The 56934-nt window shown below is 59.2% G+C and carries 57 protein-coding genes, 1 tRNA gene and 1 pseudogene (1 of these 59 cut by a window edge); 21 read left to right on the plus strand and 38 right to left on the minus strand.

The features are described from left to right. Nucleotides 1-170 precede the first annotated feature (170 nt). On the plus strand, nucleotides 171-929 hold the full coding sequence (locus D1820_RS10370; RefSeq protein WP_118068923.1) for a hypothetical protein: 759 nt from the start codon (nucleotides 171-173) through the stop codon (nucleotides 927-929). Nucleotides 930-1044: 115 nt separating this feature from the next. Here D1820_RS10370 and rpoC read toward each other — a convergent pair whose 3' ends face one another. From rpoC to rplK, 6 genes are all read right to left on the minus strand, one after another. Continuing rightward, complete coding sequence (gene rpoC / locus D1820_RS10375) at nucleotides 1045-5286, minus strand: DNA-directed RNA polymerase subunit beta' (RefSeq protein WP_040173586.1); 4242 nt, start codon at nucleotides 5284-5286, stop codon at nucleotides 1045-1047. Between the two features lie 51 nt (nucleotides 5287-5337). Further along, on the minus strand, nucleotides 5338-9474 hold the full coding sequence (rpoB, locus tag D1820_RS10380) for a DNA-directed RNA polymerase subunit beta (protein ID WP_118068924.1): 4137 nt from the start codon (nucleotides 9472-9474) through the stop codon (nucleotides 5338-5340). A gap of 274 nt (nucleotides 9475-9748) precedes the next feature. Further along, nucleotides 9749-10123 carry a 50S ribosomal protein L7/L12 gene (gene rplL / locus D1820_RS10385; RefSeq protein ID WP_040173581.1) on the minus strand — a complete coding sequence of 125 codons (375 nt, stop codon included), beginning with the start codon at nucleotides 10121-10123 and terminating at the stop codon, nucleotides 9749-9751. An 81-nt stretch (nucleotides 10124-10204) separates the two neighbouring features. Then, a complete protein-coding gene (rplJ, locus tag D1820_RS10390) occupies nucleotides 10205-10723 on the minus strand; it encodes a 50S ribosomal protein L10 (protein ID WP_040173578.1) in 519 nt (172 codons plus the stop codon). Between the two features lie 446 nt (nucleotides 10724-11169). Then, entirely contained in the window at nucleotides 11170-11868 is a 699-nt protein-coding gene (gene rplA, locus D1820_RS10395) for a 50S ribosomal protein L1 (protein ID WP_014878906.1), read from the minus strand. A 1-nt stretch (nucleotide 11869) separates the two neighbouring features. Beyond that, on the minus strand, nucleotides 11870-12295 hold the full coding sequence (rplK, locus tag D1820_RS10400) for a 50S ribosomal protein L11 (RefSeq protein ID WP_024095809.1): 426 nt from the start codon (nucleotides 12293-12295) through the stop codon (nucleotides 11870-11872). Nucleotides 12296-12652: 357 nt separating this feature from the next. Here rplK and D1820_RS19195 point away from each other — a divergent pair, with 357 nt between their 5' ends. Beyond that, nucleotides 12653-12883 (plus strand): DUF6525 family protein, encoded by a 231-nt coding sequence (locus D1820_RS19195; protein WP_254683300.1) that lies wholly within the window; start codon nucleotides 12653-12655, stop codon nucleotides 12881-12883. A gap of 60 nt (nucleotides 12884-12943) precedes the next feature. Here D1820_RS19195 and nusG read toward each other — a convergent pair whose 3' ends face one another. Beyond that, nucleotides 12944-13477, minus strand: coding sequence for a transcription termination/antitermination protein NusG (nusG, locus tag D1820_RS10410; RefSeq protein ID WP_014878905.1), 534 nt, complete (start codon nucleotides 13475-13477; stop codon nucleotides 12944-12946). Between the two features lie 244 nt (nucleotides 13478-13721). Then, nucleotides 13722-13919: a preprotein translocase subunit SecE gene (gene secE, locus D1820_RS10415; RefSeq protein WP_008560174.1), complete on the minus strand. Its 198-nt coding sequence runs from the start codon at nucleotides 13917-13919 to the stop codon at nucleotides 13722-13724. 302 nt (nucleotides 13920-14221) lie between these two features. Between secE and D1820_RS10420 the strand changes: the two genes are divergently transcribed. Further along, nucleotides 14222-16414, plus strand: coding sequence for a tetratricopeptide repeat protein (locus D1820_RS10420; RefSeq protein WP_118068926.1), 2193 nt, complete (start codon nucleotides 14222-14224; stop codon nucleotides 16412-16414). Nucleotides 16415-16584: 170 nt separating this feature from the next. Here D1820_RS10420 and D1820_RS10425 read toward each other — a convergent pair. Beyond that, a tRNA-Trp gene (locus D1820_RS10425) sits at nucleotides 16585-16660 on the minus strand. 152 nt (nucleotides 16661-16812) lie between these two features. Between D1820_RS10425 and D1820_RS10430 the strand changes: the two genes are divergently transcribed. Next, nucleotides 16813-17523, plus strand: a complete 711-nt coding sequence (locus D1820_RS10430; RefSeq protein WP_162894088.1) for a lysophospholipid acyltransferase family protein — start codon at nucleotides 16813-16815, stop codon at nucleotides 17521-17523. A gap of 395 nt (nucleotides 17524-17918) precedes the next feature. On the opposite strand, the gene tuf is transcribed toward D1820_RS10430, so the two are convergent. The 3 genes from tuf to D1820_RS10445 all read right to left on the minus strand — a co-directional run bounded on the left by tuf (nucleotide 17919) and on the right by D1820_RS10445 (nucleotide 22444). Continuing rightward, the gene (gene tuf, locus D1820_RS10435; protein ID WP_024095804.1) at nucleotides 17919-19094 is read right to left on the minus strand and encodes an elongation factor Tu; all 1176 of its coding nucleotides are present in this window, start codon (nucleotides 19092-19094) and stop codon (nucleotides 17919-17921) included. Nucleotides 19095-19356: 262 nt separating this feature from the next. Continuing rightward, on the minus strand, nucleotides 19357-19968 hold the full coding sequence (locus D1820_RS10440) for a hypothetical protein (RefSeq protein WP_118068929.1): 612 nt from the start codon (nucleotides 19966-19968) through the stop codon (nucleotides 19357-19359). 127 nt (nucleotides 19969-20095) lie between these two features. Continuing rightward, on the minus strand, nucleotides 20096-22444 hold the full coding sequence (locus D1820_RS10445; RefSeq protein ID WP_118068930.1) for a DNA topoisomerase IV subunit A: 2349 nt from the start codon (nucleotides 22442-22444) through the stop codon (nucleotides 20096-20098). Nucleotides 22445-22757: 313 nt separating this feature from the next. Between D1820_RS10445 and D1820_RS10450 the strand changes: the two genes are divergently transcribed. The 6 genes from D1820_RS10450 (at nucleotide 22758) to D1820_RS10475 (ending at nucleotide 27192) form a co-directional block, all read left to right on the plus strand. Continuing rightward, nucleotides 22758-23459 carry an SH3 domain-containing protein gene (locus D1820_RS10450; RefSeq protein ID WP_118068932.1) on the plus strand — a complete coding sequence of 234 codons (702 nt, stop codon included), beginning with the start codon at nucleotides 22758-22760 and terminating at the stop codon, nucleotides 23457-23459. A gap of 33 nt (nucleotides 23460-23492) precedes the next feature. After that, nucleotides 23493-24323, plus strand: coding sequence for an SDR family NAD(P)-dependent oxidoreductase (locus tag D1820_RS10455; RefSeq protein WP_118068933.1), 831 nt, complete (start codon nucleotides 23493-23495; stop codon nucleotides 24321-24323). 67 nt (nucleotides 24324-24390) lie between these two features. Next, complete coding sequence (locus D1820_RS10460; RefSeq protein WP_040176068.1) at nucleotides 24391-24597, plus strand: twin transmembrane helix small protein; 207 nt, start codon at nucleotides 24391-24393, stop codon at nucleotides 24595-24597. A gap of 3 nt (nucleotides 24598-24600) precedes the next feature. Next, complete coding sequence (locus D1820_RS10465) at nucleotides 24601-25173, plus strand: cob(I)yrinic acid a,c-diamide adenosyltransferase (RefSeq protein ID WP_096872705.1); 573 nt, start codon at nucleotides 24601-24603, stop codon at nucleotides 25171-25173. 334 nt (nucleotides 25174-25507) lie between these two features. Further along, complete coding sequence (locus D1820_RS10470; protein WP_014876039.1) at nucleotides 25508-26266, plus strand: electron transfer flavoprotein subunit beta/FixA family protein; 759 nt, start codon at nucleotides 25508-25510, stop codon at nucleotides 26264-26266. Continuing rightward, nucleotides 26266-27192 (plus strand): electron transfer flavoprotein subunit alpha/FixB family protein, encoded by a 927-nt coding sequence (locus D1820_RS10475; RefSeq protein WP_014876040.1) that lies wholly within the window; start codon nucleotides 26266-26268, stop codon nucleotides 27190-27192. Before D1820_RS10470 ends, D1820_RS10475 begins: the two co-directional genes overlap by 1 nt. Before the next feature lie 93 nt (nucleotides 27193-27285). Here D1820_RS10475 and D1820_RS10480 read toward each other — a convergent pair whose 3' ends face one another. Next, the gene (locus tag D1820_RS10480) at nucleotides 27286-28107 is read right to left on the minus strand and encodes a DUF6473 family protein (protein WP_118068935.1); all 822 of its coding nucleotides are present in this window, start codon (nucleotides 28105-28107) and stop codon (nucleotides 27286-27288) included. Between the two features lie 155 nt (nucleotides 28108-28262). Here D1820_RS10480 and D1820_RS10485 point away from each other — a divergent pair, with 155 nt between their 5' ends. Then, nucleotides 28263-29138, plus strand: coding sequence for a 3-hydroxybutyryl-CoA dehydrogenase (locus D1820_RS10485; protein WP_024095795.1), 876 nt, complete (start codon nucleotides 28263-28265; stop codon nucleotides 29136-29138). 93 nt (nucleotides 29139-29231) lie between these two features. Here the strand turns inward: D1820_RS10485 and D1820_RS10490 are convergent, their stop codons facing one another. The 7 genes from D1820_RS10490 to D1820_RS10520 all read right to left on the minus strand — a co-directional run bounded on the left by D1820_RS10490 (nucleotide 29232) and on the right by D1820_RS10520 (nucleotide 34615). Continuing rightward, nucleotides 29232-30122 (minus strand): lysophospholipid acyltransferase family protein, encoded by an 891-nt coding sequence (locus tag D1820_RS10490; RefSeq protein WP_096872709.1) that lies wholly within the window; start codon nucleotides 30120-30122, stop codon nucleotides 29232-29234. 34 nt (nucleotides 30123-30156) lie between these two features. Then, entirely contained in the window at nucleotides 30157-30426 is a 270-nt protein-coding gene (locus D1820_RS10495) for an HPr family phosphocarrier protein (protein WP_014876044.1), read from the minus strand. Next, a complete protein-coding gene (locus tag D1820_RS10500) occupies nucleotides 30427-30834 on the minus strand; it encodes a PTS sugar transporter subunit IIA (RefSeq protein ID WP_024095793.1) in 408 nt (135 codons plus the stop codon). It abuts the gene before it with no gap. Nucleotides 30835-30843: 9 nt separating this feature from the next. Then, nucleotides 30844-31734, minus strand: a complete 891-nt coding sequence (gene rapZ / locus D1820_RS10505) for an RNase adapter RapZ (protein WP_040181714.1) — start codon at nucleotides 31732-31734, stop codon at nucleotides 30844-30846. Beyond that, a complete protein-coding gene (locus tag D1820_RS10510) occupies nucleotides 31727-32101 on the minus strand; it encodes an HPr kinase/phosphorylase (protein WP_254683396.1) in 375 nt (124 codons plus the stop codon). The genes rapZ and D1820_RS10510 overlap by 8 nt, the downstream gene beginning before the upstream one ends. A gap of 66 nt (nucleotides 32102-32167) precedes the next feature. After that, entirely contained in the window at nucleotides 32168-33880 is a 1713-nt protein-coding gene (locus D1820_RS10515; protein ID WP_118068936.1) for a sensor histidine kinase, read from the minus strand. A 33-nt stretch (nucleotides 33881-33913) separates the two neighbouring features. After that, nucleotides 33914-34615 carry a response regulator transcription factor gene (locus D1820_RS10520; protein WP_014876049.1) on the minus strand — a complete coding sequence of 234 codons (702 nt, stop codon included), beginning with the start codon at nucleotides 34613-34615 and terminating at the stop codon, nucleotides 33914-33916. 347 nt (nucleotides 34616-34962) lie between these two features. Between D1820_RS10520 and D1820_RS10525 the strand changes: the two genes are divergently transcribed. Then, complete coding sequence (locus tag D1820_RS10525) at nucleotides 34963-36561, plus strand: phosphoenolpyruvate carboxykinase (RefSeq protein ID WP_118068938.1); 1599 nt, start codon at nucleotides 34963-34965, stop codon at nucleotides 36559-36561. Between the two features lie 73 nt (nucleotides 36562-36634). Here the strand turns inward: D1820_RS10525 and D1820_RS10530 are convergent, their stop codons facing one another. Together D1820_RS10530 and D1820_RS10535 are read right to left on the minus strand one after the other, a co-directional pair. Next, on the minus strand, nucleotides 36635-37534 hold the full coding sequence (locus D1820_RS10530; RefSeq protein WP_118068939.1) for a cation diffusion facilitator family transporter: 900 nt from the start codon (nucleotides 37532-37534) through the stop codon (nucleotides 36635-36637). 56 nt (nucleotides 37535-37590) lie between these two features. Beyond that, nucleotides 37591-38379: a sulfite exporter TauE/SafE family protein gene (locus tag D1820_RS10535; protein WP_118068941.1), complete on the minus strand. Its 789-nt coding sequence runs from the start codon at nucleotides 38377-38379 to the stop codon at nucleotides 37591-37593. A 146-nt stretch (nucleotides 38380-38525) separates the two neighbouring features. Between D1820_RS10535 and D1820_RS10540 the strand changes: the two genes are divergently transcribed. Both D1820_RS10540 and D1820_RS10545 read left to right on the plus strand, forming a co-directional pair. Then, nucleotides 38526-40211 (plus strand): acyl-CoA dehydrogenase family protein, encoded by a 1686-nt coding sequence (locus D1820_RS10540; protein ID WP_118068942.1) that lies wholly within the window; start codon nucleotides 38526-38528, stop codon nucleotides 40209-40211. 112 nt (nucleotides 40212-40323) lie between these two features. After that, on the plus strand, nucleotides 40324-40728 hold the full coding sequence (locus D1820_RS10545) for an META domain-containing protein (protein WP_118068944.1): 405 nt from the start codon (nucleotides 40324-40326) through the stop codon (nucleotides 40726-40728). Here D1820_RS10545 and recO read toward each other — a convergent pair. From recO to folK, 11 genes and pseudogenes are all read right to left on the minus strand, one after another. Beyond that, nucleotides 40712-41437 (minus strand): DNA repair protein RecO, encoded by a 726-nt coding sequence (recO, locus tag D1820_RS10550; RefSeq protein ID WP_096789945.1) that lies wholly within the window; start codon nucleotides 41435-41437, stop codon nucleotides 40712-40714. The genes D1820_RS10545 and recO overlap by 17 nt on opposite strands. Nucleotides 41438-41439: 2 nt before the next feature. Continuing rightward, complete coding sequence (locus D1820_RS10555; protein WP_102896182.1) at nucleotides 41440-41769, minus strand: DUF1491 family protein; 330 nt, start codon at nucleotides 41767-41769, stop codon at nucleotides 41440-41442. 6 nt (nucleotides 41770-41775) lie between these two features. Further along, nucleotides 41776-42681 carry a GTPase Era gene (gene era, locus D1820_RS10560; RefSeq protein WP_040176039.1) on the minus strand — a complete coding sequence of 302 codons (906 nt, stop codon included), beginning with the start codon at nucleotides 42679-42681 and terminating at the stop codon, nucleotides 41776-41778. Continuing rightward, nucleotides 42678-43363 (minus strand): annotated as a pseudogene (gene rnc, locus D1820_RS10565) (ribonuclease III). The gene era and the pseudogene rnc overlap by 4 nt, the downstream one beginning before the upstream one ends. After that, nucleotides 43360-44196 carry a signal peptidase I gene (gene lepB, locus D1820_RS10570; RefSeq protein ID WP_096872718.1) on the minus strand — a complete coding sequence of 279 codons (837 nt, stop codon included), beginning with the start codon at nucleotides 44194-44196 and terminating at the stop codon, nucleotides 43360-43362. The pseudogene rnc and the gene lepB overlap by 4 nt, the downstream one beginning before the upstream one ends. Before the next feature lie 63 nt (nucleotides 44197-44259). After that, nucleotides 44260-44691 (minus strand): holo-ACP synthase, encoded by a 432-nt coding sequence (acpS, locus tag D1820_RS10575; protein WP_040176077.1) that lies wholly within the window; start codon nucleotides 44689-44691, stop codon nucleotides 44260-44262. Between the two features lie 59 nt (nucleotides 44692-44750). After that, nucleotides 44751-45512, minus strand: a complete 762-nt coding sequence (locus D1820_RS10580) for a pyridoxine 5'-phosphate synthase (RefSeq protein WP_118068945.1) — start codon at nucleotides 45510-45512, stop codon at nucleotides 44751-44753. 99 nt (nucleotides 45513-45611) lie between these two features. Next, the gene (locus tag D1820_RS10585; RefSeq protein WP_040176032.1) at nucleotides 45612-46265 is read right to left on the minus strand and encodes a DUF2062 domain-containing protein; all 654 of its coding nucleotides are present in this window, start codon (nucleotides 46263-46265) and stop codon (nucleotides 45612-45614) included. A gap of 33 nt (nucleotides 46266-46298) precedes the next feature. Next, entirely contained in the window at nucleotides 46299-48431 is a 2133-nt protein-coding gene (locus D1820_RS10590) for a bifunctional (p)ppGpp synthetase/guanosine-3',5'-bis(diphosphate) 3'-pyrophosphohydrolase (RefSeq protein WP_118068947.1), read from the minus strand. Between the two features lie 40 nt (nucleotides 48432-48471). Beyond that, nucleotides 48472-48825 carry a DNA-directed RNA polymerase subunit omega gene (gene rpoZ / locus D1820_RS10595; RefSeq protein WP_014876064.1) on the minus strand — a complete coding sequence of 118 codons (354 nt, stop codon included), beginning with the start codon at nucleotides 48823-48825 and terminating at the stop codon, nucleotides 48472-48474. 92 nt (nucleotides 48826-48917) lie between these two features. Next, the gene (gene folK / locus D1820_RS10600; RefSeq protein WP_118068948.1) at nucleotides 48918-49487 is read right to left on the minus strand and encodes a 2-amino-4-hydroxy-6-hydroxymethyldihydropteridine diphosphokinase; all 570 of its coding nucleotides are present in this window, start codon (nucleotides 49485-49487) and stop codon (nucleotides 48918-48920) included. Nucleotides 49488-49626: 139 nt separating this feature from the next. Here folK and D1820_RS10605 point away from each other — a divergent pair, with 139 nt between their 5' ends. The 7 genes from D1820_RS10605 (at nucleotide 49627) to D1820_RS10635 (ending at nucleotide 54196) form a co-directional block, all read left to right on the plus strand. Beyond that, entirely contained in the window at nucleotides 49627-50196 is a 570-nt protein-coding gene (locus D1820_RS10605) for an NYN domain-containing protein (protein ID WP_014876066.1), read from the plus strand. Nucleotides 50197-50381: 185 nt separating this feature from the next. Beyond that, entirely contained in the window at nucleotides 50382-51332 is a 951-nt protein-coding gene (ispH, locus tag D1820_RS10610; protein ID WP_118068950.1) for a 4-hydroxy-3-methylbut-2-enyl diphosphate reductase, read from the plus strand. A 121-nt stretch (nucleotides 51333-51453) separates the two neighbouring features. Beyond that, a complete protein-coding gene (locus D1820_RS10615; RefSeq protein WP_040176024.1) occupies nucleotides 51454-52071 on the plus strand; it encodes a LysE family translocator in 618 nt (205 codons plus the stop codon). After that, on the plus strand, nucleotides 52068-52520 hold the full coding sequence (locus D1820_RS10620) for a DUF3429 domain-containing protein (RefSeq protein WP_118068951.1): 453 nt from the start codon (nucleotides 52068-52070) through the stop codon (nucleotides 52518-52520). Before D1820_RS10615 ends, D1820_RS10620 begins: the two co-directional genes overlap by 4 nt. Then, the gene (locus D1820_RS10625) at nucleotides 52517-53116 is read left to right on the plus strand and encodes a bifunctional 2-polyprenyl-6-hydroxyphenol methylase/3-demethylubiquinol 3-O-methyltransferase UbiG (protein ID WP_118068953.1); all 600 of its coding nucleotides are present in this window, start codon (nucleotides 52517-52519) and stop codon (nucleotides 53114-53116) included. The genes D1820_RS10620 and D1820_RS10625 overlap by 4 nt, the downstream gene beginning before the upstream one ends. After that, nucleotides 53109-53576, plus strand: a complete 468-nt coding sequence (gene rnhA, locus D1820_RS10630; RefSeq protein ID WP_118068955.1) for a ribonuclease HI — start codon at nucleotides 53109-53111, stop codon at nucleotides 53574-53576. The genes D1820_RS10625 and rnhA overlap by 8 nt, the downstream gene beginning before the upstream one ends. After that, a complete protein-coding gene (locus D1820_RS10635; protein ID WP_040176019.1) occupies nucleotides 53573-54196 on the plus strand; it encodes a trimeric intracellular cation channel family protein in 624 nt (207 codons plus the stop codon). The genes rnhA and D1820_RS10635 overlap by 4 nt, the downstream gene beginning before the upstream one ends. A gap of 17 nt (nucleotides 54197-54213) precedes the next feature. Here the strand turns inward: D1820_RS10635 and D1820_RS10640 are convergent, their stop codons facing one another. The 5 genes from D1820_RS10640 to def (D1820_RS10660) form a co-directional block, all read right to left on the minus strand. Beyond that, entirely contained in the window at nucleotides 54214-54450 is a 237-nt protein-coding gene (locus tag D1820_RS10640; RefSeq protein WP_040176018.1) for a hypothetical protein, read from the minus strand. A gap of 13 nt (nucleotides 54451-54463) precedes the next feature. Continuing rightward, nucleotides 54464-55369: a methionyl-tRNA formyltransferase gene (gene fmt / locus D1820_RS10645; RefSeq protein WP_118068956.1), complete on the minus strand. Its 906-nt coding sequence runs from the start codon at nucleotides 55367-55369 to the stop codon at nucleotides 54464-54466. Between the two features lie 69 nt (nucleotides 55370-55438). Continuing rightward, nucleotides 55439-55936 carry a peptide deformylase gene (def, locus tag D1820_RS10650; protein WP_118068957.1) on the minus strand — a complete coding sequence of 166 codons (498 nt, stop codon included), beginning with the start codon at nucleotides 55934-55936 and terminating at the stop codon, nucleotides 55439-55441. Beyond that, nucleotides 55933-56442, minus strand: coding sequence for a peptide deformylase (gene def / locus D1820_RS10655; RefSeq protein WP_118070142.1), 510 nt, complete (start codon nucleotides 56440-56442; stop codon nucleotides 55933-55935). The genes def (D1820_RS10650) and def (D1820_RS10655) overlap by 4 nt, the downstream gene beginning before the upstream one ends. Before the next feature lie 73 nt (nucleotides 56443-56515). Then, nucleotides 56516-56934: the 3' portion of a peptide deformylase gene (def, locus tag D1820_RS10660; protein WP_040176010.1), read on the minus strand. Its footprint extends 100 nt past the window's final position; only the last 419 of its 519 coding nucleotides appear in the window; the start codon falls outside the window, past its right edge; the stop codon is at nucleotides 56516-56518.

The following is a 56934-nucleotide window of genomic DNA, read 5'->3' on the forward strand; positions in this document are numbered from 1 at the left end:
GCCCCGCCCTGCGACAGCGTGGCCGGCCCGCAACCGAAGCCGCTGCACCGAAAAACGTGATGTCCGCAAATCGCGTTGGTCCGCTTCGAGCCCAAACTGTAAGATGCTGCGCTTGACGCCAATGTCTGCTAGATTCGAATTCAAGGGTTTTAGCTAGGGTTTGTTTTGAATTGAGATTATCCATCACCGTTTTCGCAACGCTCTTTTGGTTTGGGGTTTCATCACCCGTCCAAGCACATTCGCCCTACTTTGGCCAAAGCGAGAGGATTGAACATCCAAAATTTGGCGTTGTTGAGTTCGCCGTTTTATACGGCGACGGCGTATTCTTCGCTGATCCCTCGCAAGTAGTAGTCTTTGATAGCAAAGGATATTTGCTTGCGGCAACGCCGCAGTCAGAGGCATTACTCATCCAATGCGACAGATCAGTCAGCCCACCAGGTTGCCGGATTTACGACGAATTGCAGGGCGTTGTTCTTGAGCCCGACGACAAACAGTGGGCGCGGGGCAGAATAATTGAAGAAGAAGGCAGGCCGCCCCGTGACGCATATCCAGAATACATGCACATAAATTATGGTTTTTCCAAGCGCCACGCGACGCCTATAGAAAAACTCAGATTTGAGATGGCCGGGGTTTGGGGTTCACCTATGGGTAGCGCTTTGTCAGTGCTCTGGTGGGTTGTGACTTGGTCGCTTCTAGCGCGTCTCACGTGGAAATGGAAACGCAATGGCTGGCAGCTAAGACCTTTCAAAATTACTGTGTTCGCACTGGCCGTTCGTGGTCTTGCAGTGTTCATAGGAATGAGCTTCTTGGCCGCCTACGGCTGGCTGCTATCGCCATACTCACCCTACTTCTTCGCATTTGCTTTCATATTGGGAGCGCTGATCGCCACAATCCTGATGCGACCCAATGCAGTCGTTCAGCGAGATTGACCCAGCGTCCGCTTCGTCCCGCAGAGCGGGCCATCATGGTTTGCGGACACCTCCAAACAAAAGCCCCCCGCAACATCGGTTGCGAGGGGCTGTTTTCATTTCAGATCAGCGTGGATCAGTCGCGGCTCTCTGGGGTTTCCACCAGATTGTCGAGGCTATCCTCGGTGGCGACGTCATCCATCGACGGGGCAGCCAGTGCGGCGGCGGCTTCGGCCTCCTCGCGGCGGGCGTCAAGGACGACATTGTCACGCGACTGGGCGATGTTGCGCACCCGCTGGGTGGCGCCACCGGTACCGGCCGGGATCAGGCGACCCACGATGACGTTCTCTTTCAGGCCAACCAGCTTGTCCTTCTTGCCCTGTACCGATGCTTCGGTGAGGACACGGGTGGTCTCCTGGAAGGAGGCCGCCGAGATGAAGGAGCGGGTCTGCAGCGATGCCTTGGTGATACCCAAGAGGATCGGCTCGCCCTGAGCAGGACGCTTGCCACGGGCCAGCGCCTTCTCGTTGGCGGTGTCGAACTCCTGCTTGTCCACATGCTCACCTTTCAGCAGCGTTGTGTCACCAGAGTCGGAGATCTCCCACTTCTGCAGCATCTGGCGAACAATCACCTCGATGTGCTTGTCGTTGATCTTCACACCCTGCAGGCGATAGACGTCCTGAACCTCATCGATCATGTAGTTGGCCAGAGCCTCGACACCCATGATGGACAGGATGTCATGCGGCGCCGGGTTGCCGTCCATGATGTAGTCACCCTTCTGGACGAAGTCACCTTCCTGAACCGGAATGTGCTTGCCCTTGGGCACCATGTATTCGACGGGCTCCATCGACTCATCAGCAGGCTCGATCGAGATGCGGCGCTTGTTCTTGTAGTCGCGGCCAAAGCGCACGTAACCATCGATTTCGGCGATGATCGCGTGATCCTTGGGACGACGGGCCTCGAACAGTTCCGCAACCCGCGGCAGACCACCGGTGATGTCCTTGGTCTTGGCGCCTTCGCGCGGGATACGCGCGACAACGTCACCTGCCATGATCTGCTGGCCTTCTTCGACCGACAGGATGGCGTCCACGGACATCGGATAGGTCAGCGGGTTGCCCGCATCGCTGCGCACCGGCTCGCCATCGCCATCCACCAGAATGATTTCCGGCTTGAGGTCAGAGCCTTTGGGAGCCGCACGCCAGTCGATCACGATCTTCTGGGTCATGCCGGTGGCTTCGTCGGTCTCATCCCGCACAGCGATACCGGAGACCAGGTCCACATATTTTGCGGTACCGGGTTTCTCGGCGATGATCGGCAGGGTGTAGGGATCCCATTCGAACAGCTTGTCGCCACGGGCCACGGTCTGGCCTTCCTTGACGAACAGTTTGGAGCCGTAACCCAGCTTGTGGCTGGCGCGCTCTTCCCCGTGCTCGTCCTGAATGATCAGCTTCATGTTCCGCCCAACAACCAGGGTCTCGCCGTTGGCGTTTTCCAAGGTCTGCGGCATCTCGAAGACGATCTTGCCCTCTTGCGAGGCTTCGAGGAAGGACTGCTGGCCACCCTGTGCAACGCCGCCGATGTGGAAGGTCCGCATCGTCAGCTGTGTACCGGGTTCACCGATCGACTGCGCGGCGATGATGCCGACAGCTTCACCGGTGTTCACCTGCGTACCACGGGCCAGGTCACGGCCATAGCACTGGGCGCAAACGCCTTCTTCGGCCTCACAGGTCAGCGGCGAGCGGATACGGGTCGACTGAACGCCGGCCTCTTCCACTGCATCTGCCATGCGCTCGTCGATCAACTGGCCAACGGCCACGATGATCTCCTCGGTGCCCGGCTTCTTGATATCCTCAGCCGCAACACGGCCCAGAATACGCTCGCCAAGCGACGCCACGACCTCACCGTCGTTGACCGCTGCTTCAGCAGTGATCGCGGCCTCAGTGCCACAGTCACGATCGCGCACGATGCAATCCTGTGCCACGTCAACCAGACGACGGGTCAGGTAACCCGAGTTCGCGGTCTTCAGAGCGGTATCCGACAGACCCTTACGGGCACCGTGTGTCGAGTTGAAGTACTCGAGAACGGTCAGACCTTCTTTAAAGTTCGAGATGATCGGGGTCTCGATGATGTCGCCATTCGGCTTCGCCATCAGGCCGCGCATCCCGCCCAGCTGTTTCATCTGGGTGACCGAGCCACGCGCACCGGAGTGAGCCATCATGTAAACCGAGTTCGGTTCCATCACGGCGCCAGCCTCGTTGCGCTTGTCTGCGGAGATGGTGCCCATCATCGCATCGGTGACTTTGTCGTTACACTTCGACCAGGCATCGACAACTTTGTTGTACTTTTCGCCCTGAGTGATCAGGCCGTCCATGTACTGCTGTTCGAAGTCCTTCACCTGATCGCGGGTCTCATCGACCAGCGTCCATTTGGTGTCGGGGATCACCATGTCGTCCTTGCCGAACGAAATGCCCGCCTTGAACGCTTCACGGAAACCCATGGTCATGATCTGGTCACAGAAGATCACCGACTCTTTCTGACCGCAGTAACGGTAGACGGTGTCGATGACCTGCTGAACCTCTTTCTTCCGCAGAAGACGGTTGACCAGCTCAAACGGTGCCTTGACGTTTTTCGGCAGCAACGCGCCCAGACGGACCCGGCCCGGGGTGGTCTCAAAACGCTTGAGAACCTCGTTGCCTTCTTCGTCGATCTGAGTGATCCGCGCGGTGATCTTGGTGTGCAGATGCACTTCACCGGCGTCCAGCGCATGCTGAACCTCGTCGATGGTCCCAAAGATCTTGCCTTCACCGGGCATGCCTTCACGTTCCAGGGTCACATAGTAGAGACCCAGGATCATATCCTGCGACGGAACGATGATCGGCGCGCCGTTGGCGGGCGACAGAACGTTGTTCGTGGACATCATCAGAACACGCGCTTCCAGCTGGGCCTCAAGGCTCAGCGGAACGTGAACCGCCATCTGGTCACCGTCGAAGTCCGCGTTGAACGCCGAGCAGACCAGCGGGTGCAGCTGAATAGCTTTACCTTCAATCAGCGTGGGTTCAAACGCCTGAATGCCAAGACGGTGCAGCGTCGGCGCACGGTTCAGCATCACCGGATGTTCGCGAATAACCTCATCGAGGATATCCCACACTTCGGGGCGCTCTTTTTCGACCAGCTTCTTCGCCTGCTTCACGGTGGAGGACAGACCTTTGGCCTCCAGACGCGAGTAGATGAAGGGCTTGAACAGTTCGAGCGCCATCTTTTTCGGTAGACCGCATTGGTGCAGCTTCAGCTCGGGGCCGGTCACAATGACCGAACGACCGGAGAAGTCGACCCGCTTACCCAAAAGGTTCTGACGGAAGCGACCCTGCTTACCTTTCAGCATGTCAGACAGCGATTTCAGCGGACGCTTGTTGGCGCCGGTGATCACGCGGCCACGACGGCCGTTGTCGAACAGCGCGTCAACCGATTCCTGCAACATCCGCTTTTCGTTGCGGACGATGATGTCGGGTGCGCGCAGCTCAATCAGGCGCTTCAGACGGTTGTTCCGGTTGATCACACGACGATAGAGGTCATTCAGGTCAGACGTCGCAAAACGGCCGCCATCCAGCGGAACCAGCGGGCGCAGTTCCGGCGGGATCACGGGAATGACGGTCATGACCATCCATTCCGGGCGGTTGCCGGATTCCAGGAAGCTTTCAACCACCTTCAGGCGCTTGATGATCTTCTTGGGCTTCAGCTCGCCTGTGGCTTCCGCCAGCTCTGCGCGCAGATGCTCGGCTTCGGCTTCCAGATCGATCGCGGCCAGCATTTCACGGATCGCTTCAGCGCCGATGTTGGCGGTGAAGGCGTCCATGCCGAACTGGTCCTGGGCGTCCATGTATTCTTCTTCGGTCATCATCTGGCCGTAGGTGAGGTCGGTCAGACCCGGCTCGATGACAACGTAGTTTTCAAAATACAGAACCCGCTCCAGATCGCGCAGAGTCATGTCCAGCATCAGGCCGATGCGCGACGGCAGCGACTTGAGGAACCAGATATGCGCAACCGGCGACGCCAGTTCGATGTGGCCCATCCGCTCGCGGCGGACCTTTTGCAGGGTGACTTCCACACCGCATTTTTCGCAGACAACGCCGCGATACTTCATGCGCTTATATTTGCCGCACAGACATTCGTAGTCTTTGATCGGGCCAAAGATGCGCGCGCAGAAGAGACCGTCACGTTCGGGTTTGAACGTCCGGTAGTTGATGGTTTCCGGCTTTTTGATCTCGCCGTAGGACCACGACAGGATCCGCTCTGGCGATGCCAGCGACACCTTGATCTCATCAAAGACCTTCGGCGGCGTGAGCGGGTTGAACGGATTATTCGTCAGTTCCTGGTTCATTTTGATACCTCAAATTCGTGCAGAAAGGGGAGAAAGCAAGGGCCGAGGCCCTTACTCCTCACCCTCTGCATCCAGGAGTTCCATATTCAGGCCGAGGCCACGGACTTCTTTCACCAGAACGTTAAACGATTCCGGTACGCCCGCTTCAAAGTTGTCCTCGCCCTTGACGATCGATTCATAGACCTTGGTCCGGCCTGCAACGTCATCCGATTTCACGGTGAGCATCTCCTGCAGGGTGTAGGCGGCGCCATAGGCTTCCAGAGCCCAGACTTCCATCTCACCAAAGCGCTGACCACCGAACTGCGCCTTACCACCCAGCGGCTGCTGAGTAACGAGGGAGTACGGACCGGTCGAACGCGCGTGGATCTTGTCGTCGACCAGGTGGTGCAGTTTCAGCAGGTATTTGATGCCAACGGTCACAGGACGGGCGAACTGCTCGCCGGTGCGGCCATCAAACAGGATCGACTGACCGGAGGTGTCAAAGCCAGCGCGCACCAGAGCGTCGTTGACGTCGGCCTCTTTGGCGCCATCAAAGACTGGTGTTGCGATCGGCACACCACGGGTCACATTGCCTGCGGCCTCAACCAGATCGGTCTCGGTCATATCGGCAATACCTTCACCGTAGACGTCGTCACCATAGGCATGGTGCATCGCTTCACGAACCGGGGTCAGATCGCCGGAGCGACGATAGTCCTGCAGCGCATCGTCTACTTTGATGCCCAGACCGCGCGCGGCCCAACCCATGTGGGTTTCCAGAATCTGACCAACGTTCATCCGCGACGGAACACCGAGCGGGTTCAGACAGAAATCGACCGGGGTACCATCGGCGAGGAACGGCATGTCCTCCATCGGCACCACTTTCGAGATCACACCTTTGTTCCCGTGACGACCGGCCATCTTGTCGCCCGGCTGCAGCTTGCGCTTCACCGCGATGAAGACTTTGACCATCTTCATCACGCCCGGCGGCAGATCATCGCCGCGACGCACTTTCTCGACCTTGTCTTCAAAACGGGCATCCAGAGCACGCTTCTGTGCTTCGTACTGCTCGTTCAGGGCCTCGACAACCTGAGCGCTCTGCTCGTCTTCCAGCGCCAGCATCCACCACTGACCGCGGCTGAGTGTGTCCAGCAGCTCCTCGGTGATTTCAGAACCAGCCTTGATGCCTTTGGGGCCTTTGACAGCGGTTTTACCCAGCAGCATGCCACGCAGACGTGCATAGATGTTGCGGTCCAGAATGCCCATCTCGTCGTCCCGGTCACGGGCCAGACGCTCGACTTCTTCACGCTCGATCTGCAGCGCACGCTCGTCTTTTTCGACACCGTGACGGTTGAAGACACGCACCTCAACCACAGTCCCGTAGTCACCCGGCTTCACGCGCAGCGAAGTGTCGCGCACGTCAGATGCTTTTTCACCAAAGATGGCGCGCAGCAGCTTTTCTTCCGGAGTCATCGGGCTTTCGCCCTTGGGTGTGATCTTACCGACGAGGATATCGCCCGGTTCCACATCCGCACCGATGTAAACAATGCCCGCCTCATCGAGGTTGCGCAGCGCTTCTTCACCGACGTTCGGAATGTCGCGGGTGATCTCTTCCGGCCCAAGCTTGGTATCACGGGCGGCGACTTCGAATTCCTCGATGTGGATCGAGGTAAAGACGTCGTCACGCGCGATACGCTCGGAGATCAGGATGGAGTCTTCGTAGTTGTAGCCATTCCAGGGCATGAAGGCCACGACGACGTTTTTACCCAGAGCCAGTTCACCCATATCGGTGGACGGACCGTCGGCAATCACTTCGCCCTTGCGAACTTCCTGGCCTACTTTCACCAGCGGACGCTGGTTGATGCAGGTGTTCTGGTTAGAACGCTGGAACTTGCGCATGCGGTAGATGTCCACACCCGCATCACCCATTTCGAGGTCAGAGGTCGCCCGGATCACGATACGCTGTGCGTCGATCTGGTCGATGATACCGCCGCGCTTGGCCATGATGGCCGCGCCGGAATCCCGTGCCACGATCTCTTCGATGCCGGTGCCGACCAGCGGTGCCTCTGCGCGCAGCAGCGGAACCGCCTGACGTTGCATGTTCGAGCCCATCAGAGCCCTGTTAGCATCGTCATTCTCCAGGAACGGGATCAGCGAGGCCGCAACGGAGACCAACTGCTTGGGCGAGACGTCGATCAAGTCCACGCTTTCACGCGGAGCCAGAGTATAATCGCCCGACTGACGGGTCGAAACCAGATCGTTGATGAACTTGCCATCTTCATCCAGTGTCGCGTTCGCCTGCGCCACGGTGTGACGCATTTCTTCTGTCGCGGACATGTAGTGGACTTCGTCGGTCACCTTCGCCTCGTTGACGACACGGTAAGGTGTTTCGATGAAGCCGTACTTGTTCACACGGGCAAAGGTCGCCAGCGAGTTGATCAGACCAATGTTCGGGCCTTCCGGTGTCTCAATCGGGCACATCCGACCATAGTGGGTCGGGTGAACGTCGCGCACCTCAAAGCCAGCACGCTCACGGGTCAGACCGCCAGGCCCAAGCGCCGAGAGACGACGCTTGTGCGTCACTTCGGAGAGCGGGTTGGTTTGGTCCATGAACTGGCTGAGCTGCGAGGAGCCGAAGAATTCACGGACAGCCGCGGCAGCCGGTTTTGCGTTGATCAGATCCTGCGGCATGACGGTGTCGATCTCAACGGAGGACATCCGTTCCTTGATCGCACGTTCCATGCGCAGAAGGCCGACGCGGTACTGGTTTTCCATCAGTTCGCCAACGGAGCGCACACGACGGTTGCCAAGGTGGTCGATGTCGTCGATGTCGCCCTTGCCGTCGCGCAGTTCAACCAGCGCCTTGATGCAGGAGATGATGTCTTCCTTGCGCAGGGTCCGCTGAGTGTCCTCAGCATCCAGAGCAAGGCGCATGTTCATCTTCACACGGCCAACGGCGGAGAGGTCATAGCGCTCGGAATCGAAGAACAGCGTGTCAAACAGCGCGGAGGCCGCTTCAACGGTCGGCGGCTCACCCGGGCGCATGACGCGGTAGATATCCATGAGCGCGGTGTCGCGACCCATGTTCTTATCCTGCGCCATGGTGTTGCGCATGTAGGGGCCGACGTTGATGTTGTCGATGTCCAGAACCGGGATGTCGGTGATACCGGCATCGATCAGTTCCTTGACAGTCCCGCCAATCAACTCGCCGCCTTTGTCGTACTCAAGGGTCAGCTCATCGCCGGCCTCGACATAGATGGCGCCGTTTTCTTCGTTGATGATATCCTTGGCGACAAATTTGCCAACGATATGCTCAAACGGCACCAGAAGGTCGGTGATGTTGCCTTCGTCGATCATCTTCTTGACGGCACGCGGCGTGACCTTCTTGCCTGCTTCGGCAAAGATCTCACCAGTCGCTGCGTCAACCAGATCATAGGTCGGACGGGTGCCGCGCACGCGCTCGGGGAAGAACGGCGTGACCCAGCCACGGCTCTTCTCAAGCTTGAAGTTCACGGTGTTGTAATAGGCATCCATGATGCCTTCCTGATCGAGACCCAGAGCATACAGCAGGGTTGTCACAGGCAGTTTGCGGCGACGGTCGATACGCGCAAAGACGATGTCCTTCGCGTCAAATTCGAAGTCCAGCCAGGAGCCGCGATACGGGATGATGCGGCAGGCAAACAGCAGCTTACCCGAAGAATGCGTCTTGCCCTTGTCGTGATCAAAGAACACGCCCGGCGAACGGTGCATCTGGGATACGATCACACGCTCGGTGCCGTTGACCACAAAGGTGCCGTTTGGCGTCATCAGGGGCATGTCGCCCATGTAGACGTCCTGTTCTTTGATGTCCTTCACCGACTTGGCGCCGGTATCTTCGTCCACATCAAAGACGATCAGACGCAATGTGACCTTCAGCGGAGCCGAGTAGGTCATGTCGCGCTGCATGCATTCTTCGACGTCATACTTCGGACGCTCGAAGGAATATTTCACGAATTCCAGAACCGACGTCTCATTAAAGTCCTTGATCGGGAATACCGACTGGAACACGCCCATGATGCCTTCGCCGTCGAGCGGCTGTTCTGCATCACCAGAGCGCAGGAAGAGGTCGTAAGAAGATTTCTGGACCTCGATGAGGTTCGGCATGTCCAGGACTTCGCGGATTTTACCGTAGTATTTGCGAAGACGTTTCTGGCCAAGGAACGATTGAGCCATGTCAGATGTCACCTTTCCAATTCTCACTGAGCAAGGATGCCGCCGGGCCCCGGCACCTTACCCATACGAGACAGCGTGTTCGGATCAATTCATGACCACCTTCCCGAATGGTGGCCTCCCGATCCTTTGAACCTCGCCTGAAAAAACGCCCGTAAATTTGGGCCCTTTCTAAGACAGGTTCGGCTGGACCCGGTTTTCACCGGGCCCAGCCAAATTTCCGGGATGTTCAGAGGGTGCCGAAACCGACCCCCAGTGTTGTCCCGTATCGCGTAGCTTAGGCCAGCTCGACTTCGGCGCCAGCCGCTTCCAGCTTGCCTTTGATGTCTTCTGCTTCGGCTTTGTCCACGCCTTCTTTGATCTTGCCGCCAGCTTCGACCAGCTCTTTGGCTTCTTTCAGGCCAAGACCGGTGATGCCGCGAACTTCTTTGATCACGTTGATTTTGGACGAACCAGCGTTTTTCAGAACGACGTCAAATTCGGTCTTTTCTTCTTCCGCTGCGCCACCGGCGTCGCCGCCAGCTGCCATGACAACTGCGCCGCCAGCTGCGGGCTCGATGCCATACTCATCCTTCAGGATGGTTTTCAGTTCTTGTGCTTCAAGCAGGGTCAGACCAACGATGTCTTCTGCCAGTTTCTTCAGATCAGCCATTTTATCAGCTCTTTCCGTTTACAGTGTGTGTGTTCCAACGTGCGGGCTGATGCCCGACGCCAGTCATTCAGTGCCAACCGCTTACGCAGCTTCCGCCTTCTCTTCGATGGTCGAAAGGATGCTTGCGATGTTGCTTGCAGGTGCGCCAATCGCACCGGCGATGTTGGAAGCAGGTGCGCCGAGCATGCCTGCGATCTGAGCAATAAGCTCATCGCGCGAAGGCATTTTCGACACGGCTTCAACGCCGGCACGGTCAAGAGCGTTCTCGCCCATTGCACCGCCAAGGATTTCGAACTTCTTGTTCTCCTTGGCGAAGCCCTCGGCCACCTTGGCTGCTGCCACGGGGTCCTCGGAATAGGTCAGAACGGTCATCCCTGTCAGCAGGTCAGACATGCTTTCACACGGCTTACCCTCGAGGGCGATTTTGGCGAGCCTGTTCTTGGCAACACGCACGGAGCTCCCGGCGTCGCTTGCGCGCGCCCGCAGATCCTGCATCTCTGCAACTGTCAGACCGGTGTAGTGGGCTACGACCACCACGCCAGAGCTTTCGAAGATCTGGCCGAGTTCCTCGACCACTCTCTCTTTCTGGGCTCTATCCACAGTTCTCTCCAAGTTTAGGGACACTTTCGCATCCCGGCTCATTGATGTGCCGAACATTGCTGTCCGGCGTTCAAGTCCGTTTTAACGGGGTGAGCCAAAATCACCCGAGGGTAGGAATTCCCTCGATCCTTTGGTCGTTCCCGTCTCAGGAGGGAAATTAAGACCCGATCGACAGGCCACCCACCATCTTGGACGAAATGAAATAAAGCGCACGACGAATCGCACGCTTTATCTCGCGGTCGTAGTTAGTCCCATTTTAGGGGTTTTCCAAGGGCAAAATTGCCTCAGGACCCAACAGGGGCGGGATCAGCCGAAATCCTGGCAAGGACAGCCCCGAAATGCAAAACCGGGGACCCCTGCAAGGGACCCCCGGTCTATCGCTGATGGATACGATCTACGGCAGCGCGACATAGCGCACCACCAAACTATCGTCCCGCCTGCCGAGATTACTCGGTAACGGCGGTTTCCACGTCAACAGTGACGCCCGGACCCATGGTGGAGGACAGAGCGATTTTCTTCATATAGGCGCCTTTGGCACCAGCCGGCTTGGCCTTGGCCACTGCCGAGATGAATGCCTTGACGTTCTCGATCAGTTTGGCTTCGTCGAAGGACGCTTTGCCAACGCCTGCGTGGACAACGCCGCCTTTTTCAGCCTTGAACTGAACTTCGCCGCCTTTGGCTGCTTCCACGGCTGCTTTCACGTCCATGGTCACGGTGCCAACCTTGGGGTTCGGCATCAGGTTGCGAGGGCCAAGCACTTTGCCCAGACGGCCGACGATCGGCATCATGTCCGGGGTTGCAATGCAGCGATCAAAGTCGATGGTGCCGCCCTGAATGGTTTCCATCAGGTCTTCTGCACCGACGATGTCCGCGCCAGCTTCTTTGGCTTCGTCAGCTTTCGCGCCACGGGCGAAAACAGCAACACGCATGTCTTTGCCGGTGCCGTTGGGCAGACCGATAACGCCGCGAACCATCTGGTCTGCGTGACGGGTGTCAACGCCGAGGTTCAGGGCGATTTCGATGGTTTCATCGAATTTTGCGTTTGCGTTCGCCTTGATCAGAGCGACCGCTTCTTCCACCGACAGGTTGTCCTTGCCAGCGAAAGCTTCGCGCGCAGCGCGGGTCCGTTTACCGAGCTTAGCCATCTTACTTCACCTCGATGCCCATGGAGCGGGCAGAGCCCAGGATGATCTGCATTGCGGCGTCGATGTCGTTCGCGTTCAGATCTTTCATTTTCGCTTCGGCGATTTCTTTCACCTGAGCGACGCTGACCGTGCCAACGGTTTCACGCGACGGGTTGTTCGCGCCGGATTTCACCTTGGCGGCCTTCTTCAGGTAGTAAGACGCGGGCGGCGTCTTGATGTCCATGGTGAAGGACTTGTCCTGATAGTAGGTGATCACGGTCGGGCACGGCGCACCGGGCTCCATATCTGCAGTCTTGGCGTTGAACGCCTTGCAGAATTCCATGATGTTGATGCCGCGCTGACCCAGTGCCGGACCGACCGGCGGGGATGGGTTTGCCTTACCGGCGGGCACTTGCAGCTTCATTGTGCCAACAAGCTTCTTAGCCATTTGGTTTTCCTTTCAACGAGGACAGGACGCGTCCTGTCCGGAGAGTGTTGCGTGGTCCGATGTCAGGATCGCGATCCCTTGATCTCCCACGAGAGAATCTCGCCCGGAGGCGATAGAGGCGGCGTTTATAGCGGAATGGTGAGGTTGGCAAGGGGTTGGGAGAGATGCACGTCTGTAAACAACCGGCCAGATTGCTTGATACAAGGGCAAGTGACTTTTCATATGTAATGATATCATATAACACTTCGTGATCACTTGCTACGGCAACCTTTAAAACCACCCCTACCAGAGGCCTCTAAGATGACTGGAAACTGCGGCCGAACCAGCCTGAAACGTAAGCTGCGCCGTGGAAACCCGATGCAGGATTACGACTGTCTCCCTCCGGATCTGCGCCGCTGGATCTCATCCGCTGTCCTGCCTTGGAGCGCGAGATCTGTTCATCGCACCTTCAACAAGGCGCTGGCCCGCACTGGTGATAGAGCGCTCGCATTTGGTGAACTGAATCTGATCCAGCGGAAACTGACGGTTAAGGACGCACAAAAGATCTGGGGATCATCCCACCCTGATGCCGCCTCATCCAAACGATAAAAGGCGACCCGTATGGGGCCGCCTTGTCTCACGTTCGCATACAATCAAAGGGGGGGGTTATCACCCCTGCTTGGTCACCTGAGTGAAGTCCAGCTCCACCGGGGTTTCCCGGCCAAAGATGGACACGGTAACCTTGAGCTTCTGATTGTCGTCGTCGACGCCTTCGACCATGCCGTCGAAATCTTCGAACGGACCGTCGTTGACTTTGACTTTTTCACCAACCTCGAAGGAAATGAGCGTGCGCGGTGCCTCTTCGCCTTCCTGGACGCGGCCGAGGATACCCTGCACCTCTGCGTCGCGCATCGGCATCGGGCGGCCCTGCGGTCCGAGGAAGCCAGTCACGCGGTTGATCGAGGAAATCAGGTGGTAGCCACGATCGGACATCTCCATGTGCACCAGCACATAGCCGGGCATGAAACGCCGCTCGGTCGTGACCTTCTTGCCGCGACGGATCTCGATCACCTCTTCGGTGGGGACCAGAACCTCGTCGATCTCATCCTCAAGGCCCTGTTCTGCGACCGACGTGCGGATCTGCTCTGCGATTTTCTTTTCGAAGTTCGAAAGAACGCTGACCGAATACCACCGTTTCGCCATGAACCTGATCGTCCTTGTGTCTCTTGGCCGACAAGACTGCCGTGCCGCTGCTGAAATAAAATACAGCCCTCAGGGCTGCCCTCTAACAAAAAGCGGCGCGCGACACGAATCGCCACACGCCTACGTCAGAGTTACGCGCTCACCTATCGCCCCGGGAGTCCAAGATCAAGAGGAGAGCCGTGAATTGCAAAGACCCGACTGCCTGTGTCGCAACGCCGCGCAACGGAAGGCCGTCAGGTCGGGATTAGCCGAACATGCCCAAGATGCCCTCAAGCCCAAAGCGGATCAGAATGTCCACAATGGCAAAGAACACGGCCGTAAGCGCCGCCATGACGAACACCATCACGGTGGTCAGCAGCACCTCACGGCGGGTCGGCCAGACGACCTTGGAAACTTCGGCGCGAACCTGCTGGATGAACTGGACGGGGTTGGTGGTGGCCATGAGGCGGGGTTCTCTCTGCTAGCAATCAAGCAGCGATTTAACCGCAGACTATGGCAATTTCAAGCCCCGCTGCAGATCGCGCCCTGGCAGCCGAGGTTCGGTGTTTGGCTGACGAGGCATAAGCCTGCTAGCAACTGAGGTCCTGTGAGGATCGGTGCCGACTGGAGCCGTTGCGTCAACCAGCGCCGGTGCAGTCAATTCTATCTTAATTTTCGAGAGGCATAAATATCGCCACCGGGCCGCGCCGATGCCATCACATCATGCCCTGCCCGTCACCGAGCGCGATTATGAGATAGGATTCCATGACCCTCGCACAGAACGATCCACAGGCAACCGGCCTGAGCCAAACCACCCCAGCAGGGGCCGCCACCCAGCGCGAAGCGCAGGCAACCCCTCCGCTGACCATGCAAATTTCCGGCAAGCTTTCCGGGCGCGGTCACGCGCGGCAACAGCCAACGGATGCCAAACTGGATCCCGAGCTGCAGGAGCAACTGACCGCTCTGTTTCAGCACGGGCACCATCAGCAGGCCGCAACCCGATGCGCAGAACTGCTGAACAGCCACCGTAAATCTGCGTTTCTCTGGGAACTTCTGGGTCGTTGCCACCTGGCACAGACCGCGCTGGATGAGGCTGCGACCTGCCTCAACAAGGCCTGCGAGTTGAACCCGACTTCGCCCACGACCTTTGCTGCGATGGGCGATGTTTACCGTCGCCAGAACCGGCCGGAGGATGCCGTCGCGCTCTACAAAAAAGCACTGACGCTTGATTCGACCTGCCTGCCCGCGCTGAATAATCTGGGCAATACTCTGCTGGATCAGGACCGTATTATCGAGGCGGATCAGTGCTTTGCCAGTGCGATTGATCAGGCGCCGGACAATGCGCAGCTGCTCTACAACCGTGCCAATATCCAGCGCCAGCTTGGCAATCTGGGTATCGCGCGCGATCTTTATGGACAGGCCGCACGATTTGCGCCGGGTTTTCTGGAGGCACGCTATAATCTCGCCCAGCTCACCGGTATGGCTGGCGACCGGGTTGAGGCGATCCGCAATCTGGAACAGATCCTGCTGGCCCGCCCAAACGATGATCGTGCCCGCGCCCAGAAGCTGCGCCTGATGGCAGATCTCTGCGACTGGCGCTGGCTGGATGAATATCGGGATCACCGCCGCCATCTGGGGCTGCGCGGCTCTGCGTGTGCGCCGCAGGCTCAGATCGGTCTCGAAGATAATCCCGACCTCCTGCGCATCCGGATGCAGGCCCATGCCAGCGCCGGGCTGCAGGCGGATCCGGCACCGCAACGCCCACGGGCAGAAACCCGGCCCCAGCAGCTTCGTGTCGGCTATTTTGTCAGCTCAGCCCAGGATTTGGACGCACTGCGGCTGCTCGACAGTCTGCTCGCCCGCCATGATCAGAGCCGATTCGCCCTTTATGTCTACACCGCCAGCGCCCCGCGCGCTGATCTGATCGGCGTCCTGCACCGCGACATTCGCGGACTATCGCCCACCACAATCAAGACGCAGGCCGTGGCAGACCAGCTGGATATTGCGATTGATCTGACCAGCTACACCCATGAGGCTGATGCGACCGTGTTCTCGGCCCGGATCGCGCCGGTGCAAGTTGCCATGCCAGGCTTCCCCGGCACCATGGGCACCCCAGCCTATGATTATATCCTCGGGGATGCGGTCACCTGCCCGCCCGGCAGTGAGCGGTATTTCGAGGAACATCTGATCCGCATGCCGCACAGCTACCTGAGTGTTTCAGGTCCGCAGGATCTGTCTGGGCATCAGTTCAGCCGTCGCGACTGCGGTCTGCCGGATGAGGCCTTTGTGTTCTGCAGTTTCACCGCCAGCCATGCGGTAACCCCGCGTGAGTTCGACATCTGGATGCGTCTGCTGACAAAAATCGACGGCAGCGTGCTTTGGCTGGCAGATCACCCCGAAGAGGCGCAGGCGGCGCTTCGCCAGGCCGCAGGTGATCGCCGTGTCGACCCTGACCGCCTGATCTTTGCGCCCCCCTGCACCGGAGAAGAGCGGATGGCCCGCAGCATGGTTGCGGATCTCTTCCTCGACAGTTTCACCATAAATGCCGGTCCTGCGGCCCGTGATGCGCTGATTTCCGGGCTACCTGTGCTGACGATGGCCGGTCGCCAGTTCGCCGCACGCACCACCGCCAGCCTGCTGGCCGCCGCCGGAATGGAGGAACTGCAGACAACAACGCCCCAGGCCTATGAGGCGCGCGCTCTGGAGTTAGCCGGAGATCGTGATCAATTGATGGCGCTGCGCAGCAAGCTGCGTCTGATGCAATCCAAGGCCCCGCTGTTCAATACGGCAGGCTATATGCAGGACCTGGAGCGTGGGTTGGATATTGTGTTCGCACGCCATTGCGACGCCCTACCGCCCCAGCACGTGGCGGTCCCGGCCGAGGATCCCCTGCCCAAACCGCCCGTCGACAGGTTCTCCCACGGGAAAGTGGACGCGCCACCCATTCACGCGGCTTGATCACAGTATAGGCAAACCAACGCACATGCCCTCGCTGCCCGAACAAGGCGGCGGGGCACCCGGCGGGGATGCAGGTCACTGCCGCAGCCGTCCACCCGTGATAAACACCGACAACAACACCTGACAGATACCAGCACGGGGCTGACTGCGGATTCAGAAATCTGGGGAAATGGCAGGGGCATCAGGGTTCGAACCCGAGACCTACGGTTTTGGAGACCGTCGCTCTACCAACTGAGCTATACCCCTACGGTGCGGCAGTTCCTAAGCCAGGGATGCGCCGCTGGCAAGAGGGAAATCGACGAAATCCCCCTGATTTCCGCGTCTCAGGCCGGGATGACTGGTCCCGGCTGTCAGGCTCCAGTATGACAGGGCAAAGGATCCAGAAGAAAGAGCCCAGAGTGAGCCTGCGTAAGAAAATCGCCGACAGCCCGAAGGTGAATCGCGCCGTCGAAGCCCTATTGGCTGGCTATGTGCGATTCGCCTATCGAACCTCACGCTGGGAGCGTCGCGGATTTGAGGAGATGGATGCCTGCGTCGCCTCAGGGGAACCCGTGATCTTCGTGCTCTGGCACCAGCGGCTGATCATGGCGCCCTATCTCTTCGACACTTCGCTGGGTCGCATCTGCGCCCTGACCTCCGCCGCGCGCGCCGGGCGGCTGGCCGGACAGATCTTGGTGCGACTGGGGTTTGAGACCATCCCGATGTCCAGCCACAAGCGCCATGTGGCGCTGTCCCGCGAAGTGCTGCGCCGGATCAAAGAAGGCTGTTCCATCGGCATCGCCGCCGACGGACCGAGAGGCCCTGCCCGTATATCCTCCGGCGTGCCGATCACGTGGGCACGGATGACCGGATGCCGTGTGTTCACCGTCGCTTTTGCAGAGCGGAAAGTGATCAAGCTGCCGACGTGGGATCAGCAAATGCTGCCCCTGCCATTTTCACGTGGTGTTCTCCTCTGTCAGGAGTGGACGGACGAGATGCCGAAGAAGCCCACCGATGAGCAAGTGGAAACGTTGCGACTGAGCCTGCAGGCCTCACTGGACGCCATCACCGATGCGGCCGATACGGCGGTCGGGCGCGACGATAAGGGGAAGAAGAAGCCGGCAGGTTAGTTAGCACGGTTTTCGCCGCAGTTTCGGTTGGTGGATTGATCACCGATACGCAGAGTATTCTTTGATCTCCGCCCACCGCCCCGAAGACCGCGCGGTGTGTGGCCCTGCTTTCCTGCACTACCAGCAAGGTTCGGGAAAAGGCGTCCTCTGACGACACCAACCATGCCTTGGCAGAAATCCCCGTAACGCAGGTGTTCATGAAAGCCATAAGAGAAAAGTCGACCGCTTTGCCATCTCGCTCAGGTCACTAATCGGTTTCTGCCCTGCCCCGTCACTGCCGCACAGAAAAAGGCCGCCCCGTTTGGAGCAGCCTTCTTTAGTTTATTCACCGGTGCGGGCTCTCATTGATTTTGCTGCGCAAAACCAACTGCCGCCCGCCAGACGGCAAAGCCGTCTTACTCAGTGATTTTGGACACAACGCCGGCGCCGACGGTGCGGCCGCCTTCGCGGATCGCGAAGCGCAGGCCCTGCTCCATCGCGATCGGCGCGATCAGTTCAACGTCGAACTTCAGGTTGTCGCCCGGCATAACCATCTCGGTGCCCTCAGGCAGGGTCACGGTGCCGGTCACGTCGGTGGTGCGGAAGTAGAACTGCGGACGGTAGTTCGCGAAGAACGGGGTGTGACGACCACCTTCTTCTTTGGTGAGGATATAGGCCTCAGCTTCGAACTTGGTGTGCGGCTTCACGGAACCTGGCTTACACAGAACCTGACCACGCTCAACGCCGTCACGGTCGACACCACGCAGCAGCGCGCCGATGTTGTCGCCGGCTTCACCACGGTCCAAGAGCTTGCGGAACATTTCCACACCGGTACAGGTGGTGGTGGAGGTGTCACGGATACCAACGATTTCGATCGAGTCGCCAACGTTGATCACGCCGCGCTCAACACGACCGGTCACAACGGTACCACGACCGGAGATCGAGAACACGTCTTCGATCGGCATCAGGAACGGCTGGTCAACAGCGCGCTCAGGGGTGTCGATGTAATCGTCAACAGCCGCCATCAGCTCCTTGATTTTCTCTTCGCCGATTTCAGGCTTATTGCCTTCCATCGCCGCCAGAGCGGACCCTGCGATGATCGGGATATCGTCGCCGGGGTAGTCGTAGGACGACAGCAGCTCGCGGATTTCCATTTCGACCAGCTCCAGGAGCTCTTCGTCGTCAACCTGGTCCACTTTGTTCATGAACACGACCATCTTCGGGATGCCAACCTGGCGGCCCAGCAGGATGTGCTCGCGGGTCTGAGGCATCGGGCCGTCAGCAGCGTTCACAACCAGGATCGCGCCGTCCATCTGCGCCGCACCGGTGATCATGTTCTTCACATAGTCAGCGTGGCCCGGGCAGTCGACGTGGGCGTAGTGACGGCCTTCGGTCTCATATTCCACGTGCGCGGTGGAGATGGTGATCCCGCGCGCTTTCTCTTCAGGTGCGCCGTCGATCTGGTCGTAGGCTTTGAAGTCACCAAAATACTTGGTGATCGCTGCGGTCAGCGTGGTCTTGCCGTGGTCAACGTGGCCGATGGTGCCGATGTTGACGTGCGGTTTTGTACGTTCAAACTTTTCCTTAGCCATTCTGTAGGCGCCCTTTTGAATTGGGGGTCGGAACCCGACCCGAATTTCCTCTGCGCGCGCGGCTTATTTGGTTTGCGCGTGAAAATCAACCCGTTCCGGCACGTCTGCGCGCAAATCCCCGCAAGATCGTAGACCAGACCCCACAGCCCGCGCGCCCGGCTCATCGCAGCTGGCCTGATGTTAGGCCGAAGCCTCCAATGCGTGCGCTATGCGCGCGAATTTCTGCCGCCTAGAACGCGATAAAAACAACAATCTTGGACCGTTAGCCAGCCGCCGCCGCGGGCCCAGCGCTTGCGGCGCTGGCATCTTCGCTGAGGTCTGCAGCATCACTCTGCTCCGGCTCAAACCAGCCTTTGTCCTTGCGCTGCTCAACAAGCCAGTCTTCGATCTGGCCAACAGCATTGCGCGCAAGCCCCCGCATCTGTTCTTCCCGGGTGCGGGCGTGGCCCGATCCAACCAAGAAGCTGTCTGCGGTTGTCGTCTCGAAGACGGTGAATTTCTTCACGACCTTGTTCAGTTTGGTGCCTGCGGCGTCATCCCAGACCGTCACATTGATCGCCAGAACAGATTTCGGGCTAAGCACAAGCGGCACACCGCCGGGAGCAACAAAATAGCCCTCAACACTGATGCCAAAGTGATAGATCTTGTCGCCGTCATACTGGTTGAACCGGGCATCGACCTCATTGGTGAGGATATCGACCCACTCTTGCTTGGACACCTCGCGCGATCCCGGCACCATCTGCACCTTGGAGGCGATGACGATATTATGGCCCAGCTTGAAGGTTCCGAGATCCTCCAGCGGTTCGTCAGGCGCGGCTGCGGTACAGGCGGCAACGGCGACCATGGCGGCCAGGAGAGCGAAGATCCGGATCATAGCAGTCTCATTTCAATTAACATGCGCCTTCAGATAGCCGCCCGGTGCGGAACCGGTAAAGCCATGATGGCCCCGTGGTTCCGACGGGTGGCGCTGAGGCCACAGGTGCGTGGCCGCAAGAGGTGCCTTATTTGAATTTGTAGTTGCGCGGGAAACCATAGGGCGGCCGCTTGCCGATACCGGCGCGTTTGCCCAGCCATTGCCCCAAGTCAGTTTCGTGCCGCGTCTTGCCGCCACCCATTTCCCAACTGAGGCCATCATCCCAGTTGAAGGTGGTGACATCGCTCAGCCCGCCATCCAGTTCCAACGAGCCCTGCTTGCCACGCGCCATGTTGTATTTCTGCAGACGCACGCCTTTGCCACGGGTCAGTTCCGGCATTTCCTCAACCGCGAAGACAAGGAATTTGCCGTTCTCGGACACCACCGCAACATGGTCGCCTGTCACCGGGATACAGATCTTAGCGCGGTCGTCGTCTTTGACGTTCAGCACCTGTTTGCCGCTGCGGGTCTGGGCCACGATATCTTTTTCGGCGCAGATGAAACCATTGCCCGCATCCGAAGCGACCAGCAGGCGGCCTTCCGGGTTGTGGATCAGGATATCGACGATTTCGACCTCGTTCGGCAGGTCAACCATCAGCCGTAATGGCTCTCCCATGCCACGCCCGCCGGGCAGGTTGGACGCGGAAATCGTATAAAACCGCCCGTTGGAGGCGAAGACCAGCAACCGGTCTGTGGTTTCGGCGTGGAAGATGAAGCGCGGGCCGTCGCCGTCCTTGAACTTCAACTCACGCCCCAGATCGATGTGGCCGGTCATCGCCCGGATCCAGCCCATTTGCGAGCAAACCACAGTGATCGGCTCGCGGTCGATCATGGCTTCCAGCGGGACCTCTTCGACCTCTCCCGCCTCGGCAAAGCGGGTGCGGCGCGGGCCGCCCTCATAGGTTTTGCCGAACTGCTTTTTGGTGTCCTTCAGCTGTTCCGCGATGCGGGACCATTGCAGGTCTTCCGACGCCAACAATTCAACCAGCCCGGCGCGTTCTTCGCGCAGGGCGTCACGTTCGCGCACCAGTTCAATCTCTTCCAAGCGGCGCAAGCTGCGCAGGCGCATATTGAGGATCGCCTCGGCCTGCACCTCGCTCAACTCTCCGGCACCGGTAGCAGGCGAAACGTAGTCAGCTTCGGTATAGGCGCGCGGGTGATCCTGCGACCAGTTTTCCCGCATCAACGCCGCTTTGGGATCATCGTCATAGCGGATGATATCAATCACGCGGTCAAGATTGAGAAAGGCGATGATGAAGCCTTCGAGCACCTCAAGACGGTGATCGATCTTGTCCATCCGGTGCTGCGAGCGGCGCTGCAAGACGTCGCGACGGTGATCAAGGAAGGCGCGCAACACCTCCTTCATCGAACAGACCTTGGGCGTGACGCCGTCGATCAGGACATTCATGTTGAGGCTGAAGCGAATTTCCAGATCCGAGTTGCGGAACATCATGTTCATCAGCACTTCGGGGTCCACATTCTTGGACTTCGGCTCAAGAATGATGCGGATATCCTCCGCCGACTCGTCGCGCACATCACCCAGAATAGGGATCTTTTTGGTCTGGATCAGTTCCGCGATCTTTTCGATCAGCTTCGATTTCTGCACCTGATAGGGGATTTCGGTGATCACGATCTGCCATTGGCCGCGGCCCAGATCCTCGACCTCATGGGTACAGCGCAGACGGAATGACCCACGCCCTGTGGTATACGCCTTGGCGATGTTCTCCTTGGGCTCAACAATAATGCCGCCCGTGGGGAAGTCCGGGCCGGGCACATAGTTCAGAAGGGTGTCATCGCGCGCATCAGGGGTCTTGATCAGATGCAGGCAGGCATCGATCAGCTCACTAATGTTGTGCGGCGGGATATTGGTTGCCATGCCCACCGCGATACCGGCCGCCCCATTGGCGAGGATATTCGGGAATGTCGCAGGCAGCACCGCCGGTTCGGTCAGACGTCCGTCGTAGTTGTCACGGAAATCAACGGCGTTTTCACTCAGACCCTCCAGCATCGCCTCAGCAACGAAGGTCATCCGCGCTTCGGTGTAGCGCGAGGCCGCAGGGTTATCGCCGTCGATATTGCCAAAGTTGCCCTGACCGTCGACCAGCGGGTAGCGGACGTTGAAGTCCTGCGCCAGACGCGCCATAGCATCATAAATCGCGGCATCACCGTGAGGGTGGAAATCCCCCATGGTGTCACCGGAAATCTTCGCCGATTTCAGAAAGCCGCCAGTGGAGGTGAGCCGCAGACGGCTCATGGCGTAGAGAATACGGCGATGCACCGGTTTCAGACCATCACGCGCATCGGGCAAGGCCCTGTGCATGATGGTGCTGAGAGCATAGGTCAGGTAACGCTCGCCAATCGCGCGGCGCAACGGTTCCAATACTTCTCCGGATGCGGGGGAATCGGGGGTGTCTTGATCATCTTCCAGGTCGGTCATGTATTGGTGATACTGCCCCCTCAAGTCTTGGTAAAGCGGGGCCGTGAGAAAATGCGGAGTTCCCCCCATATATCGGCTCGACCACAACCACATGCGAGGGGGGGCCGAACGCCGACATCTCTTCGTGTGCACCGTCGCTCACTCGGGGGAGAAAGCGGCCACCTCTCCCCTATTGCGACTCGCGAAACTGCTGTAGGATTGAAAGACGCCGGAACAAACTGTGCTGCAGCTGCGTATTATCTGCATGCGGGCGGACGCTCGTCACTCGTGAATTTGCACAGATTTTCAGGCTGATCCTGGGGGGGATTTGTATATGTCACGCTTTGTTATCGCATCGTTTCTATTCTTGGGCTGGGGCTTCTACGAGGCCAGTGGCGGCGCCGATTTTGAACCACCGAAGGGTCCGTCGGCCGCAATTGATATCGCCAAAGCAGCCTTTGGCGGCGACAGCAGCCCATCGACTACATCCGTGCGCAGCACTCAGGTGACCGCTGAGTCGCTGGTCAGCAAGGTGGCCCTGCGCGTCCCGCAAAATGATACGACACAAGCCGCAAACACCAAACCGGCCCGACCAGCCGCCGACCCTGCGCTGCGCTCTCGGGTCGCGATGGAGCAGATCGCCGCTGTCGGCGCAGGCCTTAGCAACAGTGATACAGCATTTTCGGCCACCTCGGCGTCTCAGGCGAGCTTCCAAACGTCCCCTGCAACATCTGGTGCGGTGCAGCTGGCCTCGCTCACAGACGGGCTATCGGCACAACCACTGGTCCAGGCCGCGCTTGAGACCGACCCGCAGGACATCGTGGAGCCGAAGGCTGACATTCGCTCCATCACGGCGACGCGCGTCAATATGCGCTCCGGTCCGGGCACGGTCTATCCAATCGTTGACCGGCTGAGCAACGGTGAAGAAGTTGCGGTATTTGAAGATATCGGCACCGGCTGGTTGCACCTGCGCACCGTAAAAGACGGCAAAGTTGGCTGGATTGCCGCTTCCCTGGTGAGCCAGAAACGCCCATAAAGCGTCGGTACAGGTGACCGCGCGAGGGGCTTTATGCAAAAAACGATCCTGATGACAGGCTGCTCCTCCGGGATCGGCCTGGATGCAGCGCATGGGATGCGCGAACGGGGCTGGACTGTTTTTGCTTCCTGCCGTCAGCGCGTCGATTGCGACAGGTTGCGTGCCCAAGGGTTCATCAGCCCACTGATGGACTACACAGATGCAGATACCCTCCGCAGTGGCCTGGGCGAGGTGCTGGAGCACACCGGCGGCAAATTGGATGTTCTGTTCAACAACGGCGCCCATGGTCTGCCCGGTGCCGTCGAGGATGTCTCCACCGACGGGCTGCGCAGCATCTTCGAAAGCAATGTCTTCGGCTGGCACGAACTGACCCGCAACGTCATCCCGGTGATGCGCGCACAGGGGCATGGGCGCATCGTGCAGAATTCCTCGATCCTCGGATTTGTGAGCTTCCCTTGGCGCGGGGCCTATGTCGCCACCAAACACGCAATTGAGGGGCTGACCGACACCATGCGGGTGGAACTGCGGGACAGCGGAATCGATGTCATCCTGATCGAACCCGGCCCCGTTACATCGAAGATCCGCGAAAAAGCCATTCCGCATTTCGAGAAATACGTCGACTGGGAAAACTCCGCCCTGCGTGACCGCTATGAGGCGAGTCTGCTGAAACGTCTCTATGAAAGCACCGGGCCAGACAGGTTTGAGCTCCCCGCCTCCGCTGTTACAGCCAAACTGGTCCATGCCTGCGAGAGCAGACGCCCGCATCCGCGTTACTATGTCACCGTACCGACCCATATTGGCGGTGTGCTAAAACGCATCCTGACAACACGCGCGATTGACCGCATCCTCGCGCGGCTTAGATAGCTGATGCGCGGCCAGACCTGCCATGGGGGCAGCGGCTGGCGCGACAAGAAACAAGGAATATGAGAAGATGGGCGATCCGCTCTACATCCTGGCAATTGCTGCCATCGCAGCAACTGTTATCGTGCTGGTGATCGGCATTGGTGGGTTCGGCGCCGGTGGTGCCTTCAATGCCAGAAACGCCAATAAGATGATGCGTCTGCGCATCCTGTTTCAGTTTCTCGCCGTGGTGTTCATCCTTGGCTACGTCTATCTTCGCGCTCAGGGAGGTCAGTAAGCCATGGTCGTATTGAACAAAATCTACACCCGCACCGGCGACAAAGGGGACACTGCACTTGGCAATGGCGACCGTGTTGCCAAACATTCCGCGCGGGTGAACGCCTATGGCACCTCGGATGAGCTGAACGCCTTTGTCGGGGTGGCCCGGCTTGAGGCCAAGGATGAGATGGATGCCGCGCTGGCCCGCATTCAGAATGACCTTTTTGATCTTGGCGCAGATCTGTGTCGGCCGGAAATGGACAAGGATGCAGATGCTGACTACCCGCCCTTGCGGGTTGCCGATGCGCAGGTCGCGCGGTTGGAAGCGGAAATCGATGCGATGAACGCGGAACTCTCGCCGCTGCGCAGCTTCGTGCTGCCGGGCGGGGCTGCACTCTCCGCGCATTTGCACGTCTGCCGCACTGTGGCGCGGCGTGCCGAACGTTTAGCGACCGACCTGGCGACGCAGGAGGACATCAATCCAGCGGCGGTGAAGTATCTCAACCGGCTCTCGGACTGGTTCTTCGTCGCATCGCGCGCGGCCAACGACAATGGGGCCCGCGATGTTCTGTGGGTGCCAGGCGCCAATCGCTAGCCCCCCGGGGCGCGTCAATCGCGCCGTGCAGGTCTGATCGGCCCGTACGGCGCATCATCTGCCCGACGTTGACTGATAGACACACCCGCGCCCGGATCGCTCTGCCGCCGCGCCATGATTCTACGGTGTGATCTGCTTCCCTTGCGGCAGTGCAGCATCTTGCGTCGCAACATTCCTGCAAAACTGCTGATGCAAACCGTCAGACGCGACGTCGGAGGGCGGTAACGTGACGATTTTGCCCTGTTGCGGCGCAATCTAAGCCGCTATCAACATCGCGAGAGCATGGAGGAGAGTCGCCTCGGCGGCTTGCCGTTTGTTAAGGAGAGAACGCAAAATGAAGGTACTCGTGCCTGTCAAGCGCGTGATTGACTACAACGTGAAGGTCCGCGTCAAAGCGGACGGCAGCGGTGTCGATCTCGCCAACGTCAAAATGTCGATGAACCCGTTCGACGAAATCGCCGTCGAAGAGGCCATCCGCCTCAAGGAAGCCGGCAAAGCTGATGAGATCGTCGTTGTCTCCATCGGTGTGAAGCAGGCGCAGGAAACCCTGCGGACCGCATTGGCCATGGGCGCCGACCGCGCGATCCTGGTCAACGCCGCTGATGATGTCCACACCGACATCGAGCCGCTGGCCGTTGCCAAGATCCTCGCCAAAGTGGTCGAGGAAGAGCAGCCCGGTCTGGTTCTGGCCGGCAAGCAAGCGATCGACAACGACATGAACGCAACCGGTCAGATGCTGTCTGCGCTCTTGGGTTGGTCGCAAGGCACCTTTGCCTCTGAGCTGGATGTCGACGGCGATAACGCTGTTGTGACCCGCGAAGTGGACGGCGGCCTGCAGACCATCAAAGTGAAGATGCCCGCCATCGTCACCGTGGACCTGCGCCTGAACGAGCCGCGCTACGCCTCGCTTCCGAACATCATGAAAGCGAAGAAAAAGCCGCTCGACGAGAAAACCGCCGCCGACTACGGCGTCGACGTCTCGCCGCGTCTGGAAATCATTTCGACCACCGAACCCGCAGCTCGTGCCGCTGGCATCATTGTGGGCTCGGTCGATGAGCTGGTTGGGAAACTCAAAGAAGCGGGGGCTGTGTAATGGCTGTTCTTCTCCTTGCCGAAGTGACCGATGGTGCCCTGGCGCTGGATGCAACTGCAAAAGCGGTTACCGCTGCGGGCAAACTGGGCGATGTGACGGTGCTGGCCGCTGGTGCATCCGCAGCAGCCGCTGGCGAAGAAGCCGCGAAGATCGCAGGCGTCGCCAAGGTTCTGGTCGCCGAAGATGCGTCGCTGGGCCACCGCCTGGCGGAGCCGACTGCAGCGCTGATCGCGTCGCTGGCATCCGACTACGAGCACATCGTTGCGCCCGCAACCACAGACGCCAAGAACGTCCTGCCTCGCGTGGCGGCGCTCTTGGATGTGATGGTGATTTCGGATGTGTCCGGCGTTGTCGACGGCGACACGTTTGAGCGCCCGATCTACGCAGGCAACGCGGTACAGACCGTGAAGTCGCGCGATGCGAAAAAGGTGATTTCCTTCCGGACCTCCACCTTTGACGCGGCTGGCGACGGCGGCTCTGCCTCTGTTGACACCATCTCCGCAGCTGAAAACCCCGGCCTGTCCGAATGGGTTGAGGACAAAGTCGCCGCCAGCGATCGCCCCGAGCTGACCTCGGCCGGTGTGGTTGTGTCCGGTGGTCGCGGTGTTGGCTCCGAGGAAGACTTCAAACTGATCGAAAGCCTCGCAGACAAGCTGGGGGCCGCAGTTGGCGCGTCCCGTGCTGCAGTCGACTCGGGCTATGCACCGAACGACTGGCAGGTGGGTCAGACCGGTAAGGTCGTCGCACCTGAGCTGTATGTTGCGGTTGGCATCTCCGGTGCAATCCAGCACCTGGCAGGCATGAAAGACTCCAAGATCATCGTCGCGATCAACAAAGACGAAGAGGCTCCGATCTTTCAGGTGGCCGACTATGGTCTGGTCGCGGACCTGTTCCAGGCTGTGCCCGAGCTGATCGAAAAGCTGTAAGATTCGCAGTTATCGCATGAAGAAGCCCGCAACCGGTGTTGCGGGCTTTTTTCGTGGCCCCCTTAGGGCCTCGATAGTCCAGTTGTGTAGGCCTTAGGTGTTCAAACGGGGTCGCAGATACTGCGCCACCTGTTGCGCTATCCGCAGATGCTCCTTTGGTCCCAGCATGCGCTGCGCCGAAGGCAGATCAAGCTGGCCGTAAAACATGCCGTCAATATCAGCCGCATCCCGCGCGGTATGCACGGGGATTTCCAACACCCCGAGGACGCGGGCGCGCAGCGCATCCACCATGGGCCGGTCCACGAGGGCAGGTTCGTGACCGAACAAAGCCTGCTGGTCGACGTCGTAGTGCACCCAAAGCAGCGTCACCGCACCATTCAGGGCAGAGATCAACTCCCCCATACGTTCAACCCATGTATCCTGCAGATGATCGCGAACCGTTTCGTAACGGGTTGTGCAGCAAGATCTGAGCGCGCTCAGCAGGTGCTTGTTGAAGTGATATTCGGTAAAATCCACTTCCGGGTAGAGCTCCAGCAACGGCTCATGTGCACAAAGGAACCTGTCATTGCGCCGTGGATGTACCTTATAATACCCATTGGAGATATTCTGTGCCCCAAGCACCTGCAGCAGCGTTGTTTCGGCCTGGCCCGCGATTTCCAGAATATCCGGGTCGCTCAGGAAGCTGTCGACCCCGGCGTTCACACTGCCCAGATTTACGCAAACACGATCAAGCAACGCCTCAGTTTCAGACACAAACGGTCGTTCGACAAAGCGTCCGAAGACCTCTGTCCCGCCAATAAATGCCAAATATGGTTCAGTCAGATTACGCGCCGGCCCGCGGACCAATAATTTCGAACCCGCATAGCTGCAAGGCTCGCCCGCAAGCGCTGTCGCGCTCTTGAGTTCATAGCTCATAATACCCACCAAATTTCACCCGAGACTCACCTAACCCGAGATCCGTTGATGAAATGCTAATGCTCAACTTTGCCTAAAAAGCCGCCCAATCGGCCTTGTGCCGTCCACAGACCCGCCAGTATGATCCGCCGGAAAACTCTCAAGAGGCATGAGCGATGGACATCCAGAAAATAGGCGTGATTGGTGCAGGCCAGATGGGCAACGGCATCGCTCACGTGATGGCCTTGGCGGGCTATGACGTTGTTCTTAATGACATAAGCCAGCAGGCACTGGACGCGGCCGTAAGCGCGATCCAGAAAAACCTGGCCCGTCAAGCCAGCAAAGGCAAGATCGATCAGACCGAAGTTGAGGCGGCGCTGGGGCGTATTTCGACAACGCTGACACTGGCCGACATTGGCAAGACCGATCTGGTGATTGAGGCGGCGACAGAGCGGGAGACCGTTAAGCAGGCCATTTTCGAGGATCTGCTGCCGCATCTGCTGCCCCATACGATTCTCACCTCCAACACCTCTTCAATTTCCATCACCCGACTGGCCAGCCGCACCGACCGCCCAGAGCGGTTCATGGGGTTCCATTTCATGAACCCGGTGCCGGTGATGCAGCTGGTCGAGCTGATCCGTGGCATCGCCACTGATGAGGCCACCTTCTCAGCCTGTCATGCCGTGGTGGAAAAGCTGGGCAAGACCGCTGCCAGCGCCGAAGACTTCCCGGCCTTCATCGTGAACCGCATTCTGATGCCGATGATCAACGAAGCGGTTTATACCCTCTATGAGGGCGTGGGATCGGTGAAATCCATCGACGAATCCATGAAACTGGGTGCCAACCACCCGATGGGCCCGTTGGAGCTGGCTGATTTTATCGGCCTGGACACCTGTCTGGCGATCATGAACGTGTTGCATGACGGTCTGGCGGATACCAAATATCGCCCCTGCCCGCTGCTGACAAAATATGTGGAAGCTGGCTGGCTTGGCCGCAAGACACAGCGCGGCTTCTATGACTATCGCGGCGAAACCCCGGTGCCGACGCGCTGATCCTGAAAGAGCAGAGGGGGCGCTGCCCCCTCTTGGCCTGATGGCCAATTCACCCCTGGGATATTTTTAGCCAGAAGAAAAATGAGAGTTTGATCAACTGTCTTTGCCGAGGCTGAGCGTATGCTCCCGCAGCCAGGCCATAAAGCCGCGCGGATCGCTCTGCAGTTTTTCCATCTGTGCCTCGGTCAGCGGTTCGCCGACCACCGGGCTTTGCGGTTTGTTGCAGGACCGCACGATTTCATGCAGCAGCAACCCCTGTCGCAGGATCGGCGAAACCCGGTTGGCAATCTGGTACCAGCGGGAATTGCTGCCCGGGAAGAAAATTGGCACCACACGCGCGCCAGACCGACGGATGAGCTGCGCTGTGAAGACGTTCCACTCCTGCTCAATCGCGGGGCCGAACCATGTCTCAGAGGACATCACCACGCCAGAGGGAAACAGCGCGACCACCCCACCCTCCTTCAGATGAGCCATGGTCTTGGCCCGCATCTCGACCATCTTGCTTTGCGCTTCGGGGTCATGGGGGAATGGCACCGGGATCATGAAAGAGGTCGCCGCCTCATCCAGCCCGGTCAGCACCGAACGGGTCAGAATACGGTAGTCCTGCCTCACCCGGCCAATGAGGTCTGCGAAGATCATGCCATCAACCATCCCATGGGGGTGGTTCGCAACCACAACCACCGGTCCCTCACCGGGGATACGCTGGATCTGCTCCAATGGTGTTTCGAGATCAATGCCCATCACATTCAGGGCGCCGCGCCAGAATTTCTGGCCACGGTATTCAGCATTGCTGCGTTCAAAACGGCGCACCATACGCAGGATGGTCAGCTTCCCCGTGCACCACTCGATGGCCCGGATCGCAAGCGACGTCCAGCGATCGTCAAAGGAATTGGCGTAGGTGAGCGTCCGGCGGTCATAGATCTCGCCGGTCTCTTCGGTCCCTGGCGTCACGCCAGTGTCCCGATCATGCGCTGTATCCGCCAAGTGCCTTGTCCTGTTCCGTAGTCGTGAATGAGCCTCAGTAGCCTTCGCCGAACTTGTCGGCGACAAGCGTATCCAGCGCGGAGGCCAGCGCCTCTGCATCCGGGCCCGAAGTCTCGATGTCAATAGTCGTTCCTTTTGAGGCTGCCAACATCAAAAGCCCCATGATGCTGTCTCCCGAGGCTGACAGCCCATCCCGCGACACCTCGGCCGTAGCATCAAAGCCCTCGACCACTTCAACCAGCTTGGCCGATGCGCGCGCGTGCAGTCCTTTTTCGTTGACGATTTTCAGCGTTTTCTGAACCATTTAATGCGCTTGCTCCCCTTCGGGGTTGATGTTTTGGGCGTTAATGTACTTGCGTCCCGCCTCCATGGCATGCCGGACCGCATCGGCCACCGGCAAATGGCGGGATTTTGCCAGTTTGATCAGCATCGGGAGATTGGCCCCGTAGAGAATGCGTCGGTTTGCCGGGGTACAGGCCAACAGGCTAAGATTGGACGGAGATCCGCCAAACAGATCCGTGACCACCACCACGCCACCGCCACTGTCGACCGCATCAGCGGCCCCGCAGATCTCGCGCTGTTTCTCGTCCCGGTTATCTTCCGGACCGATACTGATGGCCTCAAGGCAGACCTGAGGACCCACGACATGCTCCACGGCGGCCAGATACTCTCTGGCCAACCCCCCATGTGCAACGATCACGATTCCGATCAAGCCGGTCCCTCACTTCTGTCGCTGGCCATGCAGCTCGCGGTGTCTAATTGACACCTGCTGCCCGTCTTCCGCAAGATCCTTGGCCAGGGTTTCTGCCAATGTAACCGAGCGGTGCTGCCCTCCGGTGCATCCAAATGCTATAGAGAGATGCGACTTACCTTCTTCTCGGTAAGCAGGCAACAGCAAGCGGATCAGATCCAGCACCCGGTCAAAAAACGGCTGATAGCGGCTGTCCTCACGCACGTAGGACTGTACCGCCGCATCGCGCCCATCCAGGGTGCGCAGGCTCTGCTCCCAATAAGGGTTGCGCAAAAATCGACAGTCGAACACCATATCGATGCTGCGCGGCACGCCGCGTTTGTAGGAAAAGCTCTGCAAGGACACCGCCAGAGAGCGCCCGCCGGGGGCGAAGCGCCGTTCGATATCCGCCTTGAGTTGATGGATGTTCATTTCAGAAGTATCCAGCAACAGGTCAGCGCGGTCGCGGATCGGCAGCATCAGATCGATCTCGCGCAAGACACCCACCTCAGGATCTTCTGCCGGAGCAAGCGGGTGCCGTCTGCGGGTTTCCGAATAGCGCCGCAGCAGAACATCACGGTCCGCATCAAGATAGAGCACGGTCAGATCAAGATCCTGGCGCGCGGACAGCATATCAATGACATCAAGCAGCGCCGCCGGGGAGAAGTCCCGGTTGCGACTGTCGAGTCCAAGCGCCATCGGGCGGGTCAGGCTGTTGGCCTCAACCAGTCCAGGCAGCAGCCGAAGCGGCAGGTTGTCAATCGCCTCAAACCCAAGGTCCTCCAACACATTGATCGCCGTGGTGCGCCCCGCACCAGACGGGCCTGTCACCAGGACGATCGGCACCGCCGTCGGGTCGCAGGCAATATCCGGGTCACGCATCAGGATTAACGCTTCCGTATTTGAGCAACTGTATCAGGGCAGGCGCGAACTGCGGACTATCGACGCGGCGCAGCAGGCGGATTGGTTGGTTCAGGATCATGGTTTCCAGCTGGGGTGGCAGGCGATCTGTTTCAAGCTGCTCCAAATCGACCACCGCTGTCAGTCGGGATCGCGAACAGGCGCTGGCCCGCAGCAGGCCCATGCCGCGTGCCTCGATCATGCCATGCAAGGCATCAGGGGCTGTGGCTTCCAACCCCTGATCATGTGCAGTCACGATCACCTGATCATCGGACACAAGCGCTGCACCAAGGGCCATCAACTGCAAGGCCAGTGTCGATTTTCCACTGCCGGATCGGCCGGTTATCAGCACCCCATGCCCTGCGACGTCGACGCAGCTGGCGTGCAGTCGGCAGGTTGGGGCTGCGATCATCACTCAGACCGGCAGGCCGACGACGAACCGCGCCCCCAAAGGCTCCGAGGTGATGTCGGCTTCGGTTGGGCGAATGTTTTCGGCCCAGATCACACCACCGTGTGCTTCGACAATCTGTTTGGAAATCGCCAGGCCGAGGCCGGAGTTATTGCCGAAATGCTCAACAGGGCGCTGCGAATAGAAACGCTTGAAGACTTTGCTCAGGGCCTGATCGGGGATGCCGGGACCGGTGTCCTCCACCACGACCAAAACGCGATTGTCGCGGCGGCGCGCCCAGACCCGGATCGCATCGCCATCCTCGCAAAACGAAATCGCATTTGTAATCAGGTTGACAAAAACCTGGGCCAGTCGCGCCTCCAGCCCCTGGATTGTGATCGGGGTTTTCGGCAAATCGGTGATGTAATCAATGCCCTTCCCGCGGGCGTCCTCGCCAAGAAATTGGTTCAGGTTGCCCAGCATATGCAGCAGGTCAAAACTCTCTTCATCTTCTTTGACCAATTCCGCATCCAGCCGTGAGGCATTGGAAATATCGCTGACCAGCCTGTCCAGACGCCGCACATCATGTTCGATGACGTCCAACAGCTTCTCACGCTGGTCTTCGCGTTTGATCATCCGCAGCGTTCCCACGGCGGATTGCAGGCTCGCCAGCGGGTTCTTGATCTCATGCGCGACGTCCGCCGCAAACTGCTCATTGCTGTCAATGCGGTTATAGAGGGCCTTCACCATGCCGCGCAGCGCTCGACTGAGACGGCCGATTTCATCGGGACGCGCACTCAAATCGGGGATGCGGATACGCCCCGGTTTCGATTTTCGGGAATCCCCATCTCGACCCAGCTCAGCCGCTTCGGCCAGATCCGCGAGCGGGTTCGCGATGGTGGAGGCGAGGACCAAGCTCAAACCGATAGAGACTACCAGGGCCACAACAAACATCTGCAAGACGCGTTCTTGTTCACCACGCACCAGAGCGTCGATCTCTCCGGTCGGCGACGCCAGTGTCACAACACCGATGGCCTGGCCCTGAAAGAGGATCGGCGTGGCTGCGGAGAATACCGTCCCGCCGCTGGTGTCGACAACGGCCTTCACTTCGGTTCCGCCAGCCAGAGCCTGCTGCACCATCCCGCGCAGCTGGTCTTCCAGCGGCTGAGCTGCAGGCTCCAGCGTATCCGATTTGAGCAAACCGCCTGCCGCCGACCAGAGTGCCGCGAGACCATCGCTGATCAGCGTGGCTGACGGGTTGTCATCCGTCAGCAAATCCAGTGCGCCGCCTTGTTCGACACCTTTGGTCTGCGCGATCAGCGTGCCGGCGGTATCAAAAACAAAGACCTCAGCCCCGGCGCGCAGGCTGATATTCTGCAAAGTCGTCACCGGATCAATGCCATCACCAACAGCCAGGCTGACCGTCCCGACCTCTGGCAGCTGCGCCTCAAATACATCCGAGATCAGCATCGCCTCTGCCGCAAGGGCGCCGGCGCGCTGCAGCACCAGGCTCTGGCGTGAGGAATTGAGATAGAGAATACCCGAGACCAGAATGATCAGCGCGATGAGGTTCAGCGTGATGATCTTGCGCGTCAGCGGAGAGCCCCGCAGCGACAGCACACCACGGCGCGCGCGCTTGTCCTGCAGTTCACGCGTGACGTTTTGGTCCGGTGCGACCCAGTCGTCGCCCAGAACAACATCATTATCCCGCTGTGAACGGCTTATGCCGGAATCGCGCATCGGCGTTTTACTCCGCCTGCCCCCAGACGGGGGTTACTCTTCATTATAACGGTACCCGATACCGTAAAGCGTCTCAATCGCCGAGAATTCAGAGTCCGCGCTGCGCATCTTCTTGCGCAGACGCTTGATGTGGCTGTCGATGGTGCGGTCGTCGACATAGACCTGATCATCATAGGCGACATCCATCAGTTGATCGCGGCTTTTGACAAATCCGGGGCGTTGCGCCAGCGCTTGCAACAGCAAGAATTCGGTCACGGTCAGTGACACATCCTGCCCCTTCCAGCTGACCGAATGGCGCAGCGGATCCATCCGCAGGTTGCCGCGTTCCATCACCTTGTTTTCAGTGGTCGTCGCGACCGCATCACCGCTGATTGCTTCCTGACGGCGCAGCAGGGCACGGATCCTCTCGACCAACAGACGCTGCGAGAACGGTTTTTTGACGTAGTCATCAGCGCCCATGCGCAGGCCCAGCACCTCGTCAATCTCATCATCCTTGGAGGTGAGAAAGATCACCGGCATCTGGGTTTTCTGCCGCAGCCGCTGCAACAGGTCCATGCCGTCCATGCGTGGCATCTTTATATCGAGAACGGCCATATCCGGCAGTTTTTTGTTGAACGCATCCAACGCAGCCTGCCCGTCATTATAGGTTTCCACCTCGAAGCCTTCGGCCTCCAGGGTCATCGAGACCGAAGTCAGGATATTCCGATCATCATCGACTAAAGCAATCTTAGACATCTGATTGGCCCCTAATCTGCTCTTTTTTGCGTTTTTTAGACGTTCATCGCCGTTCTGCCTCGGCGAATCAATGCCAATTGAAGAATCTGGACACAGTTTCGCCTCAATTGAGACAAAAATACCTTAGCAGGCGCTGAAGATTCCGGCAGCCACCCCTGCAAATTGTCTTTAAAAAAAATGGTTGCGCTAAACATCGCCTTGATGGCGCTAACTGCGTCAAACCGTTCTGTTCAGCGTGCAAACCCTCATGTTAAGACCAGCCACATCGGCCGGTTGTGCCGATTTCTGCCCCAGGGCGCGGCTTTTATGTTTGCGGCCTTTGATGGTCGACACAGGAGAAAGAACACATGATATCTGGACGGGTTAACCCGCAATTCCGCCTCGAAGATCAAGGTATCGAAGGACTGGGGAACGTCTATTATAACCTCATGGAGCCAGCCCTGATTGAGGCGGCCCTGAAGCGCGACGAGGGTACACTTGGCAATGGCGGTGCCTTTCTGGTCACCACCGGCAAGTTCACCGGCCGCTCTCCCAAGGACAAACATGTCGTTAAAACCGACAGCGTGGCCAAGACCATTTGGTGGGAAAACAATGCCGAGATGAGCCCCGAGGGCTTTGACGCGCTCTATGAAGACATGCTCGCCCATATGCAGGGCAAGGAATACTATGTTCAGGACCTCGTCGGTGGTGCGGATCCCGCTCATGCGATCAATGTCCGCATGGTGACAGAGCTGGCTTGGCACGGCCTGTTCATTCGAACCATGCTGCGCCGCCCGGACCGCGAAGACCTGAACGACTTCATCGCGGATTTCACGGTCATCAACTGCCCCAGCTTTCAGGCCAATCCGGAGCGCCACAACTGCCGCAGCGAGACTGTGATCGCGATGAACTTTGACCGCAAGATGATCCTGATCGGTGGTACCGAATATGCGGGCGAAAACAAGAAATCCGTCTTCTCGCTGCTGAACTATCTGCTGCCGGAGAAAGGCATCATGCCGATGCACTGCTCCGCCAACCACGCCAAGGGCAACCCGGTCGACACCGCCGTGTTCTTCGGCCTGTCGGGCACTGGTAAGACCACCCTGTCTGCCGACCCGGACCGCGTGCTGATCGGTGACGATGAACACGGCTGGGCTGACAACGGCACCTTCAACTTCGAAGGTGGCTGCTATGCCAAGACCATCAACCTGAATGCCGAGGCAGAGCCGGAAATTTACGCAACGACGTCCAAGTTCGGCACCGTGATTGAGAACATGGTGTTCGACCCAGAGACCAAGGAGCTGGATTTCAACGACGACAGCCTGACTGCGAACATGCGCTGCGCCTACCCGCTGCATTACATCTCCAATGCTTCGGAAAGCGCGCGCGGCGGCCACCCCAAGAACATCATCATGCTGACATGTGATGCCTTTGGTGTGCTGCCTCCCATCGCGCGGCTGACCCCGGCGCAGGCAATGTACCACTTCCTGTCCGGCTTCACCTCAAAGGTGGCAGGCACCGAGCGCGGCGTGACCGAGCCGGAACCGACCTTCTCCACCTGTTTTGGTGCGCCCTTCATGCCGCGCCGCCCGGAAGTGTACGGCAACCTCCTGCGTGAAAAGATTGCCGAGCACGGTGCGACCTGCTGGCTGGTCAACACCGGCTGGACCGGCGGCGCCTATGGCATCGGCTCCCGCATGCCGATCCGTGCCACCCGTGCCCTGCTGACCGCCGCGCTGGACGGCTCCCTCGCCGAGGCAGAGTTCCGCAAGGACGGCAACTTTGGCTTTGATGTGCCCGTCACAGTGCCCGGTGTGGCCGAAGTTCTGCTGGATCCGCGCCGCACCTGGGACGATCAGGCCGCCTATGACACGCAGGCTGCGAAGCTGGTTCAGATGTTCTCTAACAATTTCGAACAGTACCTGCCCTACATCGACGATGACGTGAAAGCCGCTGCGATCAGCTGAGCTGCACAGATTCGAAACACAAAAAGCCCTGATCCTCGGATCGGGGCTTTTTTGTCTCTGGAGAGGCCATACCTCACTGCCCCAGCTGAATCCCGCTGTCTTCCAGTTTGTGCTCTGGTTCCACGTGGATCGTGACCTGCGCCGTTGACAGCGAGGCACGGATCGCTTCTTCGATCCGATCACAGATCGCATGAGATGCCCGCACGGTCATGTCCCCTGCGACGACCATGTGAAATTCGACGAACACCGCCTGCCCGGCTCTACGGGTTTTTAGCCCATGCACCTGCAACGCGCCTTGCGCGGTTCTGTGAATAATCGCGGCAATCTCGTCCCGTTCATTCTGGGGCGCGGCCTGATCCATCAACCCCCCAACTGATGAGGCCACAACCAGATAGCCCTCGCGCAGAATATTGACCGCGACCAACAGGGCCAGGATTGGATCCAGCAAAGGCCAGCCCGTCCCCATCGCAAGAACCAACCCGATCAGAACTCCTGCGGAGGTCCAGACATCACTCATTAGATGGCGGCCGCCCGCGGCCAATGCCGGAGATTTAAGGGCCGCCCCCCGCGCGATCAGCACCCGCGCCCAAAGGAGATTGATCACCATCGCGGCTGCATTCACCCACAATCCGGCGGTATTCCAAACCAAAGGCGTCGGCGCGACCAAGGCGCTGACCGCCTCCTGAAGGATCAACAGCGCCGCCACGATGATCATGATCCCTTCCACAACAGCCGAGAAATACTCCGCCTTGTGGTGCCCAAAGGGATGGCCTGCATCAGCCGGGCGATTGGCGTAGCGGACCGCAAACCAGGCAATGATTGCACCACCAATATTGACCAGAGACTCCATCGCATCGGAAAACAGCGCAATTGAGCCGGTCAACCACCAGGCCAGCGCCTTTGCTGCGAGCACCAGAAGTGCAACCGCAATGGATGCAGTGGCCAGCTGTTCCGCAGTCAATCGCTTTGGCATCTGCGGCCCTTTCTGCGCGTTTTGCCCTATACCGACCCTAACACGCTTGTTAGACCCTAATACATCAGTCCGCGCCGCAGCAAATTCGCCCCGGCGACCAGCAGTACAAACAGCGTTGCACGTCGAAAGGTGACCTGATTGATCCGGTCCTGCAAGCGTCCACCGATCCACATGCCCAAAATAGCCGGCGGGATCAGCAGGAGCGAAAACGGCGCTGTATCTGCACGCATCACACCTGACCCGATATGCGCGATCAGCAGCGCCACAGCGCCCAGCCCGTAAATCACGCCTTGTACCCGCATCTGTTCACGTTTTTCAGTGCCGAGGGCGGTCAGATAGGCCACTGTCGGCGGCCCCCAAATCCCGGAGAAGCCACCGATGAACCCGGCGAAGGCCGCAACTGTCGCCTCAACGCGCGGCGTGGCGCGGGAGATCGGGATGGCGATCCCAAACAGTTGCAGCAGGGCAAATAGGGTGATCGGGGCACCAATCAGGATCAGCATAACATCCTGTGGCAAAACCCGGACAAGCTGCGCGCTTGCCAAGAGAAAAACGAGACCAACCAGCAGAAAGATCCTGAACCGCTTCATTGACTGCCAGGCCGCCTGCGCGCCCTGTCGCAGGGCCTGCATGCCATTGGTCACCAAAGTGGGGAGGATCAGCCCGGCCAAGGCAATATCCGGCGGCAAGAACAGGCTGAGGCCGGACACGAGGATCATCGGCATGGCGAAGCCGACCATTCCCTTCACGGCGCCGGCAAGCGCTGCAATCGCAAAGGCCGCTAGCAGGTTTAAAGAGGCAAGCTCTGCCGGGAGGAAAAGTATAACAAATGAATTATCTGACATGATCAGACCCTTAGCACAGGTTTCCGTCGCTGCGTGCGCTAAATCGTTACGTAATTTTTGATCTAAACATAATGTCACAGGGTATTTTTGTTGCGCTGCAACTGCAAAATGATTTACCACATACGCAGCTGAAAAGGATGTGATTCATGGCCCACGATGGACAGGACCCGCAAATGCAACCGACGCTTATCTCTGACGTGCTGACACTGACCGCTGCTGCGCTGGAGCCGGTGGACCAGCTGCTGGAGGCAGCGCGCGCGACCGTACGCGAACAGGTCAGCGAGGACGGGCGCGTCTCCGGGGCGTTGGTTGAGGCGCATCAGACAGCTGCCCATGGGCTCGCTTGGCTTGCGACCTACGCTTACAGCCTGCGTCAGATGCATCGTTGGGCCGCGCAGCTACAGGCAGATGGCAAGTTTGGCGAGATGGAGCAGTTGATGCTTCAGATCGGTTTTGGCGAATACCTCTGGCAGATCTACGGCGGCATTCAGATGAATCAGGGTGAAATCCTGCGTCTGCAGGATCTTGGCCTGTCGCAGGACAGCCAGCGGATGCTGATGGCGCCTGCTGTGATGACGCTCTGCGATAGCGGAAATACTCAGGCCGCACGCCTGCGGCTCGTCGAGCTGATGCAGGAACAAGCCGGTTCCGTGATGTTTGGCGCGTCCGGTCTTGACGAAGAACTGGAGATGATCCGGGACCAGTTCCGCCGCTACGCGCTCGAAAAGGTCGAGCCAAACGCCCACGACTGGCACCTGAAGGATGAGTTGATCCCGATGGAGATCATCGAAGATCTGGCCGAAATGGGTGTTTTTGGCCTGACCATTCCCGAAGAATACGGCGGGTTTGGCCTCTCCAAGGCCTCGATGTGCGTGGTCTCCGAGGAGCTGTCGCGCGGCTATATCGGTGTTGGCAGCCTTGGCACCCGGTCGGAAATCGCGGCTGAGCTGATCATAGCCGGTGGCACCGAGGAACAGAAAGCCAGTTGGCTGCCCAGGATTGCCAGCGCAGAAATCCTGCCAACCGCTGTGTTCACAGAACCAAACACAGGTTCCGATCTCGGCGCCCTGCGCACCCGCGCCGTACAGGACGACAATGGTGACTACAGGATCACCGGTAACAAGACCTGGATCACCCATGCCGCCCGCACCCATGTTATGACGCTTCTGGCGCGGACGGACCCCAACACGACCGATCACCGTGGCCTGTCGATGTTCCTAGCCGAAAAAACACCGGGCACGGATGAAAACCCGTTCCCGACCGAAGGTATGACCGGTGGCGAAATTGAGGTTCTGGGCTATCGCGGCATGAAGGAATACGAGTTGGGCTTTGACGGGTTTCACGTGAAGCGTGAAAACCTCCTCGGTGGAGATGAGGGCAAGGGCTTCAAGCAATTAATGGAGACCTTCGAGTCCGCGCGCATCCAGACCGCCGCCCGTGCCATCGGTGTTGCCCAATCCGCCCTCGATATTGCGATGCAATATGCGCAGGATCGCAAGCAGTTCGGCAAACCGCTGATCGCCTTCCCGCGTGTGGCCTCTAAGCTGGCGATGATGGCGGTGGAGATCATGATCGCGCGCCAGCTGACTTATTTCTCTGCTTGGGAAAAGGACAACGGGCACCGCTGCGACCTCGAAGCTGGTATGGCCAAACTGCTGGGTGCGCGCGTCGCCTGGGCGGCGGCTGACAACGGTTTGCAAATCCATGGTGGCAATGGGTTTGCGCTGGAATACAAAATCAGCCGGGTTCTGTGTGATGCCCGTATCCTCAATATCTTTGAGGGTGCTGCAGAAATTCAGGCACAGGTGATCGCACGCCGCCTGCTGGCCTGATCACGGCCCGATCATCGGGCAGATTTCAATCTGCAACCAACCCGGCACCCTTGTGCCGGGTTTTTCGTTGTCTTCACCTTGACGTGTCGCCGTCAGAAGTTAGCGTGCCATCATGAAACAGACGTATTTTCTGACACTTGCAATGCTTTGCGTCGGCATCCTCAGCGCCTGCCTTGGTGATGAAACCCTGCGGGCATATGGCGGCAAAAGTGCCACATGGCAGCTACGGGAGGTTGACGGCGACGCGGTCTCAGCAGTCACAACGCTGAGCTTCCCCCGTCCCGGCGCGCTGACCGGTGAGTTGCCCTGCAACCGGGTGACCGGACAACTCATCGCACCCTATCCCTGGTTTGAGGTCGAAAACCTCGCCACGACCCGGATGGTGTGCGCTGCCTTGCAGGAAGAAACCGATGTCCTCGCTGCCTTGCAGGCGATGGAGATCGTAGAGATCAAAGGCGCGGTGATGATCCTGTCGAACGCAGCTGGACGCGAGATGATTTTCACGGCTGCCGACTGAGTACATCAATGAGCCGCCCGCGGGCCTCCGGCAGCGGATGGTTGCCAAGCGATGGCGCCAGTCGGTTTTGCAGGAAGAAACCGGTCGTCGTGAGGGCGGTCACGATCTCACTATTCTCCGCCCCACCACGCCCCATCAACACTGGCGGTAAGGGCAACATCCGATCAGCCCATTCGCCGGCCCCTGCGCGTGAAACAGCGCGCCCGCTTTTGGGGGAGACATAGACCAGATCGAGACGGCTGCCGGTGACGGCGCAGTGCTCGAAATCCAGGCCAAACCCCATGTCTTCCAGAAGGGCGACCTCCCAACGCAGATAGGCCAATGGCCAGATATCGTCGCGGCCCAGCAGATCCAGGATCTGCGTGCTGCGCGCGTAGAGTTCTGGATGGGCTTCACGTTCCGGCAGGCAGAAGGCGAGCAATGCAGTCACCGCGTTCAATCCAGCAAGCGCCAACCGGCTGGACATGGCAGTCGCGGCACGGCTGCGGATCAATTCAGCCTGATAGCTGCCAAGGTGGTCTTCAAGCCGGGCACGCCAGGTCAGATCCAGCTGCGCACCGGGCTGCAACACTGGGGCCATCCTGCGCCCTGCGCCGCCGCGTACGATCCCGGCATGACGTCCATGTTCGGCAGTGAATGCATCGACAATGGCCGCGCTTTCTCCATGACGGCGCATCGTCAGCAATATGCCCTCGTCGCGCCATTCCATGATCAGTCCAGCCCCGGTTCATCCAGCAGGTGACGGCCATGGCGATCTTCGACCTCGATCACCCAGAGATCAGGATCAAAACTGCGCTGTTTGGCGATGGCGGCGTCAACCTCAGCCTCGTCACCTTCGGCCAGCGTGACCCAGCTTCGCGCCCCGCTCATCAGATCGTAAGAGCGATGCAGGGCCTGCGCGCGGCGGTCCAGCGTGTTCAGCTTGATCAAGACGGCGCCCGCCGTGTCATCCCCATGCGCGGTGACAAAGGCGGGGATATCGGCCAACCGCAAACGGGTGAGATAAGCCTGCACCCAGAAACTGGCCGTCAGCCGTGCCATATGGGATCAGTTCCCGTCCTTGAAATCGAGACCCATCTCGGAATAACGTTCGGACTCTTCCAGCCAGTTCGGGCGCACCTTCACCTGCAGGAAGAGATGTACCTTACGGTCGAGAAACTCTTCCAGCTCAGCGCGGGCTGCCTGGCTCACGGCCTTGATGGTTTCACCGCGTTTGCCCAGCACGATGCCCTTGTGACCGTCACGCATGACATAAATCAGCTGATCGATCTTGGCAGACCCATCCTTGCGCTCTTCCCAGTTCTCGGTTTCTACGGTCAGCTGGTAGGGCAGTTCCTGATGCAGCCGCAGGGTCAGTTTCTCACGGGTCATTTCAGCCGCGATCATGCGCATGGGCAGGTCAGCAATCTGATCCTCAGGATAAAGCCACGGCCCCTCCGGCAACTGCTCTGCCAGCCAGCCGCGCAAGTGCTCAACCCCATGCCCCTTTTCCGCGGAAATCATAAAGGTATCCGCAAAGGCATAGCGCTCATTCAGTTCCTTGGTCAGGCCCAGCAGGACTTCGGATTGAACGCGGTCGATCTTGTTGATCGCAAGAGCAATCTTGCGCCCTTCGCCGATATTCTCAAGACCTTCAAGAATACGCTCGACACCTTCGGTGATCCCCCTGTGCGCCTCGACCATAAGCACGACCACATCGGCATCTGCAGCACCGCCCCAGGCGGCTGCGACCATCGCACGGTCAAGCCGACGACGCGGCTGGAACAGGCCAGGCGTATCGACAAACACGATCTGGCTCTCGCCCTCCATCGCGACGCCGCGGATGCGGGCGCGGGTGGTCTGCACCTTATGGGTCACGATCGACACCTTGGCCCCAACCATGCGGTTGAGAAGCGTGGATTTGCCTGCGTTGGGTTCACCAATCAGGGCAACAAAGCCGGCGCGTGTGGTCATTTCTCTTGCTCCAATCGTGCCAACAGCAATTTGGCAGCGGCCTGTTCGGCCTGACGTTTCGATCCAGCGGTTGCGCGGCCTTCGGTGCCATCCTGCAACTGCACGGAAATTGTAAATTCCGGCTGATGATCCGGGCCTTTTCGCTCCACCAGCACATAGGCCGGGGGCTGTTCCCCCGCGCCTGAGCAAATTCCTGCAAGGTGGTCTTGGGGTCGCGGGCATCCGCCTCAACCCGACCGATGCGATTGCCCCAGAGCCGCAGGATCAGCTCCTGTGCCGCCTCAAACCCGCCATCCTTATAGACGGCGGCAATCACCGCCTCCATCGCGTCGCCCAGCAGCGCCAGTTTGCGCCGACCACCGGACATGGTCTCGGAGCGGCCCAATTTCAGCACCGCCCCCAGATCGATATCACGGGCCACATCCGCGCAGGTTTCCTTGCGCACCAGCGCATTGAACCGCGGGGCAAGCTGCCCCTCTGTCGCGGCCTTATCCGTGTCCAGAAGCGCCGTCGCCATCACCAACCCCAGCACCCGGTCGCCCAGAAACTCCAGCCGCTGATTGTCCTGACGGTTGGGAGACGACACCGAGGCGTGCGTCAGCGCCCGCACCAAAAGTGCCGGCTGGGAGAAACTATAGCCGATCCGCGTCTCAAACGCGCGCATATCCTTGGAGAGTTTCACTCGATCCCCTTAAAGAAGCGATCCCCGCGCCAGGTCCAGAAGAACAGCATCGACCGGCCAGCCGAGGAAAACATGATACGATCCGCGCGACCAATGAGGTTTTCATAAGGCACATAGCCGACGCCCCCCGCCGACTGCGGCAAACGGCTGTCGGAGGAATTGTCGCGGTTGTCCCCCATGAAGAAATAATGACCTTCGGGGACCTGATAGATCCCGGTGTGATCCATCCCCTGATTGCCAATATTGAGCACAACATGCTGGCTGCCGCCCGGCAACGTTTCGATCTGGCGGGATTTTTTACACATCGCGCCCTCGCCCACCGGTGCATTCTCGCACAGCGGGTAGGACCCGGCGGGCCCCTGTGGCGCCATCAGTTCCTCGAACTCGCCCGCGTCCTGCAGCGCGACCGCAGCGCCGTTGATATGCAGCACCCCATTTTTGACCTGTACCTTATCGCCCGGCAGACCGATCAGCCGCTTGATGAAGTCGTTCTGGTTGACCGGATGGCGGAAGACTACGACATCACCGCGTTCGGGATCACCGGCCCAAATCCGGGAGTTATCCCCATCAAGGAAGCCACAGATATCACTGCTGTCGATATCGATGCCGACGCTGGGGAATTTCAGGCTTGGACAGGAGGCGGAGGAATAGCCATAGGCCATCTTGTTCACAAACAGAAAGTCGCCGATCAGCAGCGTTTCCTTCATTGAGCCGGAGGGAATCCAGAATGGCTGAAAGAACAGCGTGCGGAACACACCTGCGATCAGCAGGGCGTAGACGATGGTCTTGACCGTCTCAAGGATCGAACTTCCGACTGTTGCTTTGGCCGTCATCAGGCTCTCCGGTCTAACTGTAAACATGGGTCCGGCGCTACATGCGGGGCCGCTCCGGGTAAGTCAAGCATCGCCCGGCGTCGCAAGCGGATCACGAGCGATGGGACGCGCCTCAATCACCACAAAGGCCTGCGCCCAGGGGTGGTCGTCGGTCAATGTCACATGAATGATGGCCTCGTGCTCCGGCGGCGTCATCCTGGCCAACCGATCAGCGGCCCAGCCGGTGACATGCATAACCGGCTGGCCTGTGCGCAAGTTGGAAACCGCCATATCTTTCCAGGCGATCCCCATGCGCAGACCAGTACCAAGCGCCTTGGAACAGGCCTCCTTTGCAGCCCAGCGTTTGGCATAGGTGCCCGCGACATCCATCCGCCGCTCGGCCTTGCGCTGTTCGGTATTTGTGAAAACACGGTTTTTGAACCGGTCGCCAAACCGGTCCAAAGTGCGCTGAATACGCTCAATATTTGCCAGGTCAGTGCCTACACCCAAGATCATCCCCCGATCAAAGGCGATCTGACTGACACTGGCAAGGGCCATGGTGGCCTGAGGAGGTGCTAACCTCGCGCCTCGCCCATCAGGCGGCGCATTTCGGCAATGGCTGGGGTCAACCCTCTGAAGATCGACTCGCCAATAAGGAAATGTCCGATATTCAATTCACGCACCTCGGGGAAAGCGGCGATAGGCTGTACACAATCATATGTCAGGCCGTGTCCGGCGTGGACCTCCAGCCCCAGTGAATGCGCAAAGCTCGACATCTCGCGCAGGGCGGCCAACTCGGCGTCGCGTTTGGCAAAATCGCCCTCCGCGTGGGCATCGCAATAGGCCCCGGTGTGCAGCTCAATGACCTCGGCCCCGATGCGGTGGGCGGCCTCAATCTGGCGCTGATCCGCAGCGATGAAGATTGACACCCGGCACCCGGCCTCCCTTAAGGGCGCAATGTAGTGGGCCAGCTTATTCTCCTCGCGGGCCACTTCCAGCCCCCCCTCGGTGGTGCGCTCTTCGCGTTTTTCCGGCACGATGCACACCGCATGGGGTTTATGACGCAGAGCGATTTTCTGCATCTCTTCCGTTGCCGCCATCTCAAAGTTCAATGGCACACTCAGGGCGTCCATCAGCCCGTCGATATCGGCATCGGTGATGTGGCGACGATCCTCTCGCAGATGCGCAGTGATCCCGTCAGCGCCGGCCTCCTCGGCCAATTTTGCCGCCCGTACCGGATCCGGCGCCAAGCCGCCGCGCGCGTTGCGCACGGTGGCCACGTGGTCGATATTCACACCAAGCCGCAGCCCGGCAGTTTGCAAGGACGTCTGTGCCATGGATTCAATTTCCTACTAGAGTGCCTTTCGCCTGAGACTAGGCGCTGCGGTGGCAAGGGCAAGCCCGGAAACCACCAAATTATGCCTTGGCGTGACGGCTCAGCTGCCACTGTCGCTTTCAGCGTCCAGAGAGGCGCGTTTCTTGATAATATCGAACTTCGCCTTGATCTTGGCACGGCGGCGCTGCTGGTAGGCCCGGATCACCGGCACGCTGAGCACATAGCAAACCGTTGCCGTAATGATGCCCGGAATAACGCCGCCGACAAGATAGGGGTAAAACACCTCGTGGTAGAACAGGGTCAGTCCCTGCCAATCCGCCGGGCGATCGGTGACCAGCGCAATCAGATTGTCAAACAGATCATCACCCGCCGCCAGGAATTTCCCGACCAGTGACTTGTCCACGTCGGCATCGAATTCGGTTCCCAGAATCCAATGTCCGGTCTGCAGCGAGGCGACGCCAATCGGCACATATGTCAACGGATTGCCAAAGAATGTTCCGCTGAGCGCCGCTAGGATATTGCCGTTCATCAGCCGTGCGATGATTGCAGCCACAACGAAGTGCATGCCGTAAAACGGGGTAAATGTGGTGAAGACGCCAGCCCAAACACCGCGGGCGATCCGTTCTGGCGAATCGGGCAGACGGCGGACACGGTGCTTCACGTAGTGAAATGCGCGCCCCCAGCCGCCACGTGGCCACAGAAAATCGGCAACCGCGCGCAGAGGCGGACGTCTATCACGGCGCCTGAATACCAAAGATACGCGTCCTTCCCAAATCCTACTGAACGGCTACCCGAGCTTTGGGCGGCTTTCCGGCAAATCGCGGAACCGAGCAACGGCAGCGACATCGCTCTCGGCTTCCAGCATCAACATCAGCGAATGCAGCTGCTCCACATCCCGCAGCTCGACATTAATCATCAGCCGGTAAAAGTCTGGTTTCCGATCGACAAATTCAAGGTCTGAGATATTGGCCTTTTTCTCACCGATCAATGTGCAAATGCGTCCCAGCACACCGGCGTCATTGCCGATGGTCAGCTCCAGCGTCACACCATAGACCGCCGGGTGGGTTCCGCTATGCCAATGCAGGTCGACCCAGCGTTCGGGCTGGTCCTCCACCTCTCCCAACGCGTCACAATCTGCGGCATGCACCACAACGCCACGCCCCCGGTAAGTGATTCCAATGATCCGCTCGCCCGGCAAGGGCTGGCAACAGGGCGCACGCTCAAAGCTCTGCCCCGGCTCAAGACCAATCACTGCCCGGCGAGGAGGCACTTCATCACTGTCGTCTGCGGCCAGCTCCGGGTAGACGGCCTGAACCACATCATGAGCCGTGAGAACGGCTGCCCCAAGACGGGCCAGCAATTCATCCACCGTACTTACACGAAGGGCGCGCGCCGCTGTTTCAAGCGCCTTATCCGTGGCCTTGCGGCCGACATGTTCAAAGGCGGAGCGCGCCAACTCATGGCCCAGTTTCACAAACCGGGCCCGGTCCGCTTCCCGCAGGGCGCGGCGGATCGCGGTGCGCGCCTTGCCGGTGGTCGCAATGTCCAGCCAACTCACCTGCGGGGTCTGCCCCTCAGCAGTGATGATCTCAACCGACTGGCCATTGCGCAAACGGGTCCAGAGCGGCACGCGGATTGCATCCACCTTTGCCCCCACGCAGGCATGCCCGATGCGGGTGTGGATTGCATAGGCATAATCAATCGGCGTCGCCCCTTTGGGCAGTTTGATCACATCCCCCTTGGGTGTGAAGCAGAACACCTGATCCGAATACATCTCCAGCTTGACCGCTTCGAGGAACTCATCGTGATCCTCCTCCGCGTCGAACTGTTCCGTGAGGGACGCAATCCATTTTGCGGGATCAACGGCAAAGGGGTTCTCGGATCTCACACCATCGCGATAGGACCAATGTGCCGCCACACCGGTTTCGGCCACATCATGCATTTGGCGGGTGCGGATCTGCACCTCGACCCGCTTGCCATCGCGCCCGGAAACGGTCGCGTGGATTGACCGATACCCGTTGGATTTTGGCTGGCTGATATAGTCTTTGAAACGGCCGGGGACCGCCCGCCAGCGCTGATGGATGGCTCCCAGCGCGCGGTAGCAGTCTTCCTCAGTCGCCGTGATGATGCGGAACCCGTAGATATCAGAGAGCCGCGAAAAGCCCTGATCTTTTTCCTGCATCTTACGCCAGATCGAATAGGGTTTCTTCGCGCGGCCAAATACTTCGGCTTCAATCCCGGTCTTTTCAAGCTCCGCCCGCATGTCGCCGGTGATGCGGTGGATCACGTCACCTGTTTCGCGCTGCAACGTGACGAAGCGGCGGATAATCGATTGGCGCCCTTCAGGATTGAGCACACGAAAGGCCAGATCTTCCAGCTCCTCGCGCATCCATTGCATCCCCATGCGACCAGCCAGCGGCGCATAGATGTCCATGGTCTCGCGCGCTTTTTGAGCCTGTTTGTCCGGGCGCATCGCCTTGATGGTCCGCATATTGTGCAGACGGTCCGCGAGCTTGACGAGAATGACCCGCAGGTCTTTCGACATCGCCATAAACAGCTTGCGGAAATTCTCGGCCTGTTTGGTCTCGCGGCTGGACAGCTGCAGGTTTGTCAGCTTGGTCACACCATCGACCAGCATTGCCACCTCATCCCCGAACCGCGTGGAGATTTCATCGTAGGAAGCTTTGGTATCTTCGATGGTGTCGTGCAGTAGGGCGGTGATGATGGTGGCATCATCCAGCCGCTGTTCGGTCAGGATGGCCGCGACTGCTACGGGATGGGTGAAATAGGGTTCGCCCGAATGGCGAAACTGCCCATCGTGCATCTGCTCACCGAACGCATATGTATCGGCGATCCTGTCCGCATTGGTCCGGGGATTGTAGTTGCGGACCAGAGCAATCAGGTCTTCTGGTGAAATCATTTCCGGTCCGCAGCCTCAGCTCACTATGTCTTGCGACGTCTCAGCCCTGCCCTTGCGCCTCCATCAGCGCACGCAGCAGTTTCTCTTCCGACATGTCATCGGTGGCGGGTTTGTCATTCTCCGCACCCATCAGCAGGGCCATGGAATCATCTTCCGGCTCATCCACTTCGATCTGGGTCTGATTGCTTTCGATCAGACGCTCGCGCAGAGAGTCGGCGCTCTGGGTTTCGTCAGCGATTTCACGCAGGGATACGACAGGGTTTTTGTCGTTGTCCCGTTCAACCGTCAGCGCGGCGCCAGCCGAAATCTCACGGGCACGATGCGCGGCGAGCATCACCAGCTCAAAGCGGTTGGGAACCTTGTCTACGCAGTCTTCAACCGTCACGCGGGCCATAGGCGACTCTCCAAATCAAAATAAGTCCAGAAGGGTGACTTCTAAAACCAAAGCTTTCTCTTGACAAGCGCCGAATGGGGCGCATTGGCGGCTCAGACCGGGGAAATCTCACTCAAATCCGACATTGGCAGCGCAGCGCAGAGCTCGCGGACCGTCTGACCGAGAATCGGGTGCCGCCAATCCGGTGCGATATCCCGCAACGGGACGAGGACAAAGCCGCGATCCTGAAGCCGTGGGTGCGGTATCAGCATCTGACCCGGCGCCTCCTGCATTTGCTGATCAAGCGGCAGATCTTTCCAACGTTCGAAGGTGGCCACATCGGGACAGATCAGATCATCATAGGCGACCAGGTCAAGATCCAGCGTCCGCATCCCCCAGCGCTGCACACGGCGGCGGGCAAAGTCTGCCTCAACCTGATGCAACAGATCGAGTAAGGCACGCGGCGACAGATTTGTGCGTATGGCAATCGCCGCGTTCACATAATCGGGGCCGGACCCGGCCGGAAAACAAGGCGTACGATAGAACCGCGACACCGCCGTCAGCCGGATGTCTGATTCGGACAACTGCTCAACAGCCCCTATGAGGGTATGGACCACCGACTGCTCGCCGATAGGCAGGTTCCCCCCCATGGCAATAAGCGCCTCTGACCGGATTTCGGTCATTTTTGCCCTCGTTTCTTAATCCCGACACACTTGCGGCAAATGTCAAATAACCTACATTAAGTCCACCCGTTTTAGCGTATTTCAGCATTCACTCACGGAACCTCACTGCTGGGACGGGCCTACCGGAAGGACATATTTGATGTTTTACAAGGACGAACGGCTTGCGCTGTTCATCGATGGCTCGAACCTTTATGCCGCCGCAAAGGCGCTGGGGTTTGACATCGATTACAAGTTGCTCAGGCAGGAATTTATGCGCCGGGGCAAACTTCTGCGCGCCTTTTACTACACAGCCCTGCTGGAAAATGATGAGTACTCTCCGATCCGGCCTTTGGTGGACTGGCTGCATTACAACGGCTTCACCATGGTGACCAAACCGGCCAAGGAATACACCGACAGCATGGGCCGCCGAAAGGTGAAGGGGAATATGGATATCGAACTGACGGTCGATGCCATGGAACTGGCACCGCGCGTCGATCATATCGTGCTATTTTCCGGTGATGGCGATTTTCGCCCTCTGATCGCCAGTTTGCAGCGGCAGGGCGTACGGGTATCCGTGGTCTCTACCATTCGCAGCCAGCCACCGATGATATCGGACGAGTTGCGCCGCCAGGCCGACAATTTCATCGAACTGGAAGAGTTGAAGGACGTGATTGGTCGCCCCCCCCGCGAACAAAGCGATCCGCGTTCAGTGTCGGCCGCAAGCGGCTGATACCAATCTGGTGCCGATGACGCGCTTCGGACATGGCCGACATAGCCCGCAGCAGTGCTCCCCACTGTCTGCGGGCTTTTGTTTGCGCAGCGCGCGCCATTTGACGCATCAGCAGCACAAGCCCGCTGTGCAGCACTGGACGTTGCCGACAGAAAGTCCTAGCTCTGGGCCGTAAGGAGACTGCGATGACCAAGCCACCCCTGACGCTATATCTAGCCGCACCGCGCGGTTTCTGTGCCGGTGTCGACCGGGCCATCAAAATCGTTGAAATGGCGCTCGAGAAATGGGGGGCGCCGGTCTATGTGCGCCATGAGATCGTCCACAACAAATATGTGGTCGATGGGCTGCGGGATAAGGGCGCCGTTTTTGTCGAGGAACTGGACGAATGCCCCAATGACCGTCCGGTGATCTTCTCCGCCCATGGTGTGCCGAAGTCTATCCCAGCAGAAGCTGATCGGCGCCAGATGATCTATGTCGATGCGACATGCCCGCTGGTCTCAAAGGTCCACATAGAGGCCCAGCGTCATGCTGAAAACGGCCTCCAGATGATCATGATTGGTCACAAGGGCCATCCGGAGACTATCGGCACTATGGGGCAGCTGCCCGATGGAGAAGTGCTGTTGGTTGAAACGCCGGATGATGTGGCCACCGTGGCGGTACGTGACCCCGACAATCTGGCCTATGTCACCCAGACGACCCTGTCAGTAGATGACACCAAGGATATTGTCGCAGCGCTGCAAGCACGCTTCCCCAATATCGTCGGGCCGCACAAAGAAGATATCTGCTACGCCACCACCAACCGTCAGGAAGCGGTCAAGGAAGTCGCCCCCAAGGCAGACGCCCTGCTGGTGGTCGGCGCGCCGAATTCGTCGAACTCCCGCCGTCTTGTCGAAGTCGGCGCAAAGGCTGGCTGCCAATATGCACAGCTGGTGCAGCGCGCCGAAAACATCGACTGGCGCGCACTTGAAGGGATTTCCTCGGTGGCCATCACTGCCGGAGCCTCAGCCCCTGAATTGCTGGTGAATGAGGTGATCGACGCCTTCAAAGAGCGGTTCGAGGTCACCGTTGAGTTGGTCGAAACCGCAATTGAGCGGGTCGAATTCAAGGTTCCCCGGGTTCTGCGCGAACCCGCCTGACGCAATCGCGTTTTGCCCTTGCAGCCGCTTTACCTGTCTGCAGGGTTTCTTTGCCTTGCAACTGATCAATAGCCGATTACCCTTGGCCAGAGCTATATTGTCTGTCCAAGGAGCTGGTCGATTGATTTCACTGCAATTTCTGATCACCGCATTTGTCGTTGTCCTCGCACCGGGAACAGGGGTGCTGTACACGCTGGCGCTTGGCCTTGGTCAGGGACGGCGCGCCGCAATCTGGGCCGCAATTGGCTGCACCTTTGGCATACTGCCCCATCTTGCGGCCGCCACATTAGGTTTGGCTGCGGTTCTGCACACATCGGCACTGTTGTTCCAAGCCGTGAAGATTGCTGGCGTTCTCTATCTTCTCTATCTCGCGTGGCAAATGCTGAAGGCGGATGGTGCCCTGTCGCTGTCCAATGCGCCCACAGCGCGAGATCGGGGCGTGAAAATTGCCAAGCGCGGGGCGATGATCAACATTCTCAACCCAAAGCTCTCAGTGTTTTTTCTCGCTCTTCTTCCCCCCTTCCTCTCGGGCACGCCTGAGACTGCAACGCAGGAAATGGTGATCCTTGGGCTGATCTTCATGGCGATGACCTTTGCGGTGTTTGTTCTCTATGGCCTATTCGCAGCCCAAGCGCGCAACCTGATCCTGGGATCCGACATCGTGGTGAAATGGCTCAACCGCAGCTTTGCCGGTCTGTTTGCAGCTTTGGCAGCAAGACTTGCCATGGAGCGCGCATGAGCCGGATCCCGCCCGCACCGCTGATCCTGGGTCTCGCCGGGGTGATACCTTTTGTATGGGGGGCGCTGACGACGCAGCTCCCGCCCTTACAGGCCTGGGGGGCCAGTCATCTTGGCCTGCGGTTTGTCGGCCCCTATGTGCAGCTGTTCTACGGCTCCGTTATCCTCAGCTTCATGTCCGGTGTGCTGTGGGGATTTGCGACCAAGACATCGGGAATGCGGGCGACAACGGGCTATGCGCTGTCGGTGCTGCCCGCACTCTGGGCATTCTTTATGACAGGCGGTGGTCCAACCAGTGCGGGCATCAACCTGATCTACGGCTTCGCCGGGCTGCTGCTGCTGGACTATGCTTTCTCCGTCTGGCGCCTGACGCCATCATGGTGGATGCAACTGCGACTGCTGCTCACATCTATCGTAATCGCCAGCTTGGCCGTAGGCGTGTACCTATGAGCGAACCGGACCGCACGACCCTGGAAATCTACAACAGCAAGGCTGCGGAGTATGCAGACCGCAACGAGATCCACTTGCGGCAGGATCCACGTCTTGGGGAGTTCATCGCCGCTTGTCTGCCCGGTGGTCGGGTGTTGGATCTGGGCTGCGGTCCGGGCACGTCCAGCGCAGTTATGGCATCCGCCGGCCTGCGGCCCCTGGCCATGGATGCTTCGGCTGAAATGATCGCGCTGGCAGATCAGCTCCCCGGAGTTCAGACCCAGCTCGCCAGCTTTGATGACCTCTCCGGCATCGACATCTACGATGGTGTCTGGGCCAATTTCAGCCTGCTGCATGCCCCGCGCGCCGACTTTCTCTGCCATCTGCGCGCCATCCGGCGGGCATTGCGATCAGGTGGCCCCTTTTACATTGCGCTGAAGCTCGGTAAGGGCGAGGCCCGGGACGCCATTGGGCGGCTCTACACCTATTATGAGGACGAGGAATTGAAGGATCTGCTGCGCTCAGCCGGCTTCACACCCACCAACAGCACCACAGGCGAAAGCGCCGGATTGGACGGGTCAATGGCACGCTGGATTTCGGTGGCCTGTCATGGCTGAGCTGTTCGCCTACACCGATGGTGCGTGTTCCGGCAACCCCGGCCCCGGCGGATGGGGTGTGTTGCTGCGGGCAATGGATGGCGAGACCGTCGTCAAGGAAAAGGAGCTGAGCGGCGGCGAGGCCGAAACCACCAATAACCGGATGGAACTGCTGGCGGCAATCAACGCGCTTGAAAGCCTGGCGCGACCGTCGACGCTGACGGTTGTCACCGATTCCGCATATGTGAAGAACGGCGTCACCGGGTGGATTCACGGCTGGAAGCGCAACGGTTGGAAAACCGCCTCGAAGAAACCGGTGAAAAACGTCGAGCTGTGGCAGCGACTTGACGAGGCTCAGCGTCGGCATGATGTCACCTGGGAATGGGTCAAGGGCCACGCAGGCCACCCCGAGAACGAACGCGCTGATGAGCTGGCGCGCGCAGGCATGGCCCCCTTCAAACCCGGCAAAGCCAAAGCATGACCATCCTCACCCTTCTGGACTACGCCTCCGTTCTGGTCTTCGCCGCCTCTGGCGCGCTGGTGGCCAGTCGGGCGCAGCTGGATATCGTTGGCTTTGCCTTCGTGGCCTGTCTGACCGCTGTCGGTGGGGGCACGGTGCGGGATCTCCTGCTGGATCGGCATCCGGTGTTCTGGATCGGGGATTCCACCAACATCCTGCTGGCGGCCGCTGCTGCGGTGCTGGTGTTTTTTACCGCCCATCTGGTGGAGAGCCGGTTGCGCTGGGTTGTCTGGCTTGACAGTTTTGCTCTGGCAGTGGCGGTGTCTGCTGGTACCGGCGCAGCCATTCTGACAGAGCAGCCGCCCGTAATCGTGGTGCTGATGGGCATGGCAACCGGCACGCTGGGTGGGCTCATGCGGGATGTGGTCTGCAATGAGGTGCCGCTGGTTTTGAAGCAGGGGGAGCTTTATATTTCCTGCGCGATGGCTGGCGCGATCACCGCCGTGATCAGCATCGCCTTCGGCCTGCCGACCCGCTGGGCCTTGGTGGCCTGTGCAGTGGTGTGTTGGGTTCTGCGAGCAGGTTCCATCACCTTTGGTTGGCATCTGCCGGTCTATCGCTCGCGCCCGCCACGTAGCTGATCCCGCCTCTCAGCCCCTTAGCGGCGCCAATGAAACGGCACAATGATCAGCGCGCCGATCGAGGCCACAATCGCATTCCACCCTGGCGCGCGAAATCCGATCCCGAACATAATCACTACGAAATGGAACAGAAACGCGCCGCCCACACAAATGATGATCGAAGACAGATAGCCGTTCTGGGTGAAGCCAGTTTTCTCCGCAAGGTAGCCAACAATCCCAGCAATCACCACGCTGCCGAAAAGAGCTAGAAACATCGCCTGTCCCCCCTTAAAGCTGTGTGCCAGCAGTGACAGGAAAGCCGCGCAAAAAGATCTCTCGCGCCTGTGCACCCTTGCCCGCGCGCTGCAACTTCAGCAGCTCAATCGCGCCCTCACCGCAGGCGACCCGCAAGGCGTCATCCAGAACTTTGCCCGCTGCCCCGGCACCATCGACAACACGTGACGCCAGAAGTTTCACGCGCTGGCCGTCAATCTCGCACCAGGCACCGGGAAATGGGGATAGCCCGCGGATCTGCTGATCAACCTCGCTCGCCGGGCGTGTCCAATCCACCCGGGCCTCCGCCTTGTCGATCTTGTGGGCGTAGGTCACACCATCATCCGGCTGCACCTCTGGTGTTAGCCCCGGCAATTGTGTCAACGCCCGCACAATCAGGTTCGCACCCATTTCTGACAGGCGGTCATGTAACTCAGCCGTGGTTTCCTCTGCGCCGATATCTGTCGCCTCGCGCATCAGAACTGGCCCGGTGTCCAACCCGGCCTCCATCTGCATGATACAAACCCCGGTCTGCGCGTCCCCCGCCATGATCGCACGATGGATCGGCGCCGCGCCGCGCCAGCGCGGCAAAAGGCTTGCATGGATGTTGAGGCACCCTTGACGTGGCGCGTCCAGCACGGCCTGCGGCAGGATCAAACCATAGGCAACCACAACCGCCACATCTGCGTTCAGCTCTGCAAACTCGACCTGCTGCTGCGCGTCTTTCAGGCTGACCGGATGGAGGACCTCAAGCCCCAGCGCCTCCGCCCGGGCGTGAACCGGTGTGGGCCGATCCTTCTTGCCGCGCCCTGCCGGGCGAGGTGGCTGACAATAAACGGCAGCAATCTCATGGCCCGCCTCAACCAACGCATTGAGCACCGGGACAGAGAAATCTGGTGTCCCCATAAAAACAATACGCATATGTCGCCCCTTCACTCTGAATTTGCCCGCCCGAAACAGGCTCTAACTTGGGGAAACCCCGATTGACCTTCAGCCGCTCAGCTTCTTCGCCTTGCGGATCAGCATATCGCGCTTCACCTTCGACAGCTTGTCGAAATACATCTTGCCGTTCAGGTGATCGATCTGGTGTTGCACGCTGGTGGCTTCAATCCCAACGAAATCCCGCTCAACCGTGGCACCGGTTTCATCCATGTAGCGCACAGTCACCGCACGGGGGCGTTTGATCTTGGCTGAGACGCCGGGCAGGTTCGGACTGGCTTCCTCATGCTCACGCAGCGCGACCGAGGCATGCAGGATTTCAGGATTGGCCAGACGGACTGCCCGCCCGCGCTCGCTGGACCCATCCACCACCGCAAGCCGTTGCAACACACCGATCTGATTGGCGGCCAGACCGACGCCGGGCATCGCCTCCATTGTGTCGATCATGTCCTGCCAGAGGGCGAGCGTTTCATCAGTGATTTCGCTGACCTCCTCGGCGCGGCTGCGCAGATGTTTGTCAGGCCAAGGCAGGCAAGGGCGCACAGTCATCGGGTTGTCTCCAGATAAGTTTCATAGGTGGCGACAGCAGCAGCACGCGCCGTGGGGGACACCCTGTCAAAGGTCACGCGCCCCTCAAGGTGATCATATTCATGTTGCACGCAGGCGGCGGCGAATCCCTCAAACCGGCGTTGATGGCGGACCCCTTGCAAATCGCTCCAGGCCATATCGACCCAGGCCGGGCGCGTGACTTCAAGGCTGACGCCTTTGATCGACAAACAGCCCTCAGACATTGTGGCCACCTCCTCCGACAGCGCGACAATGTCCGGGTTGATGCAGACAAGCGGGTCGCGCGCACCTTCTTTCCAGGTGGTGTCCATCACGAACAGCCGTGCCAATACGCCAACCTGTGGCGCGGCCAGCCCACGCCCCGGTGCGGCATACATTGTTTCCAGCATATCGTGGGCAAGCGTTTCGACGTCTCGCGGTGCGGCGACTGGGGCTGTCGGGGTGCTCAGCACCGGATCCGGCCAAGCCCTGATAGGGAGAACCGCCATTTCGTTCACCTTTCCCGAATACACGCACCCATGCTTTAACCCACGCTCAACCTCATAACGGGCCGCTGCGCTGTCAGCCGCGGCCACGCTCACGTTTCAGTTTCTGCATCTTTCGGGTGATCATCTGCCGCTTCAGCGGTTTCAGGTAGTCTATGAACAGCTTGCCATTCAGATGGTCGATCTCATGCTGGACACAGGTGGCCCAAAGCCCGTCGAATGTCTCCCGCTGAGCATTGCCATCACGATCCATCCATTCGACCTCGACCACCTTGGGGCGGGTCACCTCGGCGTATTGGTCGGGAATCGACAGGCACCCTTCCTCATAGACGTTCGCCTCGTCCGAGGACGCCACGACTTCGGGGTTGAACATGACCAACGGGCGCGCCGGACCGTCCTCTTCCTTGACGCAATCGAGCACGATCAGCCGATCCAGCACCCCGATCTGCGGCGCAGCAAGCCCAATACCCGGCGCAGCGTACATGGTTTCCAACA

The sequence above is a fragment of the Phaeobacter sp. LSS9 genome (genome assembly GCF_003443595.1).
Lineage (GTDB): Bacteria > Pseudomonadota > Alphaproteobacteria > Rhodobacterales > Rhodobacteraceae > Phaeobacter > Phaeobacter piscinae.

Coding starts and splice junctions, on each gene's coding strand:
- rpoC (WP_040173586.1), bottom strand. CDS start 5,286: ATGAACCAGGAACTGACGAATAATCCGTTCAACCCGCTCACGCCGCCG.
- rpoB (WP_118068924.1), bottom strand. CDS start 9,474: ATGGCTCAATCGTTCCTTGGCCAGAAACGTCTTCGCAAATACTACGGT.
- rplL (WP_040173581.1), bottom strand. CDS start 10,123: ATGGCTGATCTGAAGAAACTGGCAGAAGACATCGTTGGTCTGACCCTG.
- rplA (WP_014878906.1), bottom strand. CDS start 11,868: ATGGCTAAGCTCGGTAAACGGACCCGCGCTGCGCGCGAAGCTTTCGCT.
- rplK (WP_024095809.1), bottom strand. CDS start 12,295: ATGGCTAAGAAGCTTGTTGGCACAATGAAGCTGCAAGTGCCCGCCGGT.
- D1820_RS19195 (WP_254683300.1), top strand. CDS start 12,653: ATGCAGGATTACGACTGTCTCCCTCCGGATCTGCGCCGCTGGATCTCA.
- nusG (WP_014878905.1), bottom strand. CDS start 13,477: ATGGCGAAACGGTGGTATTCGGTCAGCGTTCTTTCGAACTTCGAAAAG.
- secE (WP_008560174.1), bottom strand. CDS start 13,919: ATGGCCACCACCAACCCCGTCCAGTTCATCCAGCAGGTTCGCGCCGAA.
- D1820_RS10420 (WP_118068926.1), top strand. CDS start 14,222: ATGACCCTCGCACAGAACGATCCACAGGCAACCGGCCTGAGCCAAACC.
- tuf (WP_024095804.1), bottom strand. CDS start 19,094: ATGGCTAAGGAAAAGTTTGAACGTACAAAACCGCACGTCAACATCGGC.
- D1820_RS10440 (WP_118068929.1), bottom strand. CDS start 19,968: ATGATCCGGATCTTCGCTCTCCTGGCCGCCATGGTCGCCGTTGCCGCC.
- D1820_RS10445 (WP_118068930.1), bottom strand. CDS start 22,444: ATGACCGACCTGGAAGATGATCAAGACACCCCCGATTCCCCCGCATCC.
- D1820_RS10450 (WP_118068932.1), top strand. CDS start 22,758: ATGTCACGCTTTGTTATCGCATCGTTTCTATTCTTGGGCTGGGGCTTC.
- D1820_RS10455 (WP_118068933.1), top strand. CDS start 23,493: ATGCAAAAAACGATCCTGATGACAGGCTGCTCCTCCGGGATCGGCCTG.
- D1820_RS10460 (WP_040176068.1), top strand. CDS start 24,391: ATGGGCGATCCGCTCTACATCCTGGCAATTGCTGCCATCGCAGCAACT.
- D1820_RS10465 (WP_096872705.1), top strand. CDS start 24,601: ATGGTCGTATTGAACAAAATCTACACCCGCACCGGCGACAAAGGGGAC.
- D1820_RS10470 (WP_014876039.1), top strand. CDS start 25,508: ATGAAGGTACTCGTGCCTGTCAAGCGCGTGATTGACTACAACGTGAAG.
- D1820_RS10475 (WP_014876040.1), top strand. CDS start 26,266: ATGGCTGTTCTTCTCCTTGCCGAAGTGACCGATGGTGCCCTGGCGCTG.
- D1820_RS10480 (WP_118068935.1), bottom strand. CDS start 28,107: ATGAGCTATGAACTCAAGAGCGCGACAGCGCTTGCGGGCGAGCCTTGC.
- D1820_RS10485 (WP_024095795.1), top strand. CDS start 28,263: ATGGACATCCAGAAAATAGGCGTGATTGGTGCAGGCCAGATGGGCAAC.
- D1820_RS10495 (WP_014876044.1), bottom strand. CDS start 30,426: ATGGTTCAGAAAACGCTGAAAATCGTCAACGAAAAAGGACTGCACGCG.
- rapZ (WP_040181714.1), bottom strand. CDS start 31,734: ATGCGTGACCCGGATATTGCCTGCGACCCGACGGCGGTGCCGATCGTC.
- D1820_RS10515 (WP_118068936.1), bottom strand. CDS start 33,880: ATGCGCGATTCCGGCATAAGCCGTTCACAGCGGGATAATGATGTTGTT.
- D1820_RS10520 (WP_014876049.1), bottom strand. CDS start 34,615: ATGTCTAAGATTGCTTTAGTCGATGATGATCGGAATATCCTGACTTCG.
- D1820_RS10525 (WP_118068938.1), top strand. CDS start 34,963: ATGATATCTGGACGGGTTAACCCGCAATTCCGCCTCGAAGATCAAGGT.
- D1820_RS10530 (WP_118068939.1), bottom strand. CDS start 37,534: ATGCCAAAGCGATTGACTGCGGAACAGCTGGCCACTGCATCCATTGCG.
- D1820_RS10535 (WP_118068941.1), bottom strand. CDS start 38,379: ATGTCAGATAATTCATTTGTTATACTTTTCCTCCCGGCAGAGCTTGCC.
- D1820_RS10540 (WP_118068942.1), top strand. CDS start 38,526: ATGGCCCACGATGGACAGGACCCGCAAATGCAACCGACGCTTATCTCT.
- D1820_RS10545 (WP_118068944.1), top strand. CDS start 40,324: ATGAAACAGACGTATTTTCTGACACTTGCAATGCTTTGCGTCGGCATC.
- recO (WP_096789945.1), bottom strand. CDS start 41,437: ATGGAATGGCGCGACGAGGGCATATTGCTGACGATGCGCCGTCATGGA.
- D1820_RS10555 (WP_102896182.1), bottom strand. CDS start 41,769: ATGGCACGGCTGACGGCCAGTTTCTGGGTGCAGGCTTATCTCACCCGT.
- era (WP_040176039.1), bottom strand. CDS start 42,681: ATGACCACACGCGCCGGCTTTGTTGCCCTGATTGGTGAACCCAACGCA.
- lepB (WP_096872718.1), bottom strand. CDS start 44,196: ATGACGGCCAAAGCAACAGTCGGAAGTTCGATCCTTGAGACGGTCAAG.
- acpS (WP_040176077.1), bottom strand. CDS start 44,691: ATGATCTTGGGTGTAGGCACTGACCTGGCAAATATTGAGCGTATTCAG.
- D1820_RS10580 (WP_118068945.1), bottom strand. CDS start 45,512: ATGGCACAGACGTCCTTGCAAACTGCCGGGCTGCGGCTTGGTGTGAAT.
- D1820_RS10590 (WP_118068947.1), bottom strand. CDS start 48,431: ATGATTTCACCAGAAGACCTGATTGCTCTGGTCCGCAACTACAATCCC.
- rpoZ (WP_014876064.1), bottom strand. CDS start 48,825: ATGGCCCGCGTGACGGTTGAAGACTGCGTAGACAAGGTTCCCAACCGC.
- folK (WP_118068948.1), bottom strand. CDS start 49,487: ATGACCGAAATCCGGTCAGAGGCGCTTATTGCCATGGGGGGGAACCTG.
- D1820_RS10605 (WP_014876066.1), top strand. CDS start 49,627: ATGTTTTACAAGGACGAACGGCTTGCGCTGTTCATCGATGGCTCGAAC.
- ispH (WP_118068950.1), top strand. CDS start 50,382: ATGACCAAGCCACCCCTGACGCTATATCTAGCCGCACCGCGCGGTTTC.
- D1820_RS10620 (WP_118068951.1), top strand. CDS start 52,068: ATGAGCCGGATCCCGCCCGCACCGCTGATCCTGGGTCTCGCCGGGGTG.
- D1820_RS10625 (WP_118068953.1), top strand. CDS start 52,517: ATGAGCGAACCGGACCGCACGACCCTGGAAATCTACAACAGCAAGGCT.
- rnhA (WP_118068955.1), top strand. CDS start 53,109: ATGGCTGAGCTGTTCGCCTACACCGATGGTGCGTGTTCCGGCAACCCC.
- D1820_RS10635 (WP_040176019.1), top strand. CDS start 53,573: ATGACCATCCTCACCCTTCTGGACTACGCCTCCGTTCTGGTCTTCGCC.
- D1820_RS10640 (WP_040176018.1), bottom strand. CDS start 54,450: ATGTTTCTAGCTCTTTTCGGCAGCGTGGTGATTGCTGGGATTGTTGGC.
- fmt (WP_118068956.1), bottom strand. CDS start 55,369: ATGCGTATTGTTTTTATGGGGACACCAGATTTCTCTGTCCCGGTGCTC.
- def (WP_118068957.1), bottom strand. CDS start 55,936: ATGACTGTGCGCCCTTGCCTGCCTTGGCCTGACAAACATCTGCGCAGC.
- def (WP_118070142.1), bottom strand. CDS start 56,442: ATGGCGGTTCTCCCTATCAGGGCTTGGCCGGATCCGGTGCTGAGCACC.